General features: G+C 60.1%; 38 protein-coding genes. 9 read left to right on the forward strand and 29 right to left on the reverse strand.

The genetic code is table 11. From position 1 onward, the window contains the following. Positions 1-98 precede the first annotated feature (98 nt). The 11 genes from AC07SU_RS20380 to AC07SU_RS20430 form a co-directional block, all read right to left on the reverse strand. Positions 99-1,802: an AMP-binding protein gene (locus AC07SU_RS20380; protein WP_494998056.1), complete on the reverse strand. Its 1,704-nt coding sequence runs from the start codon at positions 1,800-1,802 to the stop codon at positions 99-101. Between the two features lie 31 nt (positions 1,803-1,833). After that, complete coding sequence (locus AC07SU_RS20385) at positions 1,834-3,132, reverse strand: acetyl-CoA C-acetyltransferase (protein ID WP_494998057.1); 1,299 nt, start codon at positions 3,130-3,132, stop codon at positions 1,834-1,836. Continuing rightward, positions 3,129-4,019, reverse strand: a complete 891-nt coding sequence (locus AC07SU_RS20390; RefSeq protein WP_494998058.1) for a MaoC/PaaZ C-terminal domain-containing protein — start codon at positions 4,017-4,019, stop codon at positions 3,129-3,131. Before AC07SU_RS20390 ends, AC07SU_RS20385 begins: the two co-directional genes overlap by 4 nt. A gap of 3 nt (positions 4,020-4,022) precedes the next feature. Next, positions 4,023-5,366: a 3-oxoacyl-ACP reductase gene (locus AC07SU_RS20395; RefSeq protein ID WP_494998059.1), complete on the reverse strand. Its 1,344-nt coding sequence runs from the start codon at positions 5,364-5,366 to the stop codon at positions 4,023-4,025. 173 nt (positions 5,367-5,539) lie between these two features. After that, positions 5,540-8,065: an acyl-CoA dehydrogenase gene (locus AC07SU_RS20400; protein ID WP_494998060.1), complete on the reverse strand. Its 2,526-nt coding sequence runs from the start codon at positions 8,063-8,065 to the stop codon at positions 5,540-5,542. A gap of 279 nt (positions 8,066-8,344) precedes the next feature. After that, the gene (locus AC07SU_RS20405; protein ID WP_494998061.1) at positions 8,345-9,802 is read right to left on the reverse strand and encodes an outer membrane protein transport protein; all 1,458 of its coding nucleotides are present in this window, start codon (positions 9,800-9,802) and stop codon (positions 8,345-8,347) included. Between the two features lie 107 nt (positions 9,803-9,909). Then, positions 9,910-10,428: an alkane oxidation protein activator PraB gene (gene praB / locus AC07SU_RS20410; RefSeq protein WP_494998062.1), complete on the reverse strand. Its 519-nt coding sequence runs from the start codon at positions 10,426-10,428 to the stop codon at positions 9,910-9,912. Positions 10,429-10,568: 140 nt separating this feature from the next. Next, entirely contained in the window at positions 10,569-11,075 is a 507-nt protein-coding gene (gene praB / locus AC07SU_RS20415) for an alkane oxidation protein activator PraB (protein ID WP_178922432.1), read from the reverse strand. A 136-nt stretch (positions 11,076-11,211) separates the two neighbouring features. Continuing rightward, on the reverse strand, positions 11,212-11,706 hold the full coding sequence (gene praA, locus AC07SU_RS20420) for an alkane oxidation protein activator PraA (protein WP_494998063.1): 495 nt from the start codon (positions 11,704-11,706) through the stop codon (positions 11,212-11,214). Positions 11,707-11,838: 132 nt separating this feature from the next. Further along, the gene (locus tag AC07SU_RS20425; protein ID WP_494998064.1) at positions 11,839-13,119 is read right to left on the reverse strand and encodes an alkane 1-monooxygenase; all 1,281 of its coding nucleotides are present in this window, start codon (positions 13,117-13,119) and stop codon (positions 11,839-11,841) included. Between the two features lie 318 nt (positions 13,120-13,437). After that, positions 13,438-14,436 carry an alpha/beta fold hydrolase gene (locus AC07SU_RS20430; protein WP_494998065.1) on the reverse strand — a complete coding sequence of 333 codons (999 nt, stop codon included), beginning with the start codon at positions 14,434-14,436 and terminating at the stop codon, positions 13,438-13,440. Positions 14,437-14,713: 277 nt separating this feature from the next. Here AC07SU_RS20430 and AC07SU_RS20435 point away from each other — a divergent pair, with 277 nt between their 5' ends. Genes AC07SU_RS20435 through AC07SU_RS20445 form a run of 3 tightly spaced genes read left to right on the forward strand, consistent with a single transcriptional unit; the run spans position 14,714 to position 18,003 of the window. Further along, positions 14,714-16,252 carry a flavin-containing monooxygenase gene (locus tag AC07SU_RS20435; RefSeq protein ID WP_494998066.1) on the forward strand — a complete coding sequence of 513 codons (1,539 nt, stop codon included), beginning with the start codon at positions 14,714-14,716 and terminating at the stop codon, positions 16,250-16,252. Next, a complete protein-coding gene (locus AC07SU_RS20440; RefSeq protein WP_494998067.1) occupies positions 16,249-17,139 on the forward strand; it encodes an SDR family NAD(P)-dependent oxidoreductase in 891 nt (296 codons plus the stop codon). The genes AC07SU_RS20435 and AC07SU_RS20440 overlap by 4 nt, the downstream gene beginning before the upstream one ends. Before the next feature lie 15 nt (positions 17,140-17,154). Next, positions 17,155-18,003, forward strand: coding sequence for a metal-dependent hydrolase (locus AC07SU_RS20445; RefSeq protein WP_494998068.1), 849 nt, complete (start codon positions 17,155-17,157; stop codon positions 18,001-18,003). On the opposite strand, the gene AC07SU_RS20450 is transcribed toward AC07SU_RS20445, so the two are convergent. Then, the gene (locus AC07SU_RS20450) at positions 18,000-20,072 is read right to left on the reverse strand and encodes a PTS sugar transporter subunit IIC/EAL domain-containing protein (protein ID WP_494998069.1); all 2,073 of its coding nucleotides are present in this window, start codon (positions 20,070-20,072) and stop codon (positions 18,000-18,002) included. The genes AC07SU_RS20445 and AC07SU_RS20450 overlap by 4 nt on opposite strands. Positions 20,073-20,340: 268 nt before the next feature. Here AC07SU_RS20450 and AC07SU_RS20455 point away from each other — a divergent pair, with 268 nt between their 5' ends. Further along, positions 20,341-20,673 (forward strand): DUF6388 family protein, encoded by a 333-nt coding sequence (locus tag AC07SU_RS20455; protein WP_494998070.1) that lies wholly within the window; start codon positions 20,341-20,343, stop codon positions 20,671-20,673. On the opposite strand, the gene AC07SU_RS20460 is transcribed toward AC07SU_RS20455, so the two are convergent. From AC07SU_RS20460 to tssA, 16 genes are read right to left on the reverse strand one after another with little or no spacing between them, the layout of a single operon-like run. Further along, complete coding sequence (locus tag AC07SU_RS20460; RefSeq protein WP_176995761.1) at positions 20,666-21,496, reverse strand: serine/threonine-protein kinase; 831 nt, start codon at positions 21,494-21,496, stop codon at positions 20,666-20,668. The genes AC07SU_RS20455 and AC07SU_RS20460 overlap by 8 nt on opposite strands. Further along, positions 21,493-22,206, reverse strand: a complete 714-nt coding sequence (locus AC07SU_RS20465) for a PP2C family protein-serine/threonine phosphatase (RefSeq protein WP_494998071.1) — start codon at positions 22,204-22,206, stop codon at positions 21,493-21,495. Before AC07SU_RS20465 ends, AC07SU_RS20460 begins: the two co-directional genes overlap by 4 nt. After that, positions 22,203-25,583, reverse strand: coding sequence for a type VI secretion system membrane subunit TssM (gene tssM, locus AC07SU_RS20470; protein WP_494998072.1), 3,381 nt, complete (start codon positions 25,581-25,583; stop codon positions 22,203-22,205). Before tssM ends, AC07SU_RS20465 begins: the two co-directional genes overlap by 4 nt. Positions 25,584-25,598: 15 nt before the next feature. Beyond that, positions 25,599-26,462 (reverse strand): type IVB secretion system protein IcmH/DotU, encoded by an 864-nt coding sequence (gene icmH, locus AC07SU_RS20475; RefSeq protein ID WP_494998073.1) that lies wholly within the window; start codon positions 26,460-26,462, stop codon positions 25,599-25,601. 5 nt (positions 26,463-26,467) lie between these two features. After that, on the reverse strand, positions 26,468-27,796 hold the full coding sequence (gene tssK / locus AC07SU_RS20480) for a type VI secretion system baseplate subunit TssK (protein WP_494998074.1): 1,329 nt from the start codon (positions 27,794-27,796) through the stop codon (positions 26,468-26,470). A 1-nt stretch (position 27,797) separates the two neighbouring features. Continuing rightward, positions 27,798-28,292: a type VI secretion system lipoprotein TssJ gene (gene tssJ / locus AC07SU_RS20485; protein WP_494998075.1), complete on the reverse strand. Its 495-nt coding sequence runs from the start codon at positions 28,290-28,292 to the stop codon at positions 27,798-27,800. Then, a complete protein-coding gene (gene tagH / locus AC07SU_RS20490) occupies positions 28,289-29,473 on the reverse strand; it encodes a type VI secretion system-associated FHA domain protein TagH (RefSeq protein WP_494998076.1) in 1,185 nt (394 codons plus the stop codon). The genes tssJ and tagH overlap by 4 nt, the downstream gene beginning before the upstream one ends. A 15-nt stretch (positions 29,474-29,488) precedes the next feature. Beyond that, positions 29,489-29,620, reverse strand: a complete 132-nt coding sequence (locus AC07SU_RS20495) for a type VI secretion protein (protein WP_176995754.1) — start codon at positions 29,618-29,620, stop codon at positions 29,489-29,491. A gap of 51 nt (positions 29,621-29,671) precedes the next feature. Then, on the reverse strand, positions 29,672-31,192 hold the full coding sequence (locus tag AC07SU_RS20500; protein WP_494998077.1) for a sigma-54 interaction domain-containing protein: 1,521 nt from the start codon (positions 31,190-31,192) through the stop codon (positions 29,672-29,674). Beyond that, complete coding sequence (gene tssH / locus AC07SU_RS20505) at positions 31,189-33,717, reverse strand: type VI secretion system ATPase TssH (RefSeq protein WP_494998078.1); 2,529 nt, start codon at positions 33,715-33,717, stop codon at positions 31,189-31,191. Before tssH ends, AC07SU_RS20500 begins: the two co-directional genes overlap by 4 nt. Before the next feature lie 12 nt (positions 33,718-33,729). After that, positions 33,730-34,737, reverse strand: coding sequence for a type VI secretion system baseplate subunit TssG (gene tssG, locus AC07SU_RS20510; RefSeq protein WP_494998079.1), 1,008 nt, complete (start codon positions 34,735-34,737; stop codon positions 33,730-33,732). Then, entirely contained in the window at positions 34,701-36,488 is a 1,788-nt protein-coding gene (tssF, locus tag AC07SU_RS20515; protein ID WP_494998080.1) for a type VI secretion system baseplate subunit TssF, read from the reverse strand. Before tssF ends, tssG begins: the two co-directional genes overlap by 37 nt. Further along, the gene (gene tssE, locus AC07SU_RS20520; protein WP_494998081.1) at positions 36,478-36,897 is read right to left on the reverse strand and encodes a type VI secretion system baseplate subunit TssE; all 420 of its coding nucleotides are present in this window, start codon (positions 36,895-36,897) and stop codon (positions 36,478-36,480) included. The genes tssF and tssE overlap by 11 nt, the downstream gene beginning before the upstream one ends. Beyond that, positions 36,894-38,369, reverse strand: coding sequence for a type VI secretion system contractile sheath large subunit (gene tssC, locus AC07SU_RS20525; RefSeq protein ID WP_494998082.1), 1,476 nt, complete (start codon positions 38,367-38,369; stop codon positions 36,894-36,896). The genes tssE and tssC overlap by 4 nt, the downstream gene beginning before the upstream one ends. A 27-nt stretch (positions 38,370-38,396) precedes the next feature. Continuing rightward, on the reverse strand, positions 38,397-38,894 hold the full coding sequence (gene tssB, locus AC07SU_RS20530; RefSeq protein WP_494998083.1) for a type VI secretion system contractile sheath small subunit: 498 nt from the start codon (positions 38,892-38,894) through the stop codon (positions 38,397-38,399). A 32-nt stretch (positions 38,895-38,926) separates the two neighbouring features. After that, positions 38,927-40,474 (reverse strand): type VI secretion system protein TssA, encoded by a 1,548-nt coding sequence (tssA, locus tag AC07SU_RS20535; RefSeq protein WP_494998084.1) that lies wholly within the window; start codon positions 40,472-40,474, stop codon positions 38,927-38,929. A 477-nt stretch (positions 40,475-40,951) separates the two neighbouring features. Between tssA and AC07SU_RS20540 the strand changes: the two genes are divergently transcribed. Beyond that, complete coding sequence (locus AC07SU_RS20540; protein ID WP_176995746.1) at positions 40,952-41,467, forward strand: Hcp family type VI secretion system effector; 516 nt, start codon at positions 40,952-40,954, stop codon at positions 41,465-41,467. 52 nt (positions 41,468-41,519) lie between these two features. On the opposite strand, the gene AC07SU_RS20545 is transcribed toward AC07SU_RS20540, so the two are convergent. Further along, on the reverse strand, positions 41,520-42,341 hold the full coding sequence (locus AC07SU_RS20545) for an aldo/keto reductase (protein WP_176995745.1): 822 nt from the start codon (positions 42,339-42,341) through the stop codon (positions 41,520-41,522). A 106-nt stretch (positions 42,342-42,447) separates the two neighbouring features. Between AC07SU_RS20545 and AC07SU_RS20550 the strand changes: the two genes are divergently transcribed. From AC07SU_RS20550 to AC07SU_RS20565, 4 genes are all read left to right on the forward strand, one after another. After that, a complete protein-coding gene (locus AC07SU_RS20550; RefSeq protein ID WP_494998085.1) occupies positions 42,448-42,942 on the forward strand; it encodes a DUF1543 domain-containing protein in 495 nt (164 codons plus the stop codon). A gap of 104 nt (positions 42,943-43,046) precedes the next feature. Next, positions 43,047-44,147 (forward strand): polyamine ABC transporter substrate-binding protein, encoded by a 1,101-nt coding sequence (locus tag AC07SU_RS20555; RefSeq protein WP_494998086.1) that lies wholly within the window; start codon positions 43,047-43,049, stop codon positions 44,145-44,147. Between the two features lie 25 nt (positions 44,148-44,172). Beyond that, a complete protein-coding gene (locus AC07SU_RS20560) occupies positions 44,173-45,591 on the forward strand; it encodes an aminotransferase (RefSeq protein ID WP_494998087.1) in 1,419 nt (472 codons plus the stop codon). Positions 45,592-45,656: 65 nt separating this feature from the next. Beyond that, complete coding sequence (locus tag AC07SU_RS20565) at positions 45,657-46,505, forward strand: response regulator transcription factor (protein WP_176995741.1); 849 nt, start codon at positions 45,657-45,659, stop codon at positions 46,503-46,505. Positions 46,506-46,927: the final 422 nt, after the last annotated feature.

A 46,927-nucleotide genomic window follows, 5' to 3' on the forward strand; every position in this document is an offset into this window, starting at 1 on the left:
TTGTGCGTCCTCTTCCTCTCCCCCCACCTCCCCCCCCCCCCCCCCCCCCCCCCCCCCCCCCCCCCCGCTCCCACATTTGGATCACCTACATTTTAAAATCAGCGCAACGCGCGGCGCAGGACTTTGCCCACGGTGGTCTTGGGCAGTTCGGTGGTGCGGAACTCAACGTATTTGGGCATCTTGTACCCCGTCAGGTATTCCCGGCAGTGGGCGAGGATTTGTTCCTGGGTCAGGTTCGGGTCCTTGCGCACCACGATGATCTTGACCTTCTCGCCGGTCACCGCATCTTCCACGCCAATCGCGGCCACTTCACCCACGCCCGGGTGCATCGCGACCACGTCTTCGATTTCATTGGGGTACACGTTGAAACCGGAGACCAGGATCATGTCCTTCTTGCGGTCGACCAGGCGGATGAACCCGCGCTCGTCCATCACCCCGATATCACCCGTGGACAACCAGCCCTCGGCATCCAGCACCTCGGCAGTGGCTTCCGGGCGTTTCCAGTAGCCCTGCATGACCTGTGGGCCACGCACTTGCAGCTCGCCCTGCTCGCCAATCTCGGCCAGTTCGCCGTCTTCGCGCACAAAGCGCACCCAGGTCGACGGCAAGGGCACGCCAATGCTTCCGGTGAATTCCATCTCGCGCATGCGCGCAATGTTGATCGGGCTGATGCTCACCACCGGCGAGCACTCGGTGAGGCCGTAGCCTTCGATGATCGGCAACCCGGTGACTTCCTTCCAACGCTTGGCCACCGCCGTATGGGTGGCCATGCCGCCCGCGATCACCATGCGCAGCGCCGAAAAGTCCCGCGCACAAAACTCTTTGTTTTCCAGCAAACCGTTAAACAGCGTGTTGACCCCGGCAATGCCGTTGAAGCGTTCCTTGCGCAGGATCATCTGCACGCGCTTCACATCCCGCGGGTTGGCGATGAGGATGTTGCGCCCACCCAGGCACATGAACATCAGGCAGTTCACCGTCAGGGAAAAGATGTGGTACAGCGGCAGCAAGGTGACGTTGGTTTCCTGCTGGTCCTGGTCCAGTTGGTCACCGACCCAGGCCTTGGCTTGCAGCAGGTTGGCGATGATGTTGCGGTGGCTGAGCATCACCCCCTTGGCATCGCCGGTGGTGCCACCGGTGTATTGCAAAAAGGCCAGGTCATCCAGGGCCATGGCCACTGGAAAATGGTTGAGCGCCCGCCCTTCTTTCAGCACCTGATTGAAGCGCACCGAACCACGCAGGTTGAACGCCGGCACCTGCTTTTGCACCCGGCGCAGGATGAAGTTCATCGCCGCCCCTTTGAAGGTGCCCAGCAGGTCGCCGATGGCCGCCACCACCACGCGCTTGACGCTGCTGCCGGCCACGACTTTTTCCAGGGTGTGCGCGAAGTTCTCGAAAATCACCACCGTTTCGGCGCCGCTGTCCTTGAGCAAATGCTTGAGCTCATGGGCGGTGTACAACGGGTTGACGTTGACCACCACCGCACCCGCCATGATCGTGCCCAACAAGCAAATCGGGTACTGCAAGCAGTTAGGCATCATCAGTGCCACGCGGTCGCACTTCTTCACCCCCTGGCCCTGCAGCCAGGCAGCAAAGGCAACGCCCTGCACTTTCCAGTCGGCGTAGGTCATTTCGGTGCCGATGCTGACGTAGGCGACCCGCTCGCGAAACTTTTCCAGGTGCTCCAGGAACACCTCGCGCAACGACGGGTAGTCCTCGATACCGGCATCAATGTCGGCCGGAACGCCCGGCAAGTAAGCGTTCAACCAGATCCGTTCGGTTTGTTCCAGGCTTACAGCGTTCATGGCAGTCTCCTTGTTGTTGTTTTTGATAGAGCTACTTTTCGACGATGGCAGTAATGCCCAACCCGCCTGCCGCGCAAATCGAAATCAGGCCGCGTCCACCGCCGTTCTCGTGGAGGGTCTTGGCCAAGGCGGCCAGTTGCCGGCCACCGGTGGCTGCAAAAGGATGGCCACAACCGAGCGAGCCCCCGTTGACGTTCATCTTGCTGCGCTCGATAGCGCCCAGGGGTGTGTCCAAGCCTAGACGCTCCCGGCAATAATCGGCGTCTTCCCAGGCCTTGAGCGTGCACAGCACCTGCGCGGCAAACGCTTCGTGGATCTCGAAGAAATCAAAGTCCGCAAAGCTCAGGCCTTCGCGCTTGAGCATGCGCGGCACCGCGTAGGCCGGGGCCATCAACAGGCCTTCGGTGCCGTCGACGAAGTTCACTGCCGCCGTTTCGCCCGTGCGCAGGTAGGCCAGCACCGGCCAGCCGTTCTCGGCCGCCCACTCTTCACTGGCCAACAGCACCACCGACGCGCCATCGGTCAGCGGCGTGGAGTTGCCCGCGGTGAGCGTGCCGTTCTGCCGGTCATAGGCCGGGGACAAGCCCGCGAGCTTTTCCAGGCTGGCGTCGGCACGCAGGTTGTTGTCACGGGCCAGGCCGCGATGGGGGCTGATCAGGTCATCAAAGAAGCCCCGGGCGTAGGCCGCTGCCAGGCGTTGGTGGCTGGTGAGGGTCAGTTCGTCCTGGGCCAGCCGCTTGATCTGCCAGCGCTTGGCCATTTCTTCGCAGTGCTCGCCCATGGACAGGCCGGTACGCGGCTCACCGTTGCGCGGCAGCAAGGGTTTGAAAAACATCCCCGGACGCACCTTCAACAGTGCCTTCAGCTTGTCGCCCATGCCCTTGGCACGGTTGGCCGACAGCAGCGTATGGCGCAGGGATTCATTAATGCCGATGGGTGCATCGGAGGTGGTGTCGGAACCGCCGGCGATACCCACGTCGATCTGGCCCAGGGCGATTTTATTGGCCACCAGCAACGCGGCTTCCAGGCCCGTGCCGCAAGCTTGCTGCACATCGTAGGCGGGCGTGTCGGGGGATAAGGTGGTCGACAGCAGCGATTCACGCGCCAGGTTGAAATCCCGCGAGTGCTTGATCACCGCACCGGCGGCAAACTCCCCCAGGCGTTGGCCGTGCAGGTTGTAGCGGTCGACCAAGCCCTGCAGGGCCGCCACCAGCAAATCCTGGTTGCTGTCGTTCGCATACACCGTGTTGGAGCGGGCAAAGGGAATACGGTTGCCGCCGATAATCGCGACGCGACGCACCGGGGCCGGGTTGAAGCTGTAGTCACTCATCGACAGGTCTCATTCCAGATAAAGAGGCCGCGCATATGGGGTTTGTCGCCGGCAAAATTGCGCACTTCGAACTCACGGCGCGGGCCCGTCACGGGTCGGCTCCAGAGCGCCACCTGGCCAGGCAGGAAGATCGGCAGCTTGAAATCGCAATGGGCCTCGGCCTGCTCCAGCCCTCCGGGGGGTTGCTGGGCGGCGAGTGCGCGGCCCAGGGTCCACATGCCATGGGCAATGGCGCGGCGAAAACCGAAGATTTTCGCGCCGATCACCGAGGTATGGATCGGGTTGAAATCCCCCGACACCTTGGCAAAGCGCCGGCCCAGGTCGGCGGGCAGCACCCAACGCTGGGTGCGCAACAAGCCCTCCTCCTGCAACGGCAACACGTCGTCCCACGGCTCGCCGACCGGCGCCTTGACGTCTCGGCGCAGGTACAGGCTGTCGCTTTCCCACACCAGGGCGTCGGCGCCGTAGGCACGGGTGGCGATGCTTAATGCCTGGCCCTTCGGATGGGCAACCCAACGCTCGCAATACACCTCCAGGCGCAGCGCCTGGCCTTCGTGCAGACGCTGATGCTGCCGGATACGATTGGCCAGGTGCACCATGCCGCTGGCCGGGTACGGGAAGCTCGGGCGAGTGAGCAACATCAGGTGCAGCGGGAACGCCAGCACATGGGGATAGGACAGCGGCACGCCCTGCTCGCGGCGAAACCCGCAGGCGCGGCCATAGGCCGCTATCCCGCTGGCCGACAGCTCCACCGCCGAACGCACCAGGCGTTCCCTGGGCAACACCGGTGCGCCGTCGAGTTTGGGCTTGCGCAGCGCACGTACGCCATCAAGCAGCAAGCGTGTACGCGACGGCGGTGGGTCGATGATCTGGGTCACGTAGTCCATGGCTCAGGCTCCCAGCAGGCTTTGGCCACACACGCGTACGACTTGACCATTGACCCCGCCGGACGCCGGGTGCGCCAACCAGGCGATGGTCTCGGCCACGTCGATTGGCTGGCCGCCCTGGGACAGCGAGTTCATGCGCCGCCCCGCTTCGCGGATCATCAGCGGGATCTTCGCGGTCATCTGGGTCTCGATGAACCCGGGCGCCACCGCGTTGACCGTCACCTGCTGCGCGGCCGCCTTTGGCGCCAGGCCTTGCACCAGGCCAATCACGCCGGCCTTGGAGGTGGCGTAGTTGCTTTGCCCCAGGTTGCCGGCGATACCGGAAATCGACGACACGCACACGATGCGCCCACCCGGGTTCAGCCCCTGGCTGTCCAGCAAGGCGTTGCTCAACTGCAGCGGCGCTTCCAGGTTCACCGCCAGCACGCTGCGCCAGGCCGCTTCGGTCATTTTGGCGATGGTCTTGTCACGGGTGATGCCCGCGTTGTGCACCACCACGTCAAACGCGCCGTATTGGCTTACATGGGCTTGCAGCAGCGAAGCCGCGTCGGCGGCGGTGATGTCCAGCGGCAACGCCGAACCGCCGACACTGCTGGCCGCCTGCTGCAAGGCCTCCTGGGCTTGGGGCACGTCCACGCACACGACATGGGCGCCATCACGCGCCAGCACCTGGGCGATGGCCAAACCGATGCCACGGGACGCGCCGGTGACCAAGGCACGGCGACCGACAAAGGGTTTATCCCAGTTGATCGCGCTGTTGCCGTCCACGGCTTTTTCCAGGCGCACCACTTGCCCGGACACGTAGGCCGAGCGGCGCGACAGGAAGAAGCGCAGGCTGCTGTCCAGCGCGGCTTCGGCGCCCGGCGCCACGTAGATCAATTGCACGGTGATCGCCCGGCGCAGTTCCTTGGCCAACGACCGCACCAAGCCTTCCAGGGCGCGCTGTGCGATGGCTTGGGGCAAATCCTTGCACTGCTCCGGCGCCGTGCCGAGCACCACCACACGGCCATGGTGGCCAATGCGCTTGGCGTTGGCGTGGAAGAACACGTAGAGCTCGTCGAGTTGCTGCAAATCGGTGACGCCACTGGCATCGAACACCGCGCCCTGCACCTTGACCGTGGACGGCGCCTTCAAAGTCGCCGGGGTAGCGGCCACGGTATCGGTGGCCTTGAACACCTGTTGCACCTGATCCATCAGGCGCCCTGCCCCGGAGATGATCACCGGGTTGACCAGCCCTTGCTGGCCACTGCGATGGCGCTGCAGCGGCAGCGGTTGCGGCAGGCCGACGGCCTTGGCCAGGCGTCGGCCCCAGGGGGAATTGACGAAGGAAAGGTAGCTGTCACTCATAAAGACATTCACTCACAACGCATGCTGACCATGTAAACCCGGTCCCCTGTGGGAGCTGGCTTGCCTGCGAAAGCATCACCTGGGTGTGACTGACACACCGAGTTGTCTGCATCGCAGCGGTGCGGCGATCCGACAAGCCAGCTCCCACAGTGACCGTGTTCATTCAGTACCACTCAATTGACCGAGGCATTTTCGCTCTGGCTGTTGCGACGTTTCACCGCCGGTTCCAAGGCTTGCTTGCGCTGCTGCAACGCTTCCAGCAAACCGAAATCCTGCGGGAAGTCGTCGACCTGGATGCCATGGTCGGCGTACTCCACGTAGCGCCCCAGCAAGGCGTCTTCGTCGTCGCTGATCAAGTCCAGCGCCCGCGCCTTGACGCGCCAGGCGGTAAACGCGGTGGTGGAAATCGGCATCGGCTCGATCAAGCCCTGCTTCACGGCAGGCTTGAGGCGCGCGTCGATCAGCTCTACCTGCGGCAACAGGCGGAAACCCAGTTCGCCGTAAGCCAGCTTGTCGATTTCCGGACGCGGGATGTAGGAATTGGCCAGCAGGCGGTCGCGGGTCTCGCCCGGGGTCTGGACCACGTCCGCCACCTGGGCCAGCAATCGGTCCGAGGGTTTGCGCAGTGGAATGCCCAACGGGAAGCTCAAGCCGCGCACCACCGCTGCTGCGGCTTTCGAAGGGTAGTTGTCGAGCACCTCGGCCAAGGCTTCATGGGCACGCAACAGCGCATCCTGGGCCGACCAGTGCACCAGCGGCAGGTCGGCCTGTGGCCGGCCGTCATCTTCAAAACGCTTGAGCACGCAGGACACTATGTACAGTTGCGACAGAATATCCCCCAGCCGCCCGGTGATACTTTCCTTGCGCTTGAGGGCACCGCCCAGCACGCCCATGGACACGTCCGAGATCAATGCCAGCACCACCGACAGCCGATTGGCCTGGCGGTAGTAGGACGCCAGCGCCGGGTCGGTCTTGGCCGGCGCCGAAATCAGCCGCCCACCGGTCAGCGAATGCACCGCAGCGCGGACGGTATTGGCCAGCACAAAGCTCACGTGGCCGAACATCGCGCTGTCGAAGGCTTCCAGCGCCTTGCGCCGATCCGGGTTACGCGCCGCTTCCATTTCGCGGAACACATAGGGATGGCAGCGAATCAGGCCCTGGCCAAAGATGATCAGGCAGCGGGTCATGATGTTTGCGCCCTCCACCGTGATCGCGATGGGGCTTTGCTGATAGGCACGGGCCAGGAAGTTGTTGGGCCCCATGCAAATGCCTTTGCCGGCAACGATGTCCATGCCGTCATTGACGATGATGCGTGCGCGTTCGGTGACGTGGTACTTGGCAATCGCCGAGATCACCGACGGTTTTTCACCGGCATCCAGAGACGCCACCGACACCTTGCGCACCGCATCGCAGGCGTACAAATGCCCGGCCATGCGCGCCAGCGGCGCCTGTACCCCTTCGAACTTGCCGATGGGCAGGCCGAACTGCTTACGCATCGCTGCGTAGGCCGTGGTCCCGCGTACCGCCACCTTGCCCAGGCCGACGTTGGCCGATGGCAGGGAAATCGCACGGCCGGCCGCCAGACATTCCATCAGCATGCGCCAGCCATTCCCCACCTGTTCGCGGCCGCCGATCACCCATTCCAACGGAATGAACACATCCTTGCCGGTGGTCGGGCCGTTCTGGAACACCGCGTTGAGTGGCCAATGACGACGGCCGCTGTTGACGCCCGGATGGGACGTTGGAATCAGCGCGCAGGTGATGCCAAGCGAACCGGGTGCGCCAAGCAAACCGTCCGGGTCTTCGGCACGGAAGGCCAGACCGAGCACGGTGGCAATCGGGCCGAGGGTGATGTAGCGCTTGTCCCAGGTCACCTTGAAGCCCAGCACTTCTTCGCCTTCGTGGGTGCCTTTGCAGACGATGCCCAGGTCCGGGATCGCGCCCGCATCGGAGCCGGCATACGGGCTGGTCAACGCAAAGCATGGGATGTCTTCACCCCGGGCCAGGCGCGGTAAGTAGTAGTTACGCTGGGCATCGGTGCCGTAATGCAACAGCAACTCGGCCGGGCCCAGGGAGTTGGGCACCATCACCGAAATCGCCGCCGCCGAGCAGCGCGTCGACAGCTTCATCACCACTTGCGAATGTGCGTAGTGGGAGAAGCCTTTGCCGCCGTATTGCTTGGGAATGATCATGCCGAGGAAGCCGGCGTCCTTGGTGTATTGCCAGCCTTCGGGCGACATGTCCTGCCAGACTTGGGTGGTTTCCCAGTCGTTGGCGATGTCGCACAGGGTTTCCACTTCATTGTCGAGGAAGGCTTGCTCTTCGGCGCTGAGGCTGGCCGGTGCGGCCTGGAGCAAACGCTGCCAGTCGGGCTTGCCGCTGAACAGCTCGGCGTCCCACCACACGGTGCCGGATTCGATGGCCGCGCGTTCAGTGTCGGACATCGCCGGCATGATGGTGCGAAACAGGCCGAGCGCCCTGCTCGTCAACAACGCACGGCGCAAGGGCTTGATGGCCATCAACAAGGCCGGTGCGATGACCAGCACCGCAGTAACGGTGATGCCGAGGGTGGCGATCACATTGAACAGATAGCCCACCGCCAGCCAGATCAGGCCAGCGCCCAGCCACAGGGTGGCGGCAGCTTGTCGATACGCCAGGGCAATCGCGGCTGCGAAACCCACCAATAACCAGATAACCATGGGGATACCTCTACTCGATTCAGGGTACGGCCAATGCGCAGGCAGGTCGAAATGCGCTGCGACGTAAAGCCACACTACAAACTTGGAAAGCTAAATTCAAATTTTGTTTTGAAATTTTTATTTAATGCGCAGACAAAAAATTGGGCCGAACTGGTCAGCCTTGCTCATTACGTTGAAAAGGAGAATGACGGGGCGCGGAGCGCCCCGTCGGCGCAGGTAAACGCGGATAAAAGCGCCAAGATGCGCTTAGCGCTTCATCCTCGATAGTGCGTTATTGGTTCAGAACGCGTAGGTCGCCGAAACAGCCACCACATCCCCCGACGACTCAGCTTTGCCGTTCAGGCTGGCGGCACCGAGCCGATCCACGTTCTTGGTTTTCAGGTTGACCTCCTGCACAAATTGGTGGGAGTACGCGAGATCGAGCGACAAACCAGGAATGGCCTTGACCTCATAACCTGCACCCAGCGACAGGAAGTAGCGATCACCGTCCGGAATCCGTGGATCCCGGGTGGAGTTACGGGTTGGCGTCTGGTCGGAAGCGACACCGGCTCGCAACGTCAACTCGTCGGTGGCCTTGAAGTCGCCGCCCACCGAATACATCCAGGAATCGCGATAGTTGTAGGGAATGGAGACGATCTGAATATCACCGGACTTGAGCGTCAGGTCTTTGAAGGATGACCATTGAGTCCACACAGCACTGACACCGAGTGTGAAACGGTCATTGAACTGGTGGACCCAGTCAAAGGCCGCAGTGGCCGGGATATCCAATTGTGTGCTGGCATGTGCTCCGTCCGGGAACAGTTTCAGTCCAGGGTAGGCTTCTTCTACAAGGGTCCCGCTGCCACCGAATGGGCTGGGCTGAGTCATCAGGTTGTAGGAGAACTGATCGGCACGGATGTTGTACTTGCCGGTCATCTTGTTTTTGATCTTGGCGTGGTAGTTGAGGCCAAGACTGTCTTGCGCGGTCGGTTTCCAGACGACACCGGTAAACCAGCCCGTGGAGATATTGTCGACCTTGACCCGCATCAGCGCGCCACCCACCCCCGATGGGAAATCGATGCTCCCCAGCAGCGGCGATTGCGAGTTGGACGCGGCAGACAGCAAATCGATGTTCTGGCTGACAAAGCCCTTACTGTGCTGAACGATGATCCCGCCACCAATGGAGAAGTCGTCGCGGACCTTGAACGAAAGCGACCCTGTCAGCCCCACGGTTTCAATTTTGGTATCGACGGCAAAATCCCGCAGCTTGGAATCTTCATTCCAGGTTGAGCGCATGCCCTGCGGTACTACCTGCGACAAGCCGAAAGCAAACCTGTCGCCCAGTGGCATCACCATGAACCCCGTCGGCAACCACGCCGTGAAGCCACCTTGGCCGCCGTCGTTGTTGTTGGCAATGCGGTTACCCGGATCGAAACTCCCATCGGGCGCTACCGGTGTATTGGTAATCGGCTGCCCGAGATAATCGTTCGCCTCGCCTTTGTACTTGATTTTGATACGGGCATAGTCGACCGTAAATTGCGCCACATTGTGCTCTACGAATGCCATCGCTGCCGGGTTGTTGTACGCCGAACTGGGATCATTCTTGAACAGCGAACCACCACCAAAGGCGCGCCCCCAGCCCGGGGCGCCATAGGTCGGCGTGGAAAAACCACCGGCCTGGACCGGCGCGGCAATCATCACCCCCCCCATTAATGCCAAGCCCAGCAGAACCTGTACCTGTTGTTTTTTATTATTCATGCGGCACTCCTTATTGTTATCTCACTGAACCGGCCCCAGCCGGCTCGTCTTGCGACTTGGCTTGCCTTTTAAAAGGCAAAAACACTCCTTACCGTGCGACACGCACCTCAAGGAACAATGATGATGTTGGGAATATGAGCACTCAGCGAAACCACCGTGCAAAAGCCGGAAAGCGGCTGGTTCGCTGCAGAGAGCTCAACGCCGCCTGCGCCATTGGCCAACACACCGACAATCGATGAAGGGCCGCAATTCGTAGCAGGAAGAGAACTGGCCGCAATGGTGTAACCCACGTTAGCCAGGCCTCCGGTGCCACCCGATGAAGCGGGAGGCGTCAGCACCCAAGGCAAGTTATTCAGGGTTGGCAGCCTGCACAAAGCATTGCTGCCCGAAAGGGTTGCGCTGAGAACGTCGGCAGCTGAACCATCACCGCGCACCAGGCCGGACAATTGAATATTGCAGGTAATCGGCGCACCAAACGTACTGGGCGATTTGATCGTAACGGTGCCGCCCGGACTGGAGGTAAATGCCACTCCCCCAGGGCTGAAAACTCCAGCATGGGCCATCGATGCAGTACCGAAGCACAGCGCCAATGAGCCGATAAAAACGAAGGCATTCAAGCGCTTCATTATTCCTTCCTCACATTCATGGCGATCCATTTCGCCAGGAGCCTCAGCTCGTAGGCCCTACCTATCTGCCGTAAACAGGCGCCTCATCAGAGGCGCCTGCCCTGCAACGGGTGATCAGCCCTTTTTACGGAGTACGTCTATCAAGGAACGATGCTGACGCCTGGAGCGGTGACACTCAGGGTCACCACGGTGCAGCTACCCGAGAGCGGTTGGTTGGTAGCGCTCAGTGCTGCGCCACCGGTCACGTTGGACAGCGCCACGGCAATAGTGGATGGACCGCAGTTGGTGGCAGGGATCAGTGGCGGAATGGCTGCAATGGTGTAACCCACATTGGTCACGGTGCCGGCTGGCGACAGCACCCATGGCAGGTTGGTCAGGTGAGGCAGGGAGCAGAGTTGGTTAGAGCCGCTGACAGTAGCAGCAGTAATATCTGCCGCCGAACCATCGGCACGCACTTTACCGGTGAACGAGATATTACAAGTTACCGCTGCACCAAATGAAGAAGGTGACTTGACTGTAATCGTGCCACCCGAGTTAGTCGTGAACGACTGGTTAGCGGGGCTGAAACTTTGTGCGGAAGCCATGGAAGCAGCGCCCATGCAAACAGCCAAAGCAGTCAACGACACGAGAGTTTTCAAGCTTTTCATTGTTTTTCCTCACATGTTATGGCGAATTCATTTCGCCAGGGGTAATGGCCATGATCGAGAGGTCACGGTGAATCTGCAGAACTTCCCTTTCCAGCCAAATCTCAATTCAATTACCGCTTACAACAGTCGGACAGTCTTATTCGACAACTTTGAAGTTAGCCGGCATCTTGATCGACACCGTCTTGATCTTGCAGTCTTCGCCAATCGGTACATTGGCGGCTTCCAACTTGCCGGTGGCGTTATCCCACGTACCGTCGGCCGTAGAAGGACCGCACTTGCCGCCCAGGCCGAAGGCGTGAACATCTACGCTGATCTTCGACATGGAACCGCTCTTGGTATCTTTGGCAACTAATATCCACGGCAAGTTGGTGGCTTCGACCCGGCTGCACTTGAGGCCACCGTCGAATTCAACTTTGTCGACATTGACCGATGAGCCATCGGCCGCCACTTTGCCGGCCACCTTGATGGTGCAGTCGGCGCTGATCAGGGCGCCCTTGGAAAAGCTGATCGGCCCTTGGGCCGTGAAGGCACTGCCGGCCGGTTCGATACGGGCAGCCTGGGCCTGGTGGTAAACGATCAGGCCCAGGGCGGCCAATACAATGTGCGTGGTGAACTTGGCAGGGTTTTGCATGGTGTACGTCCTTCCCTTGAAATTATTGTTGTAGGGTCAAACAACTTTTTGCCACGAAACCGGTAAAGCTTGGGCGTAGAGGACCTGCGCGGTACACAGACCCCGAGTACGCCCACAACATGTCCATTCACATCAAAACGGCCTGGCGCTGTTGCTGTACTTCTCCAGGTACTTCAAACGTTGTGACGGCTGAAGATTGGTCAGGGTGATATCGCCGGCATAGTGATTAAGCACCCGATGGTCCATGCGACGTCGCCACAAGTACGGTACATAGGCCCACACAATCATGCTCGCGTAGCCATACGGCAGTTGCGGCGACTCATCAAAGTGGCGCAGCGACTGATAACTGCGCGTGGGGTTTGCATGGTGATCAGAGTGCCGCTGCAGTTGGAACAAGAAGATATTGGTGACAATACGGTTGCTGTTCCAGGAGTGCCGTGGCGAGCAACGTTCATAACGACCGTTGGGCAACTTCTGACGCTTGAGGCCGTAGTGCTCCACATAGTTGACCACTTCCAGCAGCGAGAAACCGTAGATGCCCTGGATGATCAGGAACGGAATCACCGCCATCCCCAACCACATGATCATCGCGCCCCACAACACCACGCTGTACATCCAGGCGCTGAGCACGGCGTTCTTCCAGTGCAGGGCCGGCAGTCCGAGTTTGCGCAGGCGTTCGCGCTCCAGGTTCCAGGCCGAGCGTGCGCTGAACCATACCGAGCGTGGCAGGAAGGCCCAGAAGCTTTCACCCAGGCGCGAGCTGGCAGGGTCTTCCGGCGTGGCCACACGTACATGGTGACCGCGGTTATGTTCGGTGTAGAAGTGCCCGTAGAACGTAGGCGCCAGGGTGACCTTGGCCAGGAACACTTCCAGGGGATTGGGCTTGTGCCCCAGCTCATGGGCGGTGTTGATGGCAATCCCGGTGGCGGCCCCGGTGGACATGGCCATACCCAGGTAGGTAAACCAGCTGATTTCGCCGTGCAATTCGGTGCGGGCGGTGATGAACGCGGCGGTTTTCGCCAGCCAGCTGGAAGGATCAAGCGCAGCCGTGGCGTGCAGCAGGCCACCGTTGATGATCCAGTCGATGCCCCCTGCCGCCAACCAGCCGGTGATCACTACCGAAGAGATAACGAACAGCACACCGGTGTAGACGATCCAGCGATAGTAGCGTTGGGATTCGAGGTTGCTGACAGCGGACTCGGGCGGGTTGCTGACGTCTTCGCCCAGCAGGCCGTCGATCAAGGGGATCAAGCCGAAGATCACCAATACGCCGACCCACCACAATTGCTGTACACCCGTGGTAATCGCCAGGGAGCCGGAAAGTAATGGAGTTGCCAGGGGCATGATGCCAAGCCACCAGAGGTGACGTTTGCCGTCGGTCCAGACGTGCGGTGCAGCCAGGGTCTGGTTCATGGCAGCCACCGTACGCAGCGGGCTGGCAGGGAATGAATGTGAGCGGTAAACAGGTACACGGAGCGCTGACTGCCCCGAGAAATCAACCATGCGATAAAAGACGTTTTTTTCATTATTTTATTCGCTCTTAGGCATTTCAAAAATTGTTTCAAATAAGACATTGAAATAATTTTTTTAAATAAATAGCGCGGAATCGTTAGGTCGTCAACTAGTTTTTCGGAGCCTTTTTTACGTGACCGAGCAGTCTCTTTTTCAGCCGTTTGGTCAGGTGTCTAAAGCAGGCATCGACGCCGTTGAACCGCGAACCGGACAACAAAATTATTTACTCGCCAAGGCAAATGGCGGGTGCAACACCGTGGCGCTTTCAGGCGGTCGAACACGCTTGGCCACCTGCTCCACCAGCGCGGCTACGCGCTCTGTGGCGGTGATCGGCAGCATGTGCCCGCGCCCTTCCACCACCTGCAGCTTCAACCCCGGCACCTTGCTGGCCAGGGCCTGACCGTGCTTCTGGAAGTCCAGCACGCGGTCTTTGGCGCCATAGATCAGCCCGATCGGCAGGGTCAGTTGCGGGTAGCGCTTGACCATGTCGGGCAGGTGGTCGTTGACCTGGTTGATCTCGGTGGAGGCGGCATAGAAGTTGTCAGGCCGCATACCGAGCAGCCCGCCACCACGGGTGGCAAAGTCGGGAGGTGCAGCATCGGGAGCGAACACGCCCTTGACCACTGAGCCTTTGGTCAGCAGACCAACCGGCATGGTCAAGGTGTGGGACATCCAGCGCCGCAACCAGGCCGGGCGTACCGCCAGCGACAGGAACACCAGCGGCAGCATGCGTTGGGGGTGAGTCAGCGGCGCCACCAAAATCAACCCGGACACGGCGTGGGGATGGTCAAGGGCCAGCGCCAGGGAAATCGCGCCGCCGAGGGAATGCCCGAGTACCAGCGGCTTATCCAGGTCCAGTGTCTTGATAAACGCCGCGATTTGCCGGGCCTGGCCTGGCAAGTCTGACGCCGTGCCAGCGTGCCGGGTGGAATAGCCGGAGCCCGGACGATCCAGCGTGATCACCCGAAAGTGCTCACGCAATTGGCCAGACAAGGCATACGTCAGGTTGCGACTGCTGCCCATCAGCCCGTGGATCATCACCAGCGGTGGGCCCTTGCCCTCTTCTACATAATGAAAGCGCTCGCCATCGACCTCGACGAAACGCCCGTTGATTGCAACAGCCGCTTCGATGCGCCGTGTCATCCAGGCACTGAAGCCCCACAACACGGCGCTCGCGCCTATCAACACAGCCGCAGCAATAACCCATTCAACAGCCATAGCTCGGTCCTCTGCTTCCCTGCTGCTGGCGACCTGACCGGTATTGATCAAGGCCTCAGCCATCGTCCACACCCTGGACCTAAACTTCATGCATACCGTGCTCGTCCGTCGGACAAGTCGCACATGCGGAACAAGGTCCTAGCGTAGGCGATATTTTCAGGTAGATTATTTAAAATCTTTTTTAAAATAAATAATTCAATTTTCCTTTGCAATGGTGTTCTATCTAAAAGACAAAACAAAAAACAGGAGCACATCTGATGCCCACGAAGGACAGCCTATGAATGCCCACAGTGATTCAATCGACATCGCTATCATCGGCTCAGGCTTTGCCGGCCTGTGCATGGCGATCAAGCTCAAGGAAGCCGGCCTCACCGACTTCTTCATCGCCGAGCAAGCCGACAGCCTCGGCGGCACCTGGCGGGACAACCACTACCCGGGTTGTGCCTGCGACGTGCAATCCCACGTGTATTCGTTTTCGTTTGCGCCCAACCCCAACTGGACGCGGCAATTCGCGCCGCAGGCGGAGATCCGCGCCTACCTTGAGCAATGCGCAGCGCATTTCGGGCTCGCGCCCTTCCTGCGCTTCGGCATGGGCTTGCAGCGCGCGGTGTTCGATGAGGTACAACAGCGCTGGCAACTGACCTTCAGCAATGGTCGCCAGGTGAGTGCGCGGGTGTTGGTGTCGGGAATGGGCGGGCTGTCGCGCCCGGCACTGCCGGACATCCCGGGGCTCGACAGCTTCAAAGGCAAGCGCTTCCACTCCCAACAGTGGGACCATGACTATTCGTTGAAAGGCAAACGCGTGGCGGTGATCGGCACCGGCGCCAGCGCCATTCAATTCGTACCGCAGATTGCACCGCAGGTGGCCCACCTGGACCTGTTCCAGCGCACGCCGCCGTGGATCATGCCCAAGCCCGACCGGCCGATTTCGCCCTTTGAACGCTGGGCCTTCAAGCACCTGCCCTTCACCCAGCGCCTGGTACGCGGCGCTTTCTATTGGGCGTTGGAAGGCCGTGTGGTGGGCTTTGCCCTGCACCCGCGCCTGATGAAAATGGTGCAGAAGATTGCCCAGCGCCATCTACATAAACAGGTAGCGCGCCCTTCCCTGCGCAAGACCCTGACGCCGGACTACACCATCGGCTGCAAGCGCGTGCTGATCTCCAACGACTATTACCCGGCCCTCTCGCGCAGCAATGTGGAGGTGGTGACCGACAAGGTGCTGCGCATCGAAGCCGATGGCGTGATTACTGCCGATGGCATCAAACATCCGGCCGATTGCCTGATCTTCGGCACCGGCTTCCAGGCCACTGACCCACTGCCCCGGGACTGCATCATCGGGCGCGACGGCATCGACCTGATGGACACCTGGCACGACGGCGCCCATGCCTATAAAGGCACCACGGTGCCGGGGTACCCGAACCTGTTCCTGATCGTCGGCCCCAACACCGGCCTTGGGCACAACTCGATGATCCTGATGATCGAAGCCCAGGTCACCTACATCCTGGATGCACTGCAGCAGATGCAGCGGCACCGTATCGCCACCGTGGATGTAAAACCGGCCGTGGAACAGGCCTACAACCAGCAACTGCAAGACAAACTCAAGCGCACCATCTGGAACACCGGTGGTTGCCAGAGCTGGTACCTCGACCCGCGCACCGGCAAGAACACCACCTTGTGGCCCGGCTCCACCTGGCGCTTCAGGCAGGTCACCCGGCAGTTCGCGCTCAAGGACTATGTGGCAGACCTGCTACCCGCCAGCCCAGCCCCACGCCCTGCCCCGGCGCCCCACTCCACCACAGAAGGCAGCCTGTCATGAAGTCATTCAACGGCCGCGTGGCGGCGATTACCGGTGCGGCGTCCGGCATGGGCCGCGCCCTGGCATTGGCCCTGGCGCGCGAAGGTTGCCACCTGGCCCTGGCCGACAAGAACAGCCAGGGGCTGGAGCAGACGCTCGACTTGATCAAGACCTCGACGCTGTCGCCCGTCACCATCACCACCCAGGTGCTCGATGTGTCCGACCGCCAGGCCATGGAAGCGTGGGCCGCCCGCTGCGTGGCCGACCACGGCCGCGTCAACCTGATCTTCAACAACGCGGGCGTGGCGCTGTCGAGCACCGTGGAAGGTGTGGACTACGCCGACCTTGAATGGATCGTCGGCATCAACTTCTGGGGCGTGGTGCATGGCACCAAGGCGTTCCTGCCGTACCTTAAAGCCAGTGGCGAAGGCCATGTGGTCAACACCTCCAGCGTATTCGGGCTGTTTGCCCAACCAGGCATGAGCGGCTACAACGCCACCAAATTTGCCGTGCGCGGGTTCACCGAATCCCTGCGCCAGGAACTCGACCTGCAACGCAGCGGTGTCTCGGCCACCTGCGTACACCCCGGTGGCATCCGCACCGATATCTGTCGCAGCAGCCGTATCGACGCGAACATGACGGGCTTCCTGATCCACAGCGAGCAACAGGCCCGCGCCGACTTCGAAAAGCTGTTCATCACCGATGCCGACAGAGCCGCCAAGGTCATCCTGCAAGGCGTGCGCAAAAACAAGCGCCGCATACTTATCGGCCGCGATGCCTATTTCCTCGACCTGCTCGCCCGTTGCCTGCCCGCTGCGTATCAAGCCCTGGTGGTGTTCGCCAGTAAGCGCATGGCCCCCAAACAACGCACGCCGGTGTTTGAAACCAACGACGAAACCCGTCTCTGAACAGGAGCACGCACCATGCTGCCGATCCGTCGCGATATTCGTTTTGCCTTGCCCGCCGAGCGCATCAAGAACTGGCACGAACAGGGCCCGTTCATCACGCATTTCTTCAACGCCTTGTCACTGTTGTTTCCCCAGGGCGAGCTGTTTTTCATGGACAGCGTGCGCCACTACCGCCAGCGCATCGACGACCCGCAGTTGAAAAAGGAGATTCAGGGTTTCATCGGCCAGGAGGCCATGCACAGCCGCGAACACGTGGCCTATAACGACCTGCTGCAAACGGCGGGCCTGCCGGCGCACACCCTGGACCGGCGCCTCAAGTTCATCCTCGACCTGCAGAAAAAACACTTGCCGCCGTCGTTCAACCTGGCGGTGACCATCGCCCTTGAGCACTACACCGCGATGCTCGCGGAAATCCTGCTCAGCGACCCGTCGCGGTTCGGCGATTCACTCAAGGGTTACCAGCAAATGTGGTACTGGCATGCCCTCGAAGAAACCGAACACAAAGCCGTGGCCTTCGATGTGTGGAACACGGTGATCGCGCCCGGGCCAAAGCGCTATCTGCTGCGCACCGGCACCATGCTGACCACCACGGTGTTCTTCTGGCTGGTGGTGTTCGACTTTCACGTGCGCCTGTTGATTGCCGACCGCAAATCGGTCGGGTTTCTGCAGGGCTTCTGGCGCATGTTCAAGTTCCTGTATGGCCCCAAAGGCGTGTTCCCGCGCATGCTGCGCCCCTGGCTGCACTACTTCAAACCAGGCTTTCACCCTTGGGACCACGACAACCGCGCACGCCTGGCGCGCATCGATGGGCTGGTCGAAGAGATCGAACAAACCCGGCGCGACTACGCGGCGGCCCAGGCTTAGACCTGCGCCGCCGCGCGCGCACGTACGAACCCCTGCAACTGATCGCCGGGCAGTGCCTTGCTGAAATACCAGCCCTGGATAAACAGTTCGGTGCCGGTATTGAGGAACGCCAACTGCTCGGCTGTCTCCACGCCTTCGACCACTACGCCCAGGTTCAGCGCCTCACAGAAGCGCAGCATGCCGGTGAGTACCTGGGCGCCCTTGGGGTCGTGCTGGGCCACCACAAAGCTGCGGTCGATCTTGATGAAGTCCACCGGAAACTGGTGCAAGTAGCTCAAGGCGGAGAACCCGGTGCCAAAGTCGTCGATATACACCTTGGCGCCGATCGCCTGCAGCTTCTGGATAGTCCGGCGCGTGACCTGGATGTCACTGACCAGGGCATCTTCGGTGATTTCCACCGACACCTGACCATGGGCCTGGGTGAGGATTTCCACCAGGCGATCCCCATAGGCGGCGTCCGTCAGGGTGGCGCTGGAAATATTGATGGTCATCGGCAAGGCGAAGCCGATTTTCTGCCACTTCTGGTATTGGCGCACGGCCTGGGACGCTACCCACACATCCACGTCGGGCATCAACCGTGCCTGAGCCAACCATTGCAGGAACTCCCAGGGCGAATGCACCTTGCCCTGGCTGTCACGGGCGCGCATCAATGCTTCGCAGCCGGTGCACAAGCCCGTGCGCGTGGAGACCTGGGGTTGGAATTCGAGATAGAACTCGTAGTCGCTGATCTGCTGGATGCGGCTCAGTTCCACCGCTTGACGGGCCAAGGTCTTGTGGGACGCCAGCACCGGGTCCATTTCCAGCAGGCGACCTTTCTCTTCGAGACCGCGAAAGGTCATGTCCAGGGACTTGAGGTACACCGTGCCGCCCTCGGTGGATTGGCGGTGAATCGCTCTAACGTAGGGGGCGTAAACCAACGTGCCGACGCCCAGGAGCGCCACTTGCAGCACTACCGCTGCCACGTCCCCGTGGGTGCTCAAATACGCGTTGAGCAGTACCGGCGCCGTGAACGGCACACTCGCCACCGCAGGCGACACCCAGCCCAGCTGCACCACCGTCAGCGCCAGCATGGCGTTGATCGCCGGCACCAACAGAAACGGAATGAACAACCGCGGGTTGAGGATGATCGGCAAGCCAAACAGCAGCACCTCGCTGACGTTGAATAACGATAGCGGCAGGCTGGCCATCGCCATCAGTCGCATGGACTGGCTCTTTGAAAACAGCAGGATCGCCAGCAACAGGCACAACGCACCGCCTGAGCCGCCGATAAACGCGAAACACCCGAGCAAGCCACTGTTGAGCAGGTATTTGATCGGTTCGCCCGCCGCCAACGACGCGCCATTGAGCACCACGGCCTGGTCCAGCACATCGAACAACGGCTGCATGGCATACACGCCGTGGATGCCGAAAAACCACAGCAGCGAGTTCATCAGGGTCACGAACAAACCACTGCCATAGGGCGCTTGCAGCGCATCGAGTACCTGTGGCCCCTGCAGATGTGCCACATACGGAATCTGCAGCAGCAACGACAACACCATCACCAGGCACAGCGCGGTGATCGCACCCGGCACCACCATGTTGATGGTGCCTCGCAAGTTGTGCCCCACCAGGTCCTCGTTGACCAGACGGGTCCAGCGAAAGTGGTGCAACCAGGCAACCGCCGGCACGTTGATCAGCGGCGAGGCAATCGCAATAAACAATACAAAGGTGGCCGAGGCCCGGGGGTATTCACGCAATACAAAGGTGGCGACCACCACATGGGCCAGGCACAGAAAGGCGACCGGTAACTGCGGCAAGCGGTATTGGATCGCGAGCATGTAGCCAATCGAAGCCGCTACCAGCAGCGGAATCACCGAGCTGATCTGGTTGTGCAACCCGGCCAGGAACGCCACCACCTGCGGGTCAAACCCCAGCACCTTGGCGCACTCGGACAGGATCAGAAAACCCGCCGATACCAACAGGCAAGGCAAGATCCACAGCAGCCCTTCACGGATAGCGCGCAGCGACTCCGTGCTGGCCAAGGCCGCCAGGCGCTGAGTCAGGAACAGTTTGAACAGCGTTTTCGCCATGACCCATCCCTCTGCCCATCGCTCTGTGCCTCTTGAGGCATCCCCCCGTAAATCCTGGGTAACGCTACACGTCCTGGCACCGGGAGCGAAAGGCTTTTGCCGCACTGCAGGCATTTTTTCAGTATTCAGTGCTTCTTTTGCTTGCACACGAGGCAGCCGAAGCACTGCCACTCTTTGTATTTCGTGATTCGGGGCTATCCGTGGGCTAGCCTTAATCGGCATCATCCAGCCATTGAATGATGCCCTTCACACAACCTGGAGCATGCCCTTGTCCCAACCCGGCGATAATCACCAACTGGCCCTCGACAGATTCTTGATAGAGCACCCAGACGTTGCCACCGAACTGGATTCACTGAACCCCTTGGCCGCCCAGGCCAAAGGCGAAACCCTGGCGCAGTACCGTGCCGAACGCTTGCATGAAGCCTTTGAAGCTGAAGCCGAGAGCCAGGGGTTGTTCGCTTGGGAACTGACCCTCAAGCTCACCGCAGAATCGCCGCACGCCTTCGAATCCCAGCGCCTTGAAGTGCACAAGGAAGTCGCCCAGATGGCCGGTTTGAGTTGGGCCGAGTACTGCCAATTGCATGACCTGCCCGCTACCTGAACCAGCGTCGCCCCGACCCCGCCATGGCCTCCCCCAGTTCCGCCACACTGAGGGTTCGCCGCTCGGGGTCCAGGGCCAACGCCGAACGCAACGCGGTCCAACAATGCCTGGGTAATTGCCAGGGCCTCGGCAGCCGCTCGGTTGGGCGGCGCCCACCCAGACGTTTGCCATGGGCCAGCTCGAACAGTACACAGGCGACGCCATACAGGTCGGCGCTGGCCGTCAAAGCATTGCCGGCCAGCAACTCCGGGGCGGCGTAGGCCGGGGTACAGGCGTTGATGCGCTCGCGGCTCAAGCACGGCAACCCCGCCTCAATCTGAGCCTGGCAATGGCCGAGGCCAAAGTCGAACAAGCGCACGCCCTGTTCGCCCATCATGATATTTACCGGTTTCACATCGCCATGGAGCACACCTTGTCGATGTACATAGGCCAGCGCCTCAAGCAATTGCACCGCGATCGGTTGCAAGGCTTGCCAGGGCAGGCCGCTTGAGCATTCCTTCAGCAGTTGCTCAAGGGTGATCCCGTGCATCAACTCCATAGTAAAAAACGCCGTGTGATTGTGGGTGTCGACGTCAAACGACAACACCCGTACGACATGGGGGTGCAGCAACCTGCGCGTCAGGGCAAATTCACTGTAGAGCAACGCAGATGCATCAGGCGCCTGGGAAAGGTGCTCGCCCAACACCTTGAGCGCCAACGTTGAATCCGGCTCGCCAAACTGTTCATGCAACAGATCGCGCGCACGGTACACCACCCCCATTCCGCCGGAACCCAATAAGCGTTCCAGACGATAACGCCCCGCCAGCAGCTCCGGCCGTTTCATGAGCGTACCACCACGGCAGTCAGGTCATCGCGACAGGTCCCGCGAGAAGCGGCTGAGAACAACTGGTCCACCACCTGCTGCGGCGCGCCTTGCCCTAACGCGCTGCCGAGTTCGGCATGGCTCAGGCCCTGGTAAATCCCATCGCTGCATAACAGAAACACATCACCCGGTCGGGCGCTGAGCTCCAACACTTCCAGATTAAGCAGGTGCCGCGCACCGACAGCGCGGGTCAACGCCCTGGCACCGGGATAGGCCTGGGCCTGCTCTAAGCTCAAGTGTTGCTCATCCATTAACTGCCGAAGCCGTGAGTGGTCCCGCGACAGCTGATACAGGCGCTTTCCCCGCCACAGGTAACAGCGACTGTCCCCCGCCCACAGGCACGCAGCACGGTGGTCATCCAGCAGCAAGACAATCACCGTACTGCCAATGGTTTCATGCGCGCCTCGGGCGCCCAGGCGCCGGCTGAGTTGCTGCAAACACTGGCGAACGGCGTCGATCCGCTGATCAAAACTGTCCTGGCCCGGCAGTGCAGCAAGGCACTCGACCACCGACCGGCTGGCGACATGCCCGGCCCGATGGCCGCCCATTCCATCCGCCACAGCCCAACAACCGGTTTGCGGGCTCTCAAGGAACGCATCCTCATTGCGCAGCCGTCCCTGACCTTGTTCGCTGCGTGCAGCACTGCGCCAGGCACGTTTGAGCAGGCTCATAACTGCTCCGGCAAGCGGAAAGTGCGCCACGTGTCCATTTGGAACGGGCTGGGCGTACGCTGGCTGACCAACAGGTAGTTGGCACGCAAGCCGGCAAGGTCGGCCTTGAGTATCTGCGTGTCACGCCCGTGAGCAGGTTCGCGTTGCATCAAATCGAAGAAGCGAAACAACGACCAGGCTCCGCTGTTTTTCTCGATACCCAGCGGTTGCTCGGCCCCCCGTTCTAGAACCAGGCTGCTTCGGCCATTTTCAGCCTCGATCGGCCAAATAAACGCCAAGGGCACGATGGGACCATGACGGTACTCCAGTTGCTGGTCACCGATACGCAGGATCGAGCGACTGACCGCCTGGTCCAGGCTATAGGACGCCAGAGTGAAACGAACCGACCACTCTCCCAGGTCCTCGCTGAAGAAGCTGCGGCGCACAGTGTGTGCCTTGCTCAACTGATCCAACAACGAGCGAGACATCGGCAGGCTGCGGCCTTCCAGCCTACGCAAGTGGTAACGGCTAGAGTCGGCAGTGACAAATGGCTTCAAGTAAGTGTCGTGGAACCGCGCCAGAACACCCCGGGGTTTGAAAAAATCCTGAAAATCACTCAATGCCACGTCGCTGGCCGCATGGGCGTTGAAGGGGTAGCGCTGCCGAATCGCCTTGGCATACAGGCCATACACCTCTCCCTGATAACGCTGGTTCACATGCACATAGGCGTCATCAAGCAAATGGCGCCAGTTGTCGTCGGCAAGACCTTCGAACCACCCCTTGAGTGGCACCGGCAAGCGCGCCGCAACATTGCGCACCTGGCTCAACGCATCCGGCTGCCCCTCCATGCGACGCTTGGCCAGTTGGAACGCAGCTTGCTCGGGCGTGCCCTCGCGGTCCAGGGCTGTCAGCTGCAAATGCAGTGCGTCGAGCTGGCGCAGCGCCTGGGTCAATTCGTTGCCGGGGCTCTGTTGCTCGTCGAGCAGTTGATGCAAAGGTTCGAATCGACGCTGTACGGCACGCCGCGCAGTGTCATCGCCCCCCTTCGCGAACAACTGGCTGACCCGTGCATTGCTTTTCGCCGACTGTATGACGGCGCCGAGGTCACCACTCGCCTCCTGGGCAAAAGCCTCCAACCGATCGTTGCCAGGCAGCAAGCGCGTATTTTCACGAATCTGCTGCAGTATCAGCAGCAACGGGGACTGCGCCGAGGTCAAGTTCGACAACTGCTCGCTGCCCTGCTTGAGATCATCGGTGCTGCGCAGCCGGATACGGCCCAGCGCACTGGCCCAGGCGTCGGCGTACTCGTTGAAATAGCGCTGTTCCAACTCCATCATTAAACGACGCAAGTCCATTGCACTGAGGTCGGTGGCCTCCCCCAACACCCAATTGTCCTGGGCAATGGCATTGACCAGCCGCGGTCCTTGTTTGTCGAAATACTGCAGGTACCGTTTGCCATAGAACCCCGGAATGGGCGGTTCGAGCGCCGCAAACACGGTGCCGTCCGTGAGGCGATAGGGTTCCAGATCGCGTGCCTGCTCGCGCAGGACACGATAGACCACACCTGCCAGTGACTCGCCGCGAAGGGCCTGTCGCGCACGGGCGACCAGATCTTCGTCCAGCGGTGCCACAAAGGGTTGCGCGAGCAAATGCCCGAGGTGTTCATTCAAGCGCCCCTGTACCGCCGTTTCACCGGTATAGCGCAAAGACCACTGGTTGGCGACACGCTGCGCAAGCCACTCCGTGTCACGGCGCGCAGGCAGGCTCAGCATCAGGTACGCACGCAAGTTGTCCAGCAACTGTTCACGCTCGCCCAGGCTCGCACGCACCTGCTCCTCAAGAAGGCTGGTCACTTGCGACAACAGAGGCTGCAGCAACACCGCTTCATAGGCCTTGACCAGCGGCTCGCGCACGACCTCGCCTTGATACAATCCGGCCCGTTCTATCAGCCGTGCGTCTGCTGCGAGAGGGAAAACCCGCGTTGATGCCAGGCGATTGTCCAGCAAGGGGAGCAGCGCAAGCGTTTCATCCGAACCGGGTGCTGCCGAGACGGGCTCTGCCAGCAAGGTCAACTGCGCAAGTCGTTGATGATTGACTGAATAGCTCTGCCCCCAAAGTCCTGCGGCGATACCCACCACCAGGGCAACCGCCAACGCCAACATGCCCTGGCGCCTTTGCTGACGGCGACGTTCGGGAGCCTGCAGCCCCGCGAGATCCGCTTCGGCGAAAATCACACGGCTGAAGAGCCCACGCACAAAGTAGCTGCGGCGCTCAGCGGTGCTCGTTACGTAGAAACCGCGCAAGCCGTTGATGCGCTGAAAACGATGAGCGCAGAACGCCAGTTCGATGAATTGGCACAAACGTTCACCGATTTGCGCCACCTGCTGTGGAAAATCGACCATCCGCGCACGTCGCTCCACGCTGCGCTCCTGGTGCAAACGCGTGACCAGTTCGCTGCTCAGGCGCCGCAGCAGTGCCTCGAATGCCTGACGGACCTTGGCGGCGTCGGCGCAGGCTTTGTCGAGCGAGATCGGCTCCCCCCAAACACAGTCCCCCCCCTCGCCCAAGGGCGTATCAAAGAATTCGGAGAACCCCGGCAGGTGGTCAGCGTGGGTCAGCACCAGATAGATCGGCATATCCACCTGCAAGGCCTGCTGGATTTCCTGCAGCCGGGAATGGACCTGCCGGGCATGCAGGTTCAGGTCATGTTCGTTGCTGCCCAGCAGTGTTTCAATCGACAAGGTCACGATCACACCATTGAGCGGCCGTGTCCGGCGCCGAACCTTGCACAGGCCCAGCAGTGTCTCCCAACCCGCAGCATCGACCGCGCTGTCTGGTTGGTCGAGGTAACGCCCTGCCGTCTCGACCAGCACGCCCTGCTCAGCGAAATACCAGTCACAGTAGGCCGTCCCCTGCTTGCGCGTGCCCTCGGCCTGATCAAGTGGCCGTTGCACCCCGCTGGCCGCCAGCACGCTGGACTTGCCACTGCCCTGCTGGCCGATCAGCAGGTACCAAGGCAAGTCGTTACGCCAGCGTATGCTGCGCCCCGCATAATGCCCGGTCGTTTTCAGGGTATGCAGCGCGTCCTTGAAACGCCCGCGCATGTGCCTGCGCTCGTTGTCGATAAGCCCCTGATGCTGACTGCGCGCCAGGTGTTCGGGTTTGCCAAGCCGTGCGGTGTGACGTGCACTGACGATGACCATCGTCAAACCCCACAGCAGAAACAACACGCTGATGGTCAAGAGTCGTGCCGTCGGGCTTTCCCAGAACCTGTGGTCATCCACCGCCAGCAATGGCCCGAAGAACCAGACCACACAGGCCAGCGACAGCACCAGTAACAGGCTCCATACCCAAATTTTGCGCAGCACGGTGCCCGCGCTCTTGAAGAATGCGTTCATTGAATGCTCCCTGCGTTACATAGTCGCCCGAGTCAAAACCGGCGCTGAAGATTGATAGCGTTGCAGCACATCGGCCCGCTGTTGTCCCAGTACCCAGGTGAGTGCCGAATACAGTGCCAACACCATGAACACACCCAACACGGCGAACCCGGTGGCCGAGACGAGAGGCCATCGCCTGCGCCGCGCCTTCCCCGCCGAAGGCGGTAACCTCAGAAGAGGCGGGTCACCGCGCACGTGCTTGATCTGGCGATACAAGGCATCTCGCACGGCCTCAAGCTGCTCTGTGCCTCGGGTCATCACTCTGTATTTGCCCTCGAACCCGAGCGCCAGGCACAGGTACATGAGCTCCAACATGGCGAGATGCTTGACCGGATCGCGTGAAAGGCGATCCAGAACCTGGAAAAACTTTTCGCCACCAAAGGTCTCGTTGTGAAACCGACTCAGCAAACTGACCTTCGACCAATCGCTGTGATTGCCCCAGGTCGTGGTGACCACGGCTTCATCCAGGACGCTGCATAACACGTAGCGTGCGTACTTCACCTGGCTGCTCTCCACCCCTTCATGAGCGGCGCGCGTTTCAAAACGGGCGATGCAGGCACCCAGGCGATCATTGAGGGGCTGCGTATTTTCACGGCCGGTACCGAGCTTGAGCTGAACCACTTCCGACAGAACTTCCCAGCTGGCAGATACCAGCGTGCTGGGCCCCACGTTGAAAGGGTGTGCGTCATGCAATGCCGCGGCATAGATCATCCGGTCTTCCAACTGCTCGAACCGGGGCGTCGAAACGAAGTCCGTCAGGGGGCCCTGTGCCGGGCCATGCCCTTCCCGGTCCAGCAGTACGGTTTTCTCGTCCTGCGGGTATTCACTGTCCTTGTTCATCGTAATCAGTTCCTGATGGCCCAGAAGTTGAGCTCCAACTCGGAAAATTCGCCGCTCACATGGAAGGCAAAGCCGCCCGACTGCTCCAACTGCGAGACATCCGTTGCAGTGAGTTCGAGCATGAAATAGGTCTTGCCTGCGTGAAACGGAATCTGCCGTGGCGCAACGGGCAGTGGCCTGACCTTGATGCCCGTCAATTGCAGGTTGACCAACTCACGTATGCGCTCCACGGGACCAATCTTCAGATGGGCCGGCAATCGATACCGAAGCCCGTCCCCATCGCACTGGGCCTCTGCAGCCAAGATGAACGTTGCAGTACCCAACAGCTTGATATCACTGATCGGGCACACCATTACCCCGTATTGGCGTCTCTGCAGGATCAGCTCGATAGCGTGCTGTTCCAGCACAACCGACAGTGCGGCCCGCATCCCGCCCATCAGCGCGCGAAAACTCGCGCCTTGGTCATCGTGCTGGTAGTACATGTCCAAAGGTGCACGTTTGTTTTCACCCGCATAGGTGGACAACTCACCCAGGATCGACAGCAGGTAACGGTAAAGCAGTTCCGGGCGCACTTGCGCCTGGGCAAGGAAGTGGCGCAATACGGGCTCTGTGCGGTTGATCAGCTGCAACATCAGGAAATCCCCCACCTGCGTGCTGGCTGCGACGCCGCTGCCACAGATCCGCTCGGCAATCGCATCACCTCGGCTGGCCAGCAGGCTGATCACTTCCTTGAGGCAGGACAACACATACTGCGAACCCTGGAGGTAGAGGAACGTCGGGGAAAAATCGGCATCCAGGTTGACACTGCCACCTGTGCTGGAATCCAACACCTGGGCAATCTTGAGTTTCACGAAGGTGTGATCGCTGTGCTGCTCACCAAGCAACAGGCGCAGGTCCGGGTGCGCGCAATCTATCCGGCAGCGCGAATCGGGGCCGTCATTTGAATCACTGACCTCTGTTTCGCAGGCGATGTAACGAGCGACCACATCGGACTGATTCCGTGTACGGGTCTCAACCCTGTTGCCGGTTGCCAGCGTCAAGGCCAGGTAAATGCCCTGGCTTGCGCAGTTGGCTGGAATGTCCAGTACCAACGGTTCCATCGTCGTACCCAGCTCAAACAGGCTGCCGTCCGGCAACACTCCGCTGGCCTGATGGACCACCACCTTGCCCAGATTGAGGTACTGCAGGTCGATACCCAGGGTCAGAAAGCCCCAGGCATCGCTATCGAGCAAGCGTGTACGGTTGAGTTGCTGGTCGTAGTAACGATCGTTGTGTTGCAGGTGCTGGGGCCGCAACAGCATACCCTCGCGCCAGATAACTTTATGAGCCTGCATGTTAATTCTCCCCCTGGCCAATGTTCGGGCTCACGGCGCGTATCCCTGCCTGGTCGAGCAGCAAGTGGCTATGAGTGTGTTGCCGTTGGGCCAAGGGCACCACAAACCGCCATTGCACATGAGGCAGGTCACGATAAGCCGCCAACACCCCGATGTAGCGGCTCTGCGGCTCGACGCTGAGTTTTAATACCTGGTGTTCCCCTGGGCGCAATTCCAGCTCCTCGCTGCTCACCCAATCCTTGGGCAGCGCCTTTTCCCCACGCCCGTAAAGGCTGAAAAAATCCGCATGCTCGAACGCCACCGGATGGGTCAGCTCAAGCAGTTGCACCACCACTGGGGAGGGACGCCCGTGAAGATCCGGGTTGACCTGCTCACTGGCAGTCAGTGTCAGGTCCAGTTTGGTCACCGTTGAAAAGGGCGAAAGGCTGCTGCACCCCACCATCAGGCCCAGCACGGCCGGTATAGAAACAACCGCGACTCGCTTCGTGAACGTCATCCTGAATGTCCCGCGTACAGAGTGGAGACCAGGCGTACCTGATCGTCGTAGGCCCTGGCGAAGTCCGCTTGCAACTGGCGCTCGCCAGAGCCGTCTTCTTCGATCCGTTGCTGGTAGTGGCGTCGATAGGCACGCCAATACGCCCCATCCACAGCAAACCTGGGCGGCTTGCCCTCACGCTCGAAACACAGCTGCAGGTGCCCCGGCGAGAATGCCGCCAGTGCGTTACGCATCGCGGTTCGGCAGGCCACCAGTACGGCGACCTGATGCACCTGGATATCCCGGCATACGTGAGCAATGGCCAATTCGGCGGACAACTGGCCCAACTCTCCGGTGCCCAGCAATGCGCGGAGCGCGTCATGGGCCCCCATACTGTCTCTCAGCGGGTTCTGGCTTTTGACCCAGCGACCGGCCTGCCCCAGGTTGAATTCGCTTTTCAACTCTTCGTGAGTGCGCAGGCTTTGCTGCAACCCGTCCACAGACTGCCTGAGCAGGTTCGCTGCCTTGATCGCCAGCGCTTCGCGGGCTGGTGCATCAAGCGTATCCAGGCTCACCCCCAGCGCCTCGGCGAATTGCGTCCAGAACGCCTGATCCTGATTGATGGATGCGTTAGCTGTGCAAAGCTCCAATGGAGGCGCTTCTGCACGGGGCGCAGCCCGGGTAGGCACAACCAGGTGATCTCGCTCCACGGCGTTATGTCCCGTCCACGGCACATGGGCTTCGACAGCCTCGTTCATCCCACTCAGTTCCTCCGACATTGCGTCGTGCAGCGGTGCGAGTACCAAACGATCGACTGAATTCAAGTAGGCATCGTCAGGGATGATCCCTGCGAGAGCGGAGGATGCCTTGCTATGAGGTGCAGCATTCGCGACCAGCCGGGCACGTATCGACAGCGCGCCCAGCTGGAACACTTCGCCCTCCCCGATCAGATGGGCCTGGCCCTTGGGCAGTGGTGTGTCGTTGCCTGTCGAACGGATTCCATTGCTACTGATATCGGTCAGGAAATACTGCCCGTCACGGTAGCTGACCAAGCCATGATGGCTGGACAGCAAGCGGCTGGCGTCCGGGATAACCCAGTCGCAAGTAGCCCCGCGCCCGATCACACCACCAGTGCTGTCAAACACCTTGCGTTCGGGCGTCTGGCCGGCATCGGCAACGCACAGTTCAAAGACGAGTTGCATGGCAGGTCTCCCCTCTCATTGGCCGCGACGCGTCGCGTGGGGGTCACCCAAAGGACGATAGTCGGCATCATCAAACACGTAATTGGCGTTACAGCCGCTCAGCAAGCACAGTGCAAGCATCAAGGCCTGCCATGGACGATCAGGCATCGGGTCTCTTCCAGAAAGGTAAGTCGGCAACGTGCAGTGAACGTAGGGGGTTCATTCAGCATTCCCCCGTGCGTCGCCGAAAGGGATGTTCAGACGTGCAAGGCGATAGAGCAGCGTACGTCGGGCAACACCAAGCTCGCGTGCGGTGCGCGTGCGATTGCCACGGTTCTTGTGCAGGCAATCAATCAGGAATACCCGCTCGACCCGTTCCAGGCGTTGGCGCAACGTTGACTCAACCGCTGCAATAGCAGGTGCGGGCGACAGCGAGAGATGCTCCGGCAGGATCACTCCGTCATCGCACAGCAACACCGCACGCTCCACCAGGCATTTGAGCTCGCGCACATTGCCGGGGAACCCATGGCTGGAGAGTTGATCAAGCGCCGCGCTGGACCAGCTCACGGGGGGCTTTTCCAGGGAGGAGCAGGCCTGCTCAGCGAAGTGGCGCGCCAACAGCAGGACATCCCCGTCCCTGTCGCGCAATGCCGGTAGCTCGATGGGAAATTGCGCGAGGCGATAATAGAGGTCCTCACGAAAACTGCCCTCGGCCACCATCGCTGCGAGGTCACGGTGGGTGGCTGCGATGATGCGCACGTCAACCTTGTGGGCGGTGCTGGCACCCAGCGGGCGAATTTCGCCCTCCTGCAACACTCTCAGCAACTTGGCCTGAAGGGAGAGCGGCATATCGCCAATTTCATCCAGCAGCAGCGTGCCCCCGTGGGCGGCATCAAACAGGCCTGCATAGTTACGCTCGGCGCCGGTAAACGCGCCTTTGCGATAACCGAAAAGCTCACTCTCGAGCAAACCTTCGGGAAACGCCGCGCAGTTCTGCACCACAAACGGTTGAGCCCCACGCGGGCCGGCGCGGTGGATGGCGCGTGCCACGACCTCCTTGCCGGTGCCCGTTTCACCGCGCAACAACACGGTATAAGGCGTCAGTAATACCTTGCCCATCAAGCGACAGGTTTCGTCCATCGCCGTGCTGTTGCCGATCAAGCCATAAGCCCCCCTGAGGGACGTGTCGCGTTTGTGCCCCATTGCGGCTTGCCCTGGCCGAGCAATACGCGAGCCCCATTGGTTGAGAACGAAACTGCCCAGTTGCCCCAGCGACGCTGCGAAGCCTTGCAACGGCATCGCGCGTTGGCTTGCGTACAGCAACACACCACAGATCGCCTTATACCGATTGAACAGTGGCAGGCAGGCCAGTGAGCGCCACGGTGTGCTCGCGGCCGGCAGAAAACCGCTGTCATAGACACTGCCGCACAACTCATCAAGGTTCAGGGCACAACGCTGATTCACCACGTAGTGCAGGAGTTGCTCATTCTGAAAATCCTCACCCGCCTGCGTGGGCGATGAGCCAGGGATATGCTGGGCGATCAGCCCGAGCCGCCCCGTCGTTTCATCTCGTTCATAGAGCTGGCAGAGTTCGCAATCGCTTAGCTGTGCGACGGCGGCCACACACAGTTCGAGCAACGACGACGCATCATCGTCAGCCCCCAAACGGGTATACCAACCCAACAAACGCTCGGCATACACCAGCGGCTGAGGTAGCTGATCCAACAGATTGTTCGTCATTGGCTGAACTCGCAGACTGGCTGGCCGGCGTCGTTCAGCGTTGCGTGAACCCGTGAGAAGGGTTCGCCAACCGCCATTGCGTCGAGCAGCCTGTCGACCACCTGAGGCAGCAGGTTCAGCTCGATCCATTGGTCAATATGCCTGGCGCCACTGTCGCTGTGCAGGCAACGATCGGTCATGTGCGCGACCAACTCGCAGGTGAAGCTCAGTGTCAGCCTGCGTTGCTGCAAGCGGTGCCCAAGCCGTTCCAGCTTGAGTCGCACCACGCCCTCCAGCCTTTCACTGGCAAGGGGGTAATAGGGTACAACCCGCATCCGAGCGAGCAACGCTGGCTTGAAGTGAGCACGCAACACAGGATGAATGGCTTCTTGCAGAACCTGCGGATCAGGGCGCTGGCCATTCGCGCAGAGTGCGGTGATGGCGTCACTCCCCAGGTTGGACGTCATCAGGATCAGTGTATTGCGAAAATCGATTTCCCGGCCTTCGCCATCGTTAGCCAAGCCTCTGTCAAAGACCTGGTAAAACAGGTTGAGCACTTCCGGGTCGGCCTTCTCCACTTCGTCCAGCAAGAGCACCGAGTAAGGCCGTCGGCGCACGGCTTCCGTCAGTACCCCGCCCTCACCAAAACCGACATAACCCGCCGGGGCGCCGATCAACCGCGACAGGGAGTGCTTCTCCTGGTATTCCGACATGTTCAACGTGGTCACAAACCGCTCACCGCCATACAGCAGGTCCGCCAGTGCCAGGGCTGTTTCGGTCTTGCCCACACCACTAGGGCCCACCAGCAAAAACACCCCCACAGGCGCACCCGGTGCGTTGAGCCCCGCAGCAACGGCACGCAAGTTTCGATCAAGCGCGATCACTGCCTGCTCCTGCCCGAGGATGCGTTTGCGCAGCGCATCGGCGAAACCGAGAATCCGTTCACTGCTGTCAAACGCCAGCTGCTCGATCGGAATACCGGTCCAGGCGCTAATAACCTGTGCCACCAGTCGAGGGCATACCTCGTGGCTGACCAACCGTGGTTCATCGCAAGCAGGCACTTGCCGGGCGCCCTCGACACACTCGCCCTCAAGACGCTGTCGGCGTTCGGAAATGGCCTGCTCTGCCAGACTCTTTTGTTCGACCCAGCAACCTTCCAGTCGCTGGCACTCAAGTTCCAAGGCGTTCAGTCGCACGTTCAAGGCTTGCAAAGCCGGCTCGTCAATGGCCAGGCCCGCGTCAAGATCCCGCGAGATCGCAACGCGCTGACGCGTGCCTTCGGCCAGCTCGGATCGCAGGCGTTGCAACGCCTCGGGCGCCGCTGCGAGGCTGATACGAACCCGTGCACACGCGGTGTCCAACACATCCACGGCTTTGTCCGGCAACTGCCGCCCAGCGAGGTAGCGAGCACTCAGCTGCGCCGCCGCCACGACCGCGTCATCGCGCACATACACCCCATGGCCGGCCTCATAAACCGGAACCAGCCCACGCAAGATCGACACAGCGGCTTCCACACTCGGCTCCCCCACCACCACCGGTTGAAAGCGCCGTGCCAGCGCCGGGTCTTTTTCAAAGTATTTTTTGTATTCTGACCATGTGGTCGCCGCGATGGTGCGCAGTTGCCCGCGGGCCAGGGCCGGCTTGAGCAGGTTGGCCGCATCGCTCCCCCCCACTTGGGCCCCTGCCCCCACCAGGGTATGTGCCTCATCGATAAACAGGATCACGGGTTGAGCGCTGGCACTCACCTCGTCGAGCACACCTTTGAGTCTACGTTCGAACTCGCCCTTGATGCTGGCACCGGCCTGCAGCAGGCCCATGTCCAGCGTCAGGATGCGCACATCCTTGAGCGGCCCGGGGACTTGTGAGGCAACCACTTGCAGGGCCAGGCCTTCGACAACGGCCGTCTTGCCAACCCCGGCCTCACCTACGAGGATCGGGTTGTTCTTGCGACGACGCACGAGGATGTCGATCAACTGGCGGATTTCACTGTCCCGACACAGCACAGGGTCAATGCGCCCTTCGCGGGCCTGGCGTGTGAGGTCATGGGTAAAGCGTTCCAGCAACGACGCCTCGGAGCGTCGAGGAATACGTTGTGCTGCCTGGCTTTGCACAAACTCGCGCACACGGTGAGCATCCAGTCGACTCAAAATCTGTTGATACCCACTGCCCGCATGCTGCAGCGGGTGATGCAGGAGAGCCAATATCAGTGCCGCGGGATCCACCTCGACCTGCCCCAGTTCAAGGTGCGCGACCATCAACGCTTGCTGCAACCAATGGACGAGCGCCTGGGCGAACACGGGGTTATGCGTCGCGCCTTGATCTGCCTTGAGTTGCAACGTTGCCTGCAGCGTGCCGACTTCGATATCCGCATCCTTCAGCGCCTTTGCCAACAAACCGTCGGGATATTCCAGCAGCGTCATCAATACATCTTCTACCAATACTTCTTTGCCGCCCCGCGCCACGCAGCGCTCGGCAGCACGTTCAAGGTCGCGGCGAGTGTCGGTGGTCAGCGTTTGGATCAATTGCTGTAGATCTACATTCATCATAATCATCAGTCCCTAATGAGAGTTGCTGCCAAGCGTGAGCACGCCATCAGCGCGTTCATGTCCCAGCCAACTGGTCCAGCCCAGGCCACAGACATTGCGTTCACCGATGTGCAGTGGCTTTGCTTCCCCTGCTGCCAATTCCAGGCGCAGGTCATATTCCAGGGGGGCTCGAACGCTGAGGCGAACCAGTGCGCACAGCGGCTGATAACTGCTGCCCGTCGTCAAGAAGTCATGAAAACGCTGCCAGGACAGCGCCTGCAGATGCACCCTGAACTTGCCGCTGCGATCGATGACTCGATGCCCCAGTACGAGGTCCTCCCCCAGCCTGCTGTTGTCTGCGCCCAGCCGATTACGTTGCTGATGGGTGATGACCACCGAGCGCTCTACCCATTGCTCGATAAACACAAGGCGGTACTTGAAGTAGTACCGAAGCACGGTCTCGACCAGTGAGGCTGAATGCGCCCGCAAACTCAGCAGCCCCAGATAAGGCAGCAGCCGAGTGCAATCCAGCCGCGCGGCTTCGCGAACCTGCCGCCCTCCCAGACCGACCAGTGAGAACATCTGCTCGGAAAAGGCATCGCTGGCGCCGTCGCGAAAGCACATGCGGTAGCGGTACTTGCGCCAGATCGGCAACATCAACCGCTGCAGGCGATGGTGAAAAACATCCAGGAAGTCCCGGGCAGTGTTTCCTCCTACATGTTCGGTTGCAGCCTGCTCGGCATAAAACGCCGGTAATGGCGAACCGGCGCCGTGCAAGCCGAGTACATTGAGGCGAAGGCGCGCTCGCAATTGACCGCGCTCTACAAAAAACTCCGCTCGGTCGATGTCATGCCCCGGAAACCCAAAACCCGGGTTCGCCTGAAACTCAACAAGGTCATACAGTGCGTCGTCATCCAGCTGCGGATGAGCATGGCGCAGGTGCTCAATCACCTGCAGAACTGCTTGAAATAGCGAGTGCTCACGGATGACGCGGGATAACTCGTTTAAAGCAGGGGCTGCTGGCCCTTCCGGGGTGGCCATAGGTACACGTCTCCTTGTGTGCTGATGACCCGCATTTCGTGGTACGAATTCAGGCTGGAATAGAGGGCAAAAAACTCATTGAGCGCAGAGGCGAATACAAACAGATCGCCTTGACCAGTGAAGCCCTGGGGGTCAATGCTCAAGTCGATCCGCAAACCACGCACTGGCAACCCGCGGTACAACCGGTCGACCGTTTCATGACGAATGGATCGCAACGCCCCCAGCCTTCGTTGGCTGATGACCTGCGCTTGTCTGTCGTGGTATCGGGGTATGTCGTAGTTTTCCAGGGTGACTTTCAAGGCACTGATATCGGTCAACGACAGGTAGTTGAGCGACAGGTTGCTAATCAGTTTCCAGAGAAAGTCCTGGTCCAGAGGGGGACTGAAACTGGGTGTTGGCACACAGATATTGCGAAACGACAGAAACTCCGGCGTCTCTTCGCACGGCTGGTTGATATCCCCTACCTGCAATTGCCGCGGCAGATTGTTGTTCGTGCACGTCAATTCAACCGAAAGCGTCTCCTGGTCCTGGGCCAGTCCAGCGCCGAAACTCAGCCAGGTGTCCAACCCGCCGTGCTGTACCGATGAGCGTTGACGAATGCTGTAGCTGGGCGCTTTTGAGTTGGCACCGCCATCCCCGTCATGTTCAAAGGTTTCAAACGGGACGTAGGTCCGATGACCCAGCCCGCCAGGGCACCAGCCGGTGACGCTGTCGATGGAAAATACCGCCGCATTGCCCCTTTCGAACTCTGCCGGCACCAGCAGGTATTCGTCCCTTTTGCCGTCCAGCCGAATCGGCACCGCATCATGTTTGAACAGGTTGACGATGGGTGTGCAATACAGCTTCACGTTGTCCAGGTTCGGGGGGGATGGCTCATGCTCCCGCGTGCGGAGTTCGAAACGCAGCTCCATGTGGCGCGCTTGTTTGAGCACAGTGCTGGGCAGTGTCTGCAATACATCAAGCCCACACACATCGACAAACAGGTACTTCTCCGGAAACGCAAAGTACTCCTGCAAATGGCGATACCCTTTGAAGGTATTCATCGGGTACGGAATCAACGCTTGATCGTCATCAAACCCTGCCGGCTGAACCTGACTGGCGCCCAGCCGCAACGATGGCAACTGCCCGTCAGGCCCGTTAACCGGGCGTCCTTCCTGATCGAAAAGCAACACCTCGATACCCTCCAGATGGCGCAACAAACTCAGGTATAACCCTTGGCCGACATACCGATCGCCCGCCAGGTGCAAGCGCAACTGGCTGAAGGTCCATTCGCTGAAATTGCCCTCGGCGCTCATTTCCAGGCGCAGGTTCAGCAATGCCCGGCCTTCCATGGCGCGATATTCCAGGCCGCTCAGTTGCAGTGGCAGGACCTGGGTTGCATAGCACGTGCGAAAGCGGCAACGTTCACCATTGATTGCCACGCTTTCCACCGATGTGTCCCGCTCAACAAGCACAGGAGTGCTCGCGTGCTGCAAAGGTGCAAACTGCAGGATGCTGAAAGACGGTAATGGCCGCATGTAGTTGGGCCACAACAGATGCATCATCGAGTGAGTCAACTCGGGAAGCTCGTCGGCAAGCTTCTGCCGCAAGCGCCCGGTCAGGAACGCAAAGCCTTCCAGCAGCCGCTCGACATCGGGGTCTTGGCCCGCCTCGGCGAGAAACGGCGCCAAGGCGGGATTGCGCTCCGAAAAACGCCGCCCGAGCTGCCGTAAGGCGCTCAGCTCACTTTGGTAAAAACGATTAAAGGACATCAGGCAATACCTCGACCTGTCCTGCACCCATCAAGCGCGCACTGAATGCAACCGGCTGCATGACACCCGCAACAAGCAACGCGGCATCAATACGAAATGCCAGGGACAAAGGATCACTTTCACCGGGCAACCCCCTGACACGCACATTCACCAAGCGCGGTTCATATGCCTGGATAAATCGCTCGATCGACAGGCGCGACTGAGTCAGCGATTCATGCAGGCTCAAGCGCATGTCGTTGAGGTCGGGCAGCCCATAATCGGGCAGCGTAAGAACGCTGCCCGCGCGGGTACTGAGCATCTTCCCCAAATGGGCGGCAACAGACGCCGCGCTGCTGGTCCGACTTGACGTTTGCCCTTCAAGCCGCTCGAAGAGGCTGCGATGCTCGGACAGTCCCTGACCCCTGCTCATTCTTTGTCGAGCTTGCCGACCAGGGACAGCGTGAAGTCAGCCCCCATGTACTTGAAGTGCGGGCGCACACTGAGGTTGACGCGGTACCAACCCGGCTCTCCTTCGACATCACTCACGACAATCCGCGCAGCCCTCAACGGACGTCGCCCACGAACTTCGGCGCTGGGGTTCTCTTGATCCGCAACGTATTGACGGATCCACTTGTTGAGTTCCAGCTCCAGGTCGGTGCGCTCTTTCCATGAACCTAGCTGCTCGCGCTGCAAGACCTTTAGGTAATGGGCCAGGCGATTAACCACCATCATGTAGGGCAACTGCGTGCCCAGGCGGTAGTTCAGCTCAGCCGCCTTGCCCTCGGCACTGATGCCGAAATTCTTCGGCTTCTGTACGGAACTGGCAGAAAAAAAGGCGGCGTTGTCACTGCCCTTGCGCATGGTCAGGGCGATAAACCCCTCTTGAGCCAGCTCATATTCTCGGCGATCAGAGACCAGCACTTCCGTCGGTATCTTGGTTTCGATTTCACCCATGCTATGGAAGTGATGCAGCGGCAGGTCCTCCACAGTTCCACCGCTTTGCGGGCCGATGATATTTGGACACCAGCGGAATTTGGCGAAGCTGTCAGTGAGTCGGGTGGCAAACGCGTAGGCCGTATTTCCCCACAGGTAATGTTCGTGGCTGTTGACCACGTTTTCCTGATAGGTGAAGGTCTTGACCGGACACTCCAGCGGGTCGTAAGGCGTCCTCAGCAAGAACCGGGGCACAGTCAGCCCTATGTAGCGGGAATCCTCGCTTTGGCGAAAACTTTGCCATTTGGCAAATTGCGGGCCTTCGAAGTGATCCTTGAGATCCTTCAGATCAGGCAGTCCGTTGAAGCTTTCCAAGCCGAAGAAGCCAGGCCCGGCCGAAGCGATGAAAGGCGCGTGAGCCATACAGGCAACACTGGCGGCGTACTGCATCAGCTTCACATCCGGCGCACTCGGCGAGAGGAAGTAGTTGGCAATAACGGCTCCGACGGGCTGGCCACCAAACTGACCGTATTCTGCGCTGTAGATATGTTTGTAGAGCCCGGATTGACTGACTTCTGGCGAGTCTTCGAAGTCGTCAAGAAGGTCTTGGCGCGAGACATTCAGGAGCTCGATCTTGATGTTTTCACGAAAGTCGGTGCGGTCGACCAGCAATTGCAGCCCCCGCCATGATGCTTCGAGGGCCTGGAAATCGGGGTGGTGAAGAATTTCATCCATTTGCAGGCTGAGCTTGGTGTCGATCTCGGCGATCATGCGGTCAACCAGGCGCTTCTTGACCGGTTCGTCCTTGTTCTGTGGCTTGACCAACTCCTCGATAAAGGCCGAGATACCTCGTTTGGCGATGCTATACGCCTCGTCGTCGGCACTCAGCAGGGTCTGGGCGATGATGTTGTCGAGAATGCTGTGCTCGCCTGCTGCTTGAGTCGGTAATGGGTTTTGCTGGGTAGTCATGGCATCAGTGTCCTTTTACTGAAAATGTCAGGCCGTGGGGTTGTTCAAGCCCAGTTCTGCCAGTACCCGGGCGCGGGACTCGTCATCGGCCAGCGCCTGCTCAATGGCTCTACGAAAACTGGGTGTATTACCCAGGGGCCCTTTCAACGCCATCAACGCATCGCGCAGCGCCATCAGCTTTTGCAATTCGGGGATCTGCTCCACCAGGCTCGCGGGGTTGAAGTCCTTCATGGAATTGATCCGCACCTGAATGGCCAGCTCCTCAACCTCAGCCGACTCCTGGAGCCGATTGGGTACGCTCAGGGTCAGTGCCAACGCCTGCTTGGCCAGTACGTCGTCGAGGGTGTTCTTGTCGATGCCGATGGGCTTGCGGTCTTCGAGCTTGCGCAGGTCCTCACGCTGGGTGAAGTCACCCAGCACCAACAGTTTCAGTGGCAGTTCGACTTCTTCCTGCGCACCTCCCACTGCGGGTTTGAAAGTAATATTGATACGTTCCTTGGGTGCTACCGAACCTTCTTTGGCCACGGTCGTTCTCCTTTTTCGAGTGAGTCGAAAACCTATTCAAGTACCGCTTCGAGATCGAAGCGGCATAGTTTTCGGTGAGTGTCTTCCTTGCGTTCACGCACAGCGTGGCTTTGTGGCAACTGTTCACAACAGCGGTACAAGAGTTGCGCCACCTGGAGGGCCAGTTCGGGCTCCCAGCGGTCTATACCCGCTTGCTGCAATTCATCATCCAGCTGTTCCAGCTGGACCTTCGCCAGCTCCTGCTTGCCGGCCAACACACACAGGCGTGCCATGGCCAGCCGCCAATGAAATCGCGCACGCTCGCTACGAGCTGCATGCAAGCCTTGCTTGAGTTCACTCACGGCGACTTTAAGCCCGTCCTTGCGTAGCCTGGGCATGACTGCCTGCAGGGCCGACTCCCAGGGTTCGGCCCTCGCTTCAACCTGCACGCCCGGAAGCTCGGGAGCTTGAAGATGTCGATTGACCTGGAGCGAGATCCAGTCGCGAGTGGCGGCATCCGCAAACGGCGTGCCGTCGTGAAACCGAAACTCAGGCAGGGTTGGCAACCGCTGCAGCAACAAGGCGAAGCTGACCTCCAGTTCGGTCATCGCCAGATCGGCGTGCAAGGCTTGCAGGCACTCCCAGGCGATTCGCACGCCATCGAACCAGAACATGGACCCGGCCAGGCTCGTCTCCAGTTCAATCAACAGATCCGCGTAATGCCCTTGGACAAAGCGCTCCTGGTAATGCGTAAGCTTGTCGGGTGCCGGACCTCGGAGCGCGGTAATCCGCTCGCTGTCAGCGTCCGGGCAACGCGTAAGCGCCAGCCAGACCAATGTTCGATTGAGGCGCTGTGCACGCAGGTCACCCGCATTTTGACGCTGCCACCACGCGCTCAGCGGCCGCGCCTGCTCCTGCAATGCGCGCAGCCATTTGTGAGCATCTTTTTCGTTATCTATCACAGGTTCGATACTGAACGGCTGAGTCACAGCCTGCTTGGCCGGGGCAACAGGAACGGTCGACGGGGTGTCGCCCTGCTGCTCTGCATGCTCCAGTTTCTGCGCCAACTGTCGGCGCATGGGCAGCAATGATGGGGCTTCATCCCCCAACTGCCGGGTCCAGAGATCATCAAGGCACGCGAGTTGCTCCAACACGCTTTGAAACAGCGGTTGCTGATCCTGAAGTGGCAGGCTTTGCGCAAACAATGGTTCCAGGCGCAATACCAACCAGCCGAGAACAGCGCCGCGGGTACGCGGCTTTTTCGGAAAAACCTGCGCCCAGTGATGCTCGCAGAGGTAGCGCATCAACCCCAGACCAGCCAGCAGGCCTGGAAAGGATTCACGCTGGTGCAATGCCCATGTCAGCCACGCCGCTACCCGAAGGTCTTTGGAGTGCTGACGCAACAGGCACTCGCAGACTTCCAGCACCTTGATCCAATCGGGCAGAGAGGCACCATGAATCGACTGGGTTTTATCCAACTCGAATTCCAGCACTTCGTATTCAGTTGAAAAACGCATATCACTGCCCACAAAACTTATTTGCGAGCACGGAAGACGTGCGAGCTCAACATAATAATCACAAAGCTTACTTGAATAGACCATTTAAGATCACACATAACCATTCGAGGCAGTCAAGGCCAACTAATCGCACCCATAGTGCAAATCAGCTCACCCTCTAAACCTCGCAAACCCATAACGAAGTTCGCAAACTTTAGCCACGCACTCGGCATTCATCAAGCGACGGAAGCGCACTTAAGTAATTTCCTACAAATCAACAAAATCAAGGCATGCGCAGCATTTTGCGCACCTTAAAAATCAAAACACACTTTATTCACCGACACACACTCAACACCAGGCCAAATAGACTACCGAGCAACTAAATGCACACTCATGCGCAAATAAAAACCTCTAAAACCCCAAAATCAACATAACACCCATACAAATAAAAAACATTTTAACGCCACACCCCTTATTTTATTGACCAACACACTTTCAGGCACGCTTCTTGTTATAGCCAACTACCCGACCGGCACAATCGTCGTTCGGGACTACCTCATCAATCAGGCAAGGAAACCACTCATGCCAACACCCGCGTACCTTTCAATCACCGGTGTAAAACAGGGTTTGATTACGGCAGGCACATTCACCCAGGACTCGGTAGGCAATATTTACCAGGAGGGTCATGAGGACCAGATCCTGGTCCAGGCGTATTCCCACCAGGTGATCATCCCCCGCGACCCGCAATCGGGACAGCCAACCGGTCAGCGGGTCCACAAGCCGCTGATGATCAGCAAGGTGTTTGATAAATCATCGCCACTGCTGTTCAGCGCGCTGACCAGTGGCGAAGAGGTCAAATGCCGACTGGAGTGGCTGCGCACTTCATCGGCGGGTACCCAGGAGCACTACTTCACGATCGAGCTGGAAGGCGCGACCATCGTGGATATCCAGTCTCGCATGCCCAACTGCCAGGACCCGGAGAACGCTCATTTCACCCATCTGGAGGATGTGTATTTCACCTACCGCAAGATCGTGTGGACCCACGAAGTCTCCGGTACTTCCGGCTCGGACGATTGGCGTAACCCTGTAGCCGGCTAAGCCGCAACAACGCAGGGACGGCGCCACGGACGGCACCGTTCCTGCCTATCGGCTACACCATTGCCAGTGGGTGTTTGCGCTTGGGCGCACCAAACACGCGATCGATGGCGTCGAGATCGTGTTCATCAAGCACTAACTTGGCGGCAGCTGCGTTAAGCCGCACATGCTCTGGGGTTACGGCCTTGGGGATGGCGATCACCCCGTCCTGACGCAATACCCAGGCCAGGGAAACCTGGGCGGGTGTCACTTCATGGCGACGGGCAATTTGCTTGAGTGTTGGACTGGACAGTAACTCACCGCCTTGGGCAATCGGGCAGTACGCCATCAATGGCAAGTGATGTTGTTGCCACCAAGGCAGCAAGTCATATTCGATCCCGCGCTCTTCGATGTTGTAGAGCACCTGGTTGGTCGCGCAGGCTGGAGAGGCAAGTTCCTGCAGGTCTGCCACATCAAAATTGGAAACACCCCAGCGGCCAATCTTGCCGGCCTCACGCAAGCGCTCGAACGCGTCGACCGTTTCTTCCAGCGGGTATTGACCCCGCCAATGCAACAGATAGAGATCAATATAATCGGTGCCCAAACGATGGAGACTCGCCTCGCAGGCACGGGGCACGCCCTTGTGGCTGGCATTGTGCGGGTAGATTTTACTGACCAGGAACACCTGGTCGCGGCGACCGCGAATGGCTTCACCGACCACCGTTTCAGCACCGCCTTCACCATACATTTCAGCGGTATCAATCAGGGTCATGCCCTCGTCGATGCCCAGTTGCAACGCGGCGACTTCAGCACGCTGCTGGCTGGGGTTTTCGCCCATGCGCCAGGTGCCCTGGCCGATGACAGGGACGGGCGAGCCCGCCAGATCAATGGTTCGCATGACAACCTCCTGATGCGTTCGCGGATTAACACTGTGGCATTGGCCGGACAAAAGGGTTCAATCGCAGTATGGTTGCCCCCTGCCAAGTCGCCAGGAAGAATCTGCCATGCTGTTTGTCGTGATGCTCGGGGGCAAGCACCCACGGGCCAGAATCGAAGTCCATGATGTGGTATTCGCCGTAGCGGATACGCTGGAGGGCACTTACTCGCAACTGCGCGATGGCTGGTTCGGCAGCCCCAAGGGCGTGCATATCGATTCGTGGATGGCCGTTGATGGCGTCGACGGCTGGAAAGTCGAACTCAGCCACCTTGCGCCTCAGGCCGGCGCGCATCACCTGTATTTCATCAACCTTGGAGGCTACGAGACGAACAGCTTTGGCGAGGCTCATCACTACCTGCTGGTGGTGGCTCGCAACAAACAGGAGGCAACGAGCAAGGGCAAGCAACAAATGCTGCGCCATTGGTCCCAGGCGCACACTGACGCCGTCATGGATATCGATGACTGCCTGCCCATCGACCTGGTGGACGGCCGTTACCTGCACCTGGTGCAAGGCCCACACCGGCCGATCATCCGGCAGAACGACTACATCGTCCTGCCCTGAACCGCCTCCCCTACCCGAACGGGGTATGGCGCACACCCCCCACCTGCCTGACAGTGCAATCAGTCCCTCAGCCTGATAACAAGCACAACACAAGGTGGGTCCCCATGCATAAAGCCTTTATCGCCCTGTTCAGCGCCGCACTGTTGGCCACTTCAACCCTGAGCCACGCCGCGGATGACCCGGGCAACACCTTGCGCATTTACAACTGGGCGGACTACATCGGCGACACCACCCTGGCCGACTTCGAAAAGGCCACGGGCATCAAGGTGACCTACGACACCTACGATTCCTACGAAACCGTTCAGGGTAAATTACTCTCCGGGCGTTCCGGCTATGACTTGGCGCTGCTCAACGCCTCCCTCGTGCCGCTGTTGATCAAGGGCAACGTGTTCCAGCCGCTGGACAAGACCCAGCTCCCCGATTGGAAAAATCTTGACCCCGTGGTGCTCAAGAGCCTGGAGGCACACGATCCGGGCGTCACCTATTCGGCGCCCTATACCTGGGGCAGCAACGGCGTGACGTATAACGTCGACATGATCAAGGCACGCATGCCGGATGCGCCTATCGGGTCCCTGGCGATGATCTTCGACCCCAAGGTCATCGCCCGGTTTGCCGACTGCGGCATTACCTTCATGGACTCACCCACCGACATGATTCCATTGGCCCTCACTTACCTCGGCCTGGACCCCAACAGTGTCACGTCCAAAGACCTGAAGGCCGCCCAGGACGTACTGATGGCGGTGCGCCCCTACATCCGCAAATTCGATTCCAGCGGTTTCATCAACGGCCTGGCCAATGGCGACCTGTGCCTGGCTACCACCTGGTCGGGCGATTACGCCACCTCCCAGGCTCGCGCTACCGAAGCCGGGGCCAAGGTCAAGCTGGACTACTTCATTCCCAAGGAAGGTTCGCTGATCTGGTTCGATAACTTCTACATCCCGGCCGACGCGCCCCATGTGGCCAATGCCCATAAGTTCATCGAGTTTCTGTTGCAACCGAGCACCATGGCCGGCGTCAGCAACACCATCCATTACGCCAACAGCAACCTGGCGTCCAAGCCGCTGGTCAACGCCGATATTCGCGATAACCCGGCCATCTACCCCGATCCGGCGACGATGCAGCGTTTGTTCACGCAAAAAAGCCAACCCCAAGCTGCCGTGCGCCTGATCACCCGTACCTGGAATGCCGTGAAGACCGGCAAGTGACCCCCAGCCTTTGAAGGTAAATGCCATGACTCTGCCAAATCCTGCTTTTTTCGCCCAGTTTGACCACGACAAGCTGGACGCCGCCGACAAAGCCCACTACATGCACGGCTTCCACATGTTCGACGAACACCGTGAGCAAGGCTCGCTGAATATCGCAGTGGGTAACGGCGCCTACATCTACGACACCCATGGCAACCGCTACCTGGACGCAGTGGGCGGCATGTGGTGTACGAATATCGGCCTGGGCCGCGAGGAAATGGCCGAGGCCATCGCCAACCAGGTGCGCCAACTGGCCTACTCCAATCCGTTCTGCGACATGGCCAACACCACGGCCATCGAACTGTGCGCCAAGCTCGCCAGCCTGGCACCCGGTGACTTGGACCACGTGTTCCTCACTACCGGAGGTTCCACCGCCGTGGACACCGCCTACCGGTTGGTGCAGTTCTACCAGAACAGCCGTGGCAAAACGGCCAAGAAGCACATCATCTCGCGCTTCAGTGCGTATCACGGCTCCACGTTCCTGACCATGTCCATCGGCAACAAGGCCGCCGACCGCGCGCCCGAGTTCGACTTCATGAGCGACCTGTTCCACCACATCTCCTGCCCCAACTACTACCGGGCGCCGGAGGGGATGAGCGAGGCGGAGTTCCTTGACTTCCTGGTGAATGAATTCGAAGACAAGATCCTGACCCTTGGTGCGGACAATGTGGCGGCGTTTTTCGCCGAACCGATCATGGGTTCCGGTGGCGTGATCATCCCGCCCAAGGGCTACCACCGACGCATGTGGGAAATCTGCCAGCGCTACGACTTGCTGTACGTCGCCGATGAAGTGGTCACTTCGTTCGGGCGCCTGGGGGCATTCTTTGCTTCCGAAGACGTGTTCGGCATGCAGCCCGATATCATCACCACCGCCAAAGGCCTCACCTCCGGCTACCTGCCGCTGGGTGCGTGTATTTTCTCCGAGCGTATCTGGCAGGTCATTGGCGAGCCGGGCAAAGGCCGCTGCTTTACCCACGGGTTCACCTACAGCGGGCACCCGGTCAGCTGTGTGGCCGCATTGAAAAACATCGAGATCATCGAGCGCGAACAACTGCTGGCCCATGTGGAAGACGTTGGCGTGTACCTGGAGCAGCGCCTGCAGACCTTGGCCGACTTGCCGCTGGTGGGGGATATACGCTGCCAGCGCCTGATGGCGTGCATCGAATTCGTCGCGGACAAACGCACCAAGGCCTTGCTGCCGGATGCGGTCAACATCGGTGAAAAAATCCACCTGCGCGCCCAGGCCAAAGGTTTGCTGGTACGCCCCATCGGCCACCTGAACGTGATGTCGCCGCCGCTGATCATCACCCGTACCCAGGTTGACGAAATCGTGGAGACTTTGCGCCAGTGCATCCTCGATACGGCCGCTGAACTGCATGAAAGCGGCGAGTATCAAGGCCGATGAGCCACAACGCCGAGCCTGTCTCGGCGTTTTTGCCTGGGCGTTGGCAGCCGGGTAGACTGGCTGCCATGACCACAGCCAGCCCTGCCCCGACCCTGCAGCAACTGCAAACCTGGCACCACGCCCTGGCCCAGGCGTTGATCCATGTGGATGAAGCCTCATTCCTCGAACACCTGGCCGCCGCGCTGTGCACCCTCACCCCCATCGAATCGATGATGATCAGCCTGGAACGCCAGGGCCAGCCACCGCACCTGCTGTATCAGCAAGGCATCCCTCGGGCGTATCAGGATGAAATCATCCACCGCTATTTTTCCCGCGGCTACCTGCTGGACCCGTTTTGCCTGGCAGTAGACAAGGGTTTGGCGGAAGGTTTTTACCACCTGGCCCAAATTGCCCCGGATGACTTTTTCAACAGCGAGTACTACAAGACCTACTACCTGCGCAGCGGCGGCGCCCAGGAAAGTTACTACATCGTCGACCTGTGCCCCCAGAGCAAGATTTCGCTGTGCATGTTCCAGGGCCTGAGTGCCGGGCAGTTCACCGAGGAACAACTGGCGGTGCAGCAATCGACCCAGGCTATCGTCCGGGAGTTGCTGCGGCGGTTTGGCACCACCGGCGGGCTGGCCAAGGTGATCAGTGACGAGGCGTACACCCAGACCCAGGCGCACCAGCAGATCGAAGCGGCGTTCATGGGCTTTGGCAGCGGTGTGCTCACCGTACGCGAGCGTGAAATCGCCCACCTGATCCTGCGCGGGCACTCGGTAAAATCCACCGCCCAAGTGCTCGGCATTTCCCCAGAAACCGTGCGCATGCACCGTAAGAACCTGTACACCAAGCTGGCAATCAATTCCCAGGCCGAGCTGTTCGCGCTGTTCATCGAATGGCTGACCCGCAGCGGCGCCATGGCCCGGGCGTGAGCCGCTAAAGCGGCTCTGCTGTGCTGTGCTTTGCTTTTGATCTCAAGCGCCCCCCCCAATCACTGTCGGATTACAGGCACACCGAGCCTAAGCGAGGTGCCGAGTAGCTGACCTGAGTGGTTAGATCAAAAGCAGGTACGTGTGGGAGCTGGCTTGCCGGCGATGCAGACACCTCGGTGAATCAGGCATACCCGGTTGATGCCATCGCCGGCAAGCCGGCTCCTACAGTGGACCGCATTTGCCGTTGCTTTTGCTCTACACCACTCCAGCCGGCTGTCAGGCCGCTGTGCTTTTGATCTTAGGCGCCCCGTCAAACACGCTGGCCGGAATTCGACAGGGATTTTGGGGGGGTAAACCGGCAGGGATGCCGGTTTAGCCGCCCCGCGCCATGGAGGGCGCGTGGCGGCGGCCCCCCAAATCAC

This window comes from Pseudomonas sp. GW821-FHT05H12 (assembly GCF_059419385.1).

Coding starts and splice junctions, on each gene's coding strand:
- AC07SU_RS20405 (WP_494998061.1), bottom strand. CDS start 9,802: ATGAATAATAAAAAACAACAGGTACAGGTTCTGCTGGGCTTGGCATTA.
- AC07SU_RS20565 (WP_176995741.1), top strand. CDS start 45,657: ATGACCACAGCCAGCCCTGCCCCGACCCTGCAGCAACTGCAAACCTGG.
- AC07SU_RS20460 (WP_176995761.1), bottom strand. CDS start 21,496: ATGAAACGGCCGGAGCTGCTGGCGGGGCGTTATCGTCTGGAACGCTTA.
- AC07SU_RS20390 (WP_494998058.1), bottom strand. CDS start 4,019: ATGGACTACGTGACCCAGATCATCGACCCACCGCCGTCGCGTACACGC.
- tssC (WP_494998082.1), bottom strand. CDS start 38,369: ATGACTACCCAGCAAAACCCATTACCGACTCAAGCAGCAGGCGAGCAC.
- AC07SU_RS20445 (WP_494998068.1), top strand. CDS start 17,155: ATGCTGCCGATCCGTCGCGATATTCGTTTTGCCTTGCCCGCCGAGCGC.
- praB (WP_178922432.1), bottom strand. CDS start 11,075: ATGAAAAGCTTGAAAACTCTCGTGTCGTTGACTGCTTTGGCTGTTTGC.
- praA (WP_494998063.1), bottom strand. CDS start 11,706: ATGCAAAACCCTGCCAAGTTCACCACGCACATTGTATTGGCCGCCCTG.
- AC07SU_RS20385 (WP_494998057.1), bottom strand. CDS start 3,132: ATGAGTGACTACAGCTTCAACCCGGCCCCGGTGCGTCGCGTCGCGATT.
- AC07SU_RS20560 (WP_494998087.1), top strand. CDS start 44,173: ATGACTCTGCCAAATCCTGCTTTTTTCGCCCAGTTTGACCACGACAAG.
- tssF (WP_494998080.1), bottom strand. CDS start 36,488: ATGTCCTTTAATCGTTTTTACCAAAGTGAGCTGAGCGCCTTACGGCAG.
- AC07SU_RS20465 (WP_494998071.1), bottom strand. CDS start 22,206: ATGAGCCTGCTCAAACGTGCCTGGCGCAGTGCTGCACGCAGCGAACAA.
- tagH (WP_494998076.1), bottom strand. CDS start 29,473: ATGCAACTCGTCTTTGAACTGTGCGTTGCCGATGCCGGCCAGACGCCC.
- tssJ (WP_494998075.1), bottom strand. CDS start 28,292: ATGACGTTCACGAAGCGAGTCGCGGTTGTTTCTATACCGGCCGTGCTG.
- AC07SU_RS20435 (WP_494998066.1), top strand. CDS start 14,714: ATGAATGCCCACAGTGATTCAATCGACATCGCTATCATCGGCTCAGGC.
- AC07SU_RS20495 (WP_176995754.1), bottom strand. CDS start 29,620: ATGCCTGATCGTCCATGGCAGGCCTTGATGCTTGCACTGTGCTTGCTG.
- tssA (WP_494998084.1), bottom strand. CDS start 40,474: ATGGTCTATTCAAGTAAGCTTTGTGATTATTATGTTGAGCTCGCACGT.
- praB (WP_494998062.1), bottom strand. CDS start 10,428: ATGAAGCGCTTGAATGCCTTCGTTTTTATCGGCTCATTGGCGCTGTGC.
- tssM (WP_494998072.1), bottom strand. CDS start 25,583: ATGAACGCATTCTTCAAGAGCGCGGGCACCGTGCTGCGCAAAATTTGG.
- AC07SU_RS20550 (WP_494998085.1), top strand. CDS start 42,448: ATGCTGTTTGTCGTGATGCTCGGGGGCAAGCACCCACGGGCCAGAATC.
- tssH (WP_494998078.1), bottom strand. CDS start 33,717: ATGATGAATGTAGATCTACAGCAATTGATCCAAACGCTGACCACCGAC.
- AC07SU_RS20500 (WP_494998077.1), bottom strand. CDS start 31,192: ATGACGAACAATCTGTTGGATCAGCTACCTCAGCCGCTGGTGTATGCC.
- AC07SU_RS20540 (WP_176995746.1), top strand. CDS start 40,952: ATGCCAACACCCGCGTACCTTTCAATCACCGGTGTAAAACAGGGTTTG.
- icmH (WP_494998073.1), bottom strand. CDS start 26,462: ATGAACAAGGACAGTGAATACCCGCAGGACGAGAAAACCGTACTGCTG.
- tssE (WP_494998081.1), bottom strand. CDS start 36,897: ATGAGCAGGGGTCAGGGACTGTCCGAGCATCGCAGCCTCTTCGAGCGG.
- AC07SU_RS20400 (WP_494998060.1), bottom strand. CDS start 8,065: ATGGTTATCTGGTTATTGGTGGGTTTCGCAGCCGCGATTGCCCTGGCG.
- AC07SU_RS20545 (WP_176995745.1), bottom strand. CDS start 42,341: ATGCGAACCATTGATCTGGCGGGCTCGCCCGTCCCTGTCATCGGCCAG.
- AC07SU_RS20380 (WP_494998056.1), bottom strand. CDS start 1,802: ATGAACGCTGTAAGCCTGGAACAAACCGAACGGATCTGGTTGAACGCT.
- AC07SU_RS20555 (WP_494998086.1), top strand. CDS start 43,047: ATGCATAAAGCCTTTATCGCCCTGTTCAGCGCCGCACTGTTGGCCACT.
- AC07SU_RS20425 (WP_494998064.1), bottom strand. CDS start 13,119: ATGAACCAGACCCTGGCTGCACCGCACGTCTGGACCGACGGCAAACGT.
- tssG (WP_494998079.1), bottom strand. CDS start 34,737: ATGGCCACCCCGGAAGGGCCAGCAGCCCCTGCTTTAAACGAGTTATCC.
- AC07SU_RS20450 (WP_494998069.1), bottom strand. CDS start 20,072: ATGGCGAAAACGCTGTTCAAACTGTTCCTGACTCAGCGCCTGGCGGCC.
- AC07SU_RS20430 (WP_494998065.1), bottom strand. CDS start 14,436: ATGGCTGTTGAATGGGTTATTGCTGCGGCTGTGTTGATAGGCGCGAGC.
- tssK (WP_494998074.1), bottom strand. CDS start 27,796: ATGCAGGCTCATAAAGTTATCTGGCGCGAGGGTATGCTGTTGCGGCCC.
- AC07SU_RS20395 (WP_494998059.1), bottom strand. CDS start 5,366: ATGAGTGACAGCTACCTTTCCTTCGTCAATTCCCCCTGGGGCCGACGC.
- AC07SU_RS20440 (WP_494998067.1), top strand. CDS start 16,249: ATGAAGTCATTCAACGGCCGCGTGGCGGCGATTACCGGTGCGGCGTCC.